At 70.5% G+C, this 55,700-nt stretch carries 57 protein-coding genes and 1 pseudogene (1 of these 58 running past the window's edge); 30 read left to right on the forward strand and 28 right to left on the reverse strand.

Annotated features, from left to right (window positions below):
• Positions 1-91: 91 nt before the first annotated feature.
• Complete coding sequence (locus AB0M73_RS33495) at positions 92-292, reverse strand: zinc ribbon domain-containing protein (RefSeq protein WP_363899268.1); 201 nt, start codon at positions 290-292, stop codon at positions 92-94.
• A gap of 48 nt (positions 293-340) precedes the next feature.
• On the opposite strand from AB0M73_RS33495, the gene AB0M73_RS33500 reads away from it, so the two are divergent.
• Positions 341-640, forward strand: a complete 300-nt coding sequence (locus AB0M73_RS33500) for a hypothetical protein (RefSeq protein WP_363899271.1) — start codon at positions 341-343, stop codon at positions 638-640.
• On the opposite strand, the gene AB0M73_RS33505 is transcribed toward AB0M73_RS33500, so the two are convergent.
• Positions 641-784: a hypothetical protein gene (locus AB0M73_RS33505; protein ID WP_363899274.1), complete on the reverse strand. Its 144-nt coding sequence runs from the start codon at positions 782-784 to the stop codon at positions 641-643. It abuts the gene before it with no gap.
• A 49-nt stretch (positions 785-833) separates the two neighbouring features.
• Here AB0M73_RS33505 and AB0M73_RS33510 point away from each other — a divergent pair, with 49 nt between their 5' ends.
• Entirely contained in the window at positions 834-1,556 is a 723-nt protein-coding gene (locus tag AB0M73_RS33510) for an alpha/beta fold hydrolase (protein ID WP_363899277.1), read from the forward strand.
• Here the strand turns inward: AB0M73_RS33510 and AB0M73_RS33515 are convergent.
• Together AB0M73_RS33515 and AB0M73_RS33520 are read right to left on the reverse strand one after the other, a co-directional pair.
• A complete protein-coding gene (locus tag AB0M73_RS33515; protein ID WP_363899280.1) occupies positions 1,543-2,034 on the reverse strand; it encodes a GNAT family N-acetyltransferase in 492 nt (163 codons plus the stop codon). The two genes, AB0M73_RS33510 and AB0M73_RS33515, sit on opposite strands and share 14 nt — an antisense overlap.
• 26 nt (positions 2,035-2,060) lie before the next feature.
• Positions 2,061-2,603 (reverse strand): AAA family ATPase, encoded by a 543-nt coding sequence (locus tag AB0M73_RS33520; RefSeq protein ID WP_363899283.1) that lies wholly within the window; start codon positions 2,601-2,603, stop codon positions 2,061-2,063.
• On the opposite strand from AB0M73_RS33520, the gene AB0M73_RS33525 reads away from it, so the two are divergent.
• Positions 2,584-3,321: an alpha/beta fold hydrolase gene (locus AB0M73_RS33525; protein ID WP_363899286.1), complete on the forward strand. Its 738-nt coding sequence runs from the start codon at positions 2,584-2,586 to the stop codon at positions 3,319-3,321. The two genes, AB0M73_RS33520 and AB0M73_RS33525, sit on opposite strands and share 20 nt — an antisense overlap.
• A 733-nt stretch (positions 3,322-4,054) precedes the next feature.
• Here the strand turns inward: AB0M73_RS33525 and AB0M73_RS33530 are convergent.
• Positions 4,055-4,960: pseudogene (locus AB0M73_RS33530) on the reverse strand (chromosome segregation protein); the annotation flags it as partial.
• 58 nt (positions 4,961-5,018) lie between these two features.
• Entirely contained in the window at positions 5,019-6,350 is a 1,332-nt protein-coding gene (ccrA, locus tag AB0M73_RS33535; RefSeq protein ID WP_363899288.1) for a crotonyl-CoA carboxylase/reductase, read from the reverse strand.
• 321 nt (positions 6,351-6,671) lie between these two features.
• On the opposite strand from ccrA, the gene AB0M73_RS33540 reads away from it, so the two are divergent.
• From AB0M73_RS33540 to AB0M73_RS33555, 4 genes are all read left to right on the forward strand, one after another.
• Positions 6,672-7,070: an SPW repeat protein gene (locus AB0M73_RS33540; RefSeq protein ID WP_363899291.1), complete on the forward strand. Its 399-nt coding sequence runs from the start codon at positions 6,672-6,674 to the stop codon at positions 7,068-7,070.
• Between the two features lie 16 nt (positions 7,071-7,086).
• The gene (locus tag AB0M73_RS33545) at positions 7,087-7,665 is read left to right on the forward strand and encodes a TetR family transcriptional regulator (protein WP_363899294.1); all 579 of its coding nucleotides are present in this window, start codon (positions 7,087-7,089) and stop codon (positions 7,663-7,665) included.
• A gap of 119 nt (positions 7,666-7,784) precedes the next feature.
• Positions 7,785-8,786 (forward strand): LacI family DNA-binding transcriptional regulator, encoded by a 1,002-nt coding sequence (locus AB0M73_RS33550; protein WP_363899297.1) that lies wholly within the window; start codon positions 7,785-7,787, stop codon positions 8,784-8,786.
• Between the two features lie 116 nt (positions 8,787-8,902).
• Positions 8,903-9,526, forward strand: coding sequence for a LuxR C-terminal-related transcriptional regulator (locus AB0M73_RS33555; RefSeq protein WP_363899300.1), 624 nt, complete (start codon positions 8,903-8,905; stop codon positions 9,524-9,526).
• On the opposite strand, the gene mce is transcribed toward AB0M73_RS33555, so the two are convergent.
• A complete protein-coding gene (gene mce, locus AB0M73_RS33560) occupies positions 9,527-9,976 on the reverse strand; it encodes a methylmalonyl-CoA epimerase (RefSeq protein ID WP_363899303.1) in 450 nt (149 codons plus the stop codon).
• 123 nt (positions 9,977-10,099) lie between these two features.
• On the opposite strand from mce, the gene AB0M73_RS33565 reads away from it, so the two are divergent.
• From AB0M73_RS33565 to AB0M73_RS33580, 4 genes are all read left to right on the forward strand, one after another.
• Complete coding sequence (locus tag AB0M73_RS33565; RefSeq protein ID WP_363899306.1) at positions 10,100-11,287, forward strand: acetyl-CoA C-acetyltransferase; 1,188 nt, start codon at positions 10,100-10,102, stop codon at positions 11,285-11,287.
• A 13-nt stretch (positions 11,288-11,300) separates the two neighbouring features.
• Entirely contained in the window at positions 11,301-12,263 is a 963-nt protein-coding gene (meaB, locus tag AB0M73_RS33570) for a methylmalonyl Co-A mutase-associated GTPase MeaB (protein ID WP_363899309.1), read from the forward strand.
• Positions 12,264-12,305: 42 nt separating this feature from the next.
• Entirely contained in the window at positions 12,306-12,650 is a 345-nt protein-coding gene (locus AB0M73_RS33575) for a hypothetical protein (protein ID WP_363899312.1), read from the forward strand.
• Between the two features lie 83 nt (positions 12,651-12,733).
• Positions 12,734-13,636 carry a Ku protein gene (locus AB0M73_RS33580; RefSeq protein ID WP_363899314.1) on the forward strand — a complete coding sequence of 301 codons (903 nt, stop codon included), beginning with the start codon at positions 12,734-12,736 and terminating at the stop codon, positions 13,634-13,636.
• Between the two features lie 82 nt (positions 13,637-13,718).
• Here AB0M73_RS33580 and AB0M73_RS33585 read toward each other — a convergent pair whose 3' ends face one another.
• The 5 genes from AB0M73_RS33585 to AB0M73_RS33605 all read right to left on the reverse strand — a co-directional run bounded on the left by AB0M73_RS33585 (position 13,719) and on the right by AB0M73_RS33605 (position 18,603).
• A complete protein-coding gene (locus tag AB0M73_RS33585; RefSeq protein WP_363899317.1) occupies positions 13,719-14,711 on the reverse strand; it encodes an ABC transporter substrate-binding protein in 993 nt (330 codons plus the stop codon).
• 29 nt (positions 14,712-14,740) lie between these two features.
• Positions 14,741-15,769 carry an ABC transporter permease gene (locus AB0M73_RS33590; protein ID WP_052395689.1) on the reverse strand — a complete coding sequence of 343 codons (1,029 nt, stop codon included), beginning with the start codon at positions 15,767-15,769 and terminating at the stop codon, positions 14,741-14,743.
• Positions 15,766-16,530, reverse strand: coding sequence for an ATP-binding cassette domain-containing protein (locus AB0M73_RS33595; protein ID WP_363899321.1), 765 nt, complete (start codon positions 16,528-16,530; stop codon positions 15,766-15,768). The genes AB0M73_RS33590 and AB0M73_RS33595 overlap by 4 nt, the downstream gene beginning before the upstream one ends.
• Before the next feature lie 73 nt (positions 16,531-16,603).
• Entirely contained in the window at positions 16,604-17,623 is a 1,020-nt protein-coding gene (locus AB0M73_RS33600) for a class I mannose-6-phosphate isomerase (protein ID WP_363899324.1), read from the reverse strand.
• Positions 17,620-18,603, reverse strand: a complete 984-nt coding sequence (locus tag AB0M73_RS33605) for a LacI family DNA-binding transcriptional regulator (protein WP_043722463.1) — start codon at positions 18,601-18,603, stop codon at positions 17,620-17,622. The genes AB0M73_RS33600 and AB0M73_RS33605 overlap by 4 nt, the downstream gene beginning before the upstream one ends.
• Before the next feature lie 355 nt (positions 18,604-18,958).
• Here AB0M73_RS33605 and AB0M73_RS33610 point away from each other — a divergent pair, with 355 nt between their 5' ends.
• From AB0M73_RS33610 to AB0M73_RS33630, 5 genes are all read left to right on the forward strand, one after another.
• Positions 18,959-22,252: a GH92 family glycosyl hydrolase gene (locus AB0M73_RS33610; RefSeq protein ID WP_363899327.1), complete on the forward strand. Its 3,294-nt coding sequence runs from the start codon at positions 18,959-18,961 to the stop codon at positions 22,250-22,252.
• A 152-nt stretch (positions 22,253-22,404) separates the two neighbouring features.
• Entirely contained in the window at positions 22,405-23,715 is a 1,311-nt protein-coding gene (locus tag AB0M73_RS33615) for a DUF2786 domain-containing protein (protein WP_363899330.1), read from the forward strand.
• Positions 23,716-24,172: 457 nt separating this feature from the next.
• Positions 24,173-25,081, forward strand: coding sequence for an ABC transporter ATP-binding protein (locus tag AB0M73_RS33620; RefSeq protein ID WP_363899333.1), 909 nt, complete (start codon positions 24,173-24,175; stop codon positions 25,079-25,081).
• Positions 25,078-26,124, forward strand: coding sequence for an ABC transporter permease (locus tag AB0M73_RS33625; RefSeq protein WP_043722469.1), 1,047 nt, complete (start codon positions 25,078-25,080; stop codon positions 26,122-26,124). The genes AB0M73_RS33620 and AB0M73_RS33625 overlap by 4 nt, the downstream gene beginning before the upstream one ends.
• A gap of 44 nt (positions 26,125-26,168) precedes the next feature.
• Positions 26,169-26,489, forward strand: coding sequence for a DUF3817 domain-containing protein (locus AB0M73_RS33630; protein ID WP_363899337.1), 321 nt, complete (start codon positions 26,169-26,171; stop codon positions 26,487-26,489).
• A gap of 2 nt (positions 26,490-26,491) precedes the next feature.
• On the opposite strand, the gene AB0M73_RS33635 is transcribed toward AB0M73_RS33630, so the two are convergent.
• The gene (locus AB0M73_RS33635; protein WP_363899340.1) at positions 26,492-27,004 is read right to left on the reverse strand and encodes a hypothetical protein; all 513 of its coding nucleotides are present in this window, start codon (positions 27,002-27,004) and stop codon (positions 26,492-26,494) included.
• Between the two features lie 82 nt (positions 27,005-27,086).
• Entirely contained in the window at positions 27,087-27,590 is a 504-nt protein-coding gene (locus tag AB0M73_RS33640) for a MarR family transcriptional regulator (protein WP_043722480.1), read from the reverse strand.
• A 98-nt stretch (positions 27,591-27,688) separates the two neighbouring features.
• Between AB0M73_RS33640 and AB0M73_RS33645 the strand changes: the two genes are divergently transcribed.
• From AB0M73_RS33645 to AB0M73_RS33655, 3 genes are read left to right on the forward strand one after another with little or no spacing between them, the layout of a single operon-like run.
• Positions 27,689-27,985, forward strand: coding sequence for an MTH1187 family thiamine-binding protein (locus AB0M73_RS33645; RefSeq protein WP_043722482.1), 297 nt, complete (start codon positions 27,689-27,691; stop codon positions 27,983-27,985).
• Positions 27,982-28,851, forward strand: a complete 870-nt coding sequence (locus AB0M73_RS33650) for a hypothetical protein (protein WP_043722483.1) — start codon at positions 27,982-27,984, stop codon at positions 28,849-28,851. The genes AB0M73_RS33645 and AB0M73_RS33650 overlap by 4 nt, the downstream gene beginning before the upstream one ends.
• A 1-nt stretch (position 28,852) precedes the next feature.
• Positions 28,853-29,203: a nuclear transport factor 2 family protein gene (locus AB0M73_RS33655; RefSeq protein ID WP_363899345.1), complete on the forward strand. Its 351-nt coding sequence runs from the start codon at positions 28,853-28,855 to the stop codon at positions 29,201-29,203.
• Position 29,204: 1 nt separating this feature from the next.
• Here the strand turns inward: AB0M73_RS33655 and AB0M73_RS33660 are convergent, their stop codons facing one another.
• Entirely contained in the window at positions 29,205-30,527 is a 1,323-nt protein-coding gene (locus AB0M73_RS33660) for an MFS transporter (protein ID WP_363899348.1), read from the reverse strand.
• A 98-nt stretch (positions 30,528-30,625) separates the two neighbouring features.
• Here AB0M73_RS33660 and AB0M73_RS33665 point away from each other — a divergent pair, with 98 nt between their 5' ends.
• Positions 30,626-31,594 carry a tetratricopeptide repeat protein gene (locus AB0M73_RS33665; RefSeq protein ID WP_363899351.1) on the forward strand — a complete coding sequence of 323 codons (969 nt, stop codon included), beginning with the start codon at positions 30,626-30,628 and terminating at the stop codon, positions 31,592-31,594.
• An 80-nt stretch (positions 31,595-31,674) separates the two neighbouring features.
• Here the strand turns inward: AB0M73_RS33665 and AB0M73_RS33670 are convergent, their stop codons facing one another.
• Positions 31,675-32,667 (reverse strand): fibronectin type III domain-containing protein, encoded by a 993-nt coding sequence (locus tag AB0M73_RS33670; protein ID WP_363899354.1) that lies wholly within the window; start codon positions 32,665-32,667, stop codon positions 31,675-31,677.
• 206 nt (positions 32,668-32,873) lie between these two features.
• On the opposite strand from AB0M73_RS33670, the gene AB0M73_RS33675 reads away from it, so the two are divergent.
• Together AB0M73_RS33675 and AB0M73_RS33680 are read left to right on the forward strand one after the other, a co-directional pair.
• Positions 32,874-34,049 (forward strand): ATP-binding protein, encoded by a 1,176-nt coding sequence (locus AB0M73_RS33675; RefSeq protein WP_363899357.1) that lies wholly within the window; start codon positions 32,874-32,876, stop codon positions 34,047-34,049.
• A complete protein-coding gene (locus AB0M73_RS33680) occupies positions 34,046-34,669 on the forward strand; it encodes a response regulator transcription factor (RefSeq protein WP_043722494.1) in 624 nt (207 codons plus the stop codon). Before AB0M73_RS33675 ends, AB0M73_RS33680 begins: the two co-directional genes overlap by 4 nt.
• Here the strand turns inward: AB0M73_RS33680 and AB0M73_RS33685 are convergent, their stop codons facing one another.
• Positions 34,670-36,109: a neutral zinc metallopeptidase gene (locus tag AB0M73_RS33685; RefSeq protein WP_363899360.1), complete on the reverse strand. Its 1,440-nt coding sequence runs from the start codon at positions 36,107-36,109 to the stop codon at positions 34,670-34,672.
• A gap of 235 nt (positions 36,110-36,344) precedes the next feature.
• On the opposite strand from AB0M73_RS33685, the gene AB0M73_RS33690 reads away from it, so the two are divergent.
• The 5 genes from AB0M73_RS33690 to AB0M73_RS33710 all read left to right on the forward strand — a co-directional run bounded on the left by AB0M73_RS33690 (position 36,345) and on the right by AB0M73_RS33710 (position 40,255).
• The gene (locus AB0M73_RS33690; protein ID WP_363899363.1) at positions 36,345-36,998 is read left to right on the forward strand and encodes a DUF6230 family protein; all 654 of its coding nucleotides are present in this window, start codon (positions 36,345-36,347) and stop codon (positions 36,996-36,998) included.
• A gap of 37 nt (positions 36,999-37,035) precedes the next feature.
• Positions 37,036-38,175, forward strand: a complete 1,140-nt coding sequence (locus tag AB0M73_RS33695; protein ID WP_363899366.1) for a DUF6114 domain-containing protein — start codon at positions 37,036-37,038, stop codon at positions 38,173-38,175.
• A gap of 32 nt (positions 38,176-38,207) precedes the next feature.
• Positions 38,208-38,759 (forward strand): GntR family transcriptional regulator, encoded by a 552-nt coding sequence (locus tag AB0M73_RS33700; protein ID WP_363899369.1) that lies wholly within the window; start codon positions 38,208-38,210, stop codon positions 38,757-38,759.
• Between the two features lie 56 nt (positions 38,760-38,815).
• Positions 38,816-39,340: a GNAT family N-acetyltransferase gene (locus AB0M73_RS33705; RefSeq protein WP_363899372.1), complete on the forward strand. Its 525-nt coding sequence runs from the start codon at positions 38,816-38,818 to the stop codon at positions 39,338-39,340.
• 249 nt (positions 39,341-39,589) lie between these two features.
• Positions 39,590-40,255 carry a DUF6597 domain-containing transcriptional factor gene (locus tag AB0M73_RS33710; RefSeq protein ID WP_363899375.1) on the forward strand — a complete coding sequence of 222 codons (666 nt, stop codon included), beginning with the start codon at positions 39,590-39,592 and terminating at the stop codon, positions 40,253-40,255.
• Positions 40,256-40,658: 403 nt separating this feature from the next.
• Here AB0M73_RS33710 and AB0M73_RS33715 read toward each other — a convergent pair whose 3' ends face one another.
• Complete coding sequence (locus tag AB0M73_RS33715; RefSeq protein ID WP_363899378.1) at positions 40,659-41,297, reverse strand: TMEM175 family protein; 639 nt, start codon at positions 41,295-41,297, stop codon at positions 40,659-40,661.
• Between the two features lie 22 nt (positions 41,298-41,319).
• Positions 41,320-41,838, reverse strand: coding sequence for a DUF6790 family protein (locus tag AB0M73_RS33720; RefSeq protein ID WP_363899381.1), 519 nt, complete (start codon positions 41,836-41,838; stop codon positions 41,320-41,322).
• 56 nt (positions 41,839-41,894) lie between these two features.
• On the opposite strand from AB0M73_RS33720, the gene AB0M73_RS33725 reads away from it, so the two are divergent.
• On the forward strand, positions 41,895-42,314 hold the full coding sequence (locus AB0M73_RS33725) for a MarR family transcriptional regulator (protein WP_363899384.1): 420 nt from the start codon (positions 41,895-41,897) through the stop codon (positions 42,312-42,314).
• A 263-nt stretch (positions 42,315-42,577) separates the two neighbouring features.
• Here AB0M73_RS33725 and AB0M73_RS33730 read toward each other — a convergent pair whose 3' ends face one another.
• A complete protein-coding gene (locus AB0M73_RS33730) occupies positions 42,578-42,973 on the reverse strand; it encodes a VOC family protein (protein ID WP_363899387.1) in 396 nt (131 codons plus the stop codon).
• Positions 42,974-43,052: 79 nt separating this feature from the next.
• Positions 43,053-44,423, reverse strand: coding sequence for a neutral zinc metallopeptidase (locus tag AB0M73_RS33735; RefSeq protein WP_363899390.1), 1,371 nt, complete (start codon positions 44,421-44,423; stop codon positions 43,053-43,055).
• A 53-nt stretch (positions 44,424-44,476) separates the two neighbouring features.
• Between AB0M73_RS33735 and AB0M73_RS33740 the strand changes: the two genes are divergently transcribed.
• Positions 44,477-45,205, forward strand: coding sequence for an alpha/beta hydrolase (locus tag AB0M73_RS33740; protein ID WP_363899393.1), 729 nt, complete (start codon positions 44,477-44,479; stop codon positions 45,203-45,205).
• Here AB0M73_RS33740 and AB0M73_RS33745 read toward each other — a convergent pair.
• The 3 genes from AB0M73_RS33745 to AB0M73_RS33755 are packed head-to-tail and all read right to left on the reverse strand — an operon-like array spanning position 45,190 to position 48,171.
• Positions 45,190-45,834 (reverse strand): response regulator transcription factor, encoded by a 645-nt coding sequence (locus AB0M73_RS33745; RefSeq protein ID WP_363899396.1) that lies wholly within the window; start codon positions 45,832-45,834, stop codon positions 45,190-45,192. The two genes, AB0M73_RS33740 and AB0M73_RS33745, sit on opposite strands and share 16 nt — an antisense overlap.
• Entirely contained in the window at positions 45,822-47,171 is a 1,350-nt protein-coding gene (locus tag AB0M73_RS33750) for a histidine kinase (protein WP_363899399.1), read from the reverse strand. The genes AB0M73_RS33745 and AB0M73_RS33750 overlap by 13 nt, the downstream gene beginning before the upstream one ends.
• A 58-nt stretch (positions 47,172-47,229) precedes the next feature.
• Positions 47,230-48,171: a ribose-phosphate pyrophosphokinase gene (locus tag AB0M73_RS33755; protein ID WP_363899402.1), complete on the reverse strand. Its 942-nt coding sequence runs from the start codon at positions 48,169-48,171 to the stop codon at positions 47,230-47,232.
• 97 nt (positions 48,172-48,268) lie between these two features.
• On the opposite strand from AB0M73_RS33755, the gene AB0M73_RS33760 reads away from it, so the two are divergent.
• Positions 48,269-49,447, forward strand: coding sequence for a hypothetical protein (locus AB0M73_RS33760; protein WP_363899405.1), 1,179 nt, complete (start codon positions 48,269-48,271; stop codon positions 49,445-49,447).
• 69 nt (positions 49,448-49,516) lie between these two features.
• Here AB0M73_RS33760 and glgB read toward each other — a convergent pair whose 3' ends face one another.
• The 4 genes from glgB to AB0M73_RS33780 form a co-directional block, all read right to left on the reverse strand.
• Entirely contained in the window at positions 49,517-51,685 is a 2,169-nt protein-coding gene (gene glgB / locus AB0M73_RS33765; protein ID WP_363899408.1) for a 1,4-alpha-glucan branching protein GlgB, read from the reverse strand.
• A 5-nt stretch (positions 51,686-51,690) separates the two neighbouring features.
• Positions 51,691-53,025, reverse strand: a complete 1,335-nt coding sequence (locus AB0M73_RS33770; protein WP_363899411.1) for an aminoglycoside phosphotransferase — start codon at positions 53,023-53,025, stop codon at positions 51,691-51,693.
• Positions 53,022-54,797: a maltose alpha-D-glucosyltransferase gene (gene treS, locus AB0M73_RS33775; RefSeq protein ID WP_363899414.1), complete on the reverse strand. Its 1,776-nt coding sequence runs from the start codon at positions 54,795-54,797 to the stop codon at positions 53,022-53,024. Before treS ends, AB0M73_RS33770 begins: the two co-directional genes overlap by 4 nt.
• An 88-nt stretch (positions 54,798-54,885) precedes the next feature.
• Positions 54,886-55,700: the end of a maltotransferase domain-containing protein gene (locus AB0M73_RS33780; protein WP_363899417.1), read on the reverse strand. The gene runs 1,156 nt beyond the window's last position; 815 of the gene's 1,971 nt are visible here — the last part of the coding sequence; its start codon lies off the right edge, out of view — the gene reads right to left on this strand; its stop codon occupies positions 54,886-54,888.

A 55,700-nucleotide genomic window follows, 5' to 3' on the forward strand; every position in this document is an offset into this window, starting at 1 on the left:
TCGCAATCCACACCGAACCTGGAGGCCCTCCCTCATTTCAACATCATCGGCTCACGTGTCCACCCGTTCACAACCTCCCGGGGCAGTACACCTAGCCGCAGCAGCCCCCGCCGCAGCAACCGCCGCCGGCGGCGGGGGCGCTCGCGCCGGTGTTCACGCCGACGGTCGTGAGCAGCTTGACGGTGTCGTCGTGGCCGGCGGGGCAGGCGGCCGGGTCGGCGGCGCTGCTCATGGGCCGGTTCACCTCGAAGGTGTCGCCGCACTGGCGGCACCGGAAGTCGTAGATCGGCATGGGGCCATTGTCCGGCACGGACGGGGCGGCCGGATAGCCTGGGCACCCGTGCCACGCCGTAACCGACCCCAACGCCCCGGTCCCCGTGGGGAGGACGAGCCCCGCCCGACCACTCACGGGTGGGCGAGGGTCGAGTCGGGGCCGGACGGGGACTGGAACGTCCGGCCGGTCGGGGCCGGGGACAAGACGTACCGATGCCCGGGCTGCGACCACGAGATCCGCCCGGGCACGCCGCACGTGGTGGCCTGGCCGGCGGACGACTACGGCGGCGTGGAAGACCGCCGGCACTGGCACACGGGCTGCTGGAACAGCCGGGGCCGTCGGAGGCCGACGACCCGGCGCTGGTGATCAGCGGAACTCGTGCACGATCTCGATCTCGCCGACGAGGTTGTCGTTGAAGTCGTCGAGCTCCTCGGCGGGGATCCAGTCGGCGGCGCGCACGAGCTCCAGCTCGGCGGGGCCGATCGGCCGCCACAGCGTGGTCGAGGTCATGCCGGCACTGTGCCGTGATCATGGTGTTGACCTGGCACGATTTTCGGTGATGAGCACTGACGTCCGCGCCAACACGATGCTGCCGGCCCTGCGCGAGCCGGTCACGTTGACCACGGCCGACGGGCTGCGCCTGGTGGGGGAGCTGGCGCTGCCGGAAGGGACGCCGAGGGCGACCCTGGTGTGCCTGCATCCGCTGCCGACGCACGGCGGGATGATGGACTCGCACCTGTACCGCAAGGCGGCGTTCCGGCTGCCGGCGTTGGCGGACATCGCGGTGCTGCGCTTCAACACCCGTGGCACGGCGAGCGAGGCGGGCCGCAGCGAAGGGATCTTCGACAACGGCGACGGCGAGCGGCTGGACGTCCAGGCGGCGCTGGAGTTCGTGGCGTCGAGGAACCTGCCGAACGTGTGGCTGGTGGGCTGGTCCTTCGGCACGGATCTGGCGCTGCGACACGGCTGCGCCGACGAGGTGCAAGGCGCGGTGCTGATCTCGCCGCCGCTGCGGTACAGCTCCCCGGAGGACCTCGCGGCGTGGACGAAGCCGCTGGTGTGCCTGGTGCCGGAGTTCGACGACTACCTCCGGCCGGCGCAGGCCCGTGAGCGCTTCACACAGGCCCGGATCGAGGAGTTCGCCGGCGCGAAGCACCTGTTCGTCGGCTACACCGAGCAGGTGCTGGATGCCATCGTGGCCACGGTCGCGCCGGAGGTCGAGGTCCCGCTGCCGCGCGTGTGGGACGGCCCGGCGCAGGAGCGCCGGGTCACGATCGTCTGAACTCCAGCCAGAACGGGTCGCTGCCGGCCCGCCGGAAGCCGAGGCGTTCGGCCAGGCGGATGGAGCGCAGGTTGTCCCGAGTCGTGACCACGACGACGGGGGCGCCGGGGCCCTCGCGCTCGGCCCAGTCGACGGCGGCCCGGGCCATCTCCAGGGCGAGGCCGCGACCCCAGGCGGAGGGCCGGAACCGGTAGAACATGTTCAGCGCCGGGGCGCCGTCGTGCTCGCACGGGCGCAGGCCGCCGAGGCCGACGGCCTGTTCGGTGACGGCGTCGACCACGAGCCAGTAGCCGATGCCGTGCTCGGCCCAGTCGGCGATCCAGCAGCGGAGCTGCTGGGCGATCCGGGCCGGGCTGGCGGTGCCGATGGGGTTGTGCCGGTTGGCCGCCGGATCGCCCTGGATCTGCACCACGGCGGGCAGGTCGTCGGGCCGTAACCGGCGCAGCAGCAGTCGCTCCGTGCGCAGCTCGGTGAGCATGAGCCGATTGTGCTTGGAGCAAACGATTACAGGTGCTCGATACGGCTCTCGGGGAGCCGTTTCAGTACCTGTTCGACCGTCTCGGCGGCGGTCTGGGTGGAACTGTCGAGCCACAGGCCGAGCCGAGGCGTGTCGCGGTGCACGACGGCGTTGAGCGCGGCCGGCGTCCACACGTCGTCGTAGGCGATCTTGTCCCGCTCGGCCTCGCGCCGCCGGACGGTGTCCTCGTCCGGAACGAGCACGACCACGTGCAGCGGTCGCGCGGTCAGCGAGCGGACGAAGTCGACCAGGTGACGGCCGACGACGACGTCCTCGACCACGGTGGCGAAGCCGGCCGCGTGGAACGAGTCGGCCAGCAGCGCGGTCTGCCGGTGGCGCAGGGCGAGCTGGCGCAGCGCCTCGGGCGTGGGCTCGGGGGTCATGTCGACGCGGCCGCCGCGGATCATGGTGCGCACGGCGTCGCCCTCGACGAACGCGCTCGCGGGCAGGGCGTCGGCCAGCAGTCGGCCGACGGTGGTCTTGCCGGCGGCGGAGGTTCCGGTCAGCAGGATGAGTGGATGGTCAGCCACGAGCGTGCACAGTAGCGTCGGCGTCGTGATACTGGTGCTGCTGCACGCCTTTCCGTTGGATTCCCGCATGTGGGACGGCGTTCGCGACCCGTTGGCCAAACGTTTGCGGCTGGTCACGCCCGACCTCGGCGACGGCCCGCCGGACCTCGACGACGCCGCCGAGCAGATCCTGGCCGTGCTCGGCGACGAGCCCTTCGTGCTCGGCGGCTGCTCCATGGGCGGCTACCTGGCCATGGCCATCCTCCGCCGGGCCCCGTCCCGCGTGGCCGGCCTGCTGTTCGTCGACACGAAGTCGGCCGCCGACACGGGCACTGCTCGGGAGAACCGCCTCGCCGTCGCCGCCCGGGCCGAGGCCGAGGGCGTCACGGGCTGGTTGGCCGACGCCATGCTGCTCAACCTGGTCAGCTCGGCTGCGAGGCCGGAGGTGCTGGCCAGGCTGCGGTCGTTGATCGACTCCCAGGCCGGCTCGGTCGTCGCTCGGGCCCAGCGGGCCATGGCCGCCCGGCCCGATTCGACGTCGCTGCTGGCCTCGGTGACCGTGCCGACGCTGGTCGTGCGGGGTGCGGAGGATGCGCTCATGGCCCCCGGCGCCGTCGAGGTTCCGGGGGCGCGGGTGGTGGAGCTGGCCGGGTGCGGACACCTGCCGCCCGTCGAGGACCCGGACGCGTTCGCGGCGGTGGTCCTCGACTGGTTGGCGGATCAGGGTTTCGCGGACTGACCGACGTTCAGCGCTTGGCCGACTGGCGGGGCGGGGTCGGGCGCTGGATCTTCTTGGTCTGCTCGGCGTCCTTGGCCGCCGCCGGCTGCTGAGCGGTGCTCGGCTGGGGCTGCTGCTTGGCCGGCTGGGCGGGCGTCGCGGGGCCGGCGGTGCGGGGCTGCTTCGCCGCCGGACGTCCGGTGCGCTGAGTCGCGGGCTTGGCCGCGGCGGCGGGCTTGGCGGGGACCTGCTGGACCGGCTGCGTGACCTGGTTCGGCGGGGTCCCCGGCTGGGCGGCGGGGTTGGTCGCCGTTAATGGCGCCTGCGCGCCGGCCGGCTCCTTCGGCTGTGCGGCCTGCGCCCGGGCGGACTTGTCCTGGGCCGTCCGGGCCTGCGCGAGCGGGGCCGGAGTCGGCTGGGCCTGGGCGGGCTGAGCCGGGGCGGACTGGCTTTGCGTGGGCTGGGCCGAAGCGGACTGGGCCTGGGCAGGCTGGGCCTGCGTGGGCTGAGCCGGGACGGACTGGGCCTGCGTCGGCTGCGCCTGGGCAGGCTGAGCGGCGGCCGGCTGGGCTGGAGCCTGGCCGGCGGCCGGCGGGCCTGCGGCTTCCGAAGCCGGGGCCGGGGCAGCCGAAGTCGGTGCGCCAGCGGGCTTGGGGGCGGGGATGCCGCCCTCGGGCACCTTGACCTGCACGGTCGGCGACTCGTCGGCGACCTTCTCCTCCGGCAGCCGCTCCAACAGGGGCGCGGCGGCGATGATCAGGCCGCGGGCCTCGGTGAGCTGGCCGGCGATGCGGTTGCGGAGCTGGCGGAGGTGCTCGACCCGGCGAGTGGCCTCGCCGACGCGGCGGGAGGACTCGTCGGTGGCCTCGCGGACGCGGCGGTGGGCCTCGTCGGTGGCCTCCTGCAGACGAGCGGTGGCCTCGGCGATGGAGTCGTGCCGACGGCGGTTGGCCTCCTCGGTGGCCTCCCGAACCCGCTTCTCGGCCTCGCTCTTGCTGGACGCCTCCTGCTCGGCCAGGGTGCGCATCGCGTCCGTCCGCCGGGCGGACATGGCGATCTCGAAGTCCTCCTCGACCTGGGTGCGCTTGGCCAGCGAGTCGGCGTCGGCCTTGGACCGCACGGCGGCGGCGGCCGAGTCGGCCTCGTCACGACGGGTGGTGGCCTCGTCGGTGATGCGCCTGGCCTCGGTGTGCGCGGCCTCCATGACGCTCTTGTGCTCGGTCTCCATGGCGGCCCGGCGCGCGTCGAGGTCGCGCATCATCTGCTCGTAGCGGGTCCGCAGCGCCGCGCCCTCCTCCTCGGCGCGGACACGGATGTGCCCGGCCTCGGCCTCGGCGCGGGCCTTGGTCTCGTTGGCCTCTTCCTGTGCGAGCTTCAGCATCCGTTGCAGTCGCTCGCTGAGGCCCTCCAACGTGGTGGGCGGCAGCGACAGCCGGTCCACCTGTCCGCGCAGGTCGTCGATCTCCGACCGGGCCTTCTCCAGCTGCCGGGCCAGGTCGTTGGCCTGAGACACGGCGGCGTCCCGGTCGGCGGCGAGCAGCTTCAGGTCGGCGTCCAGCCGTTCCAGGTGGTCTTCCACCTGTGCTTTGTCGTAACCGCGCTTGACGACGTCGAAGCCGGTTCCCAACGGGACGAGATCGCGGTCGCTGCCGAGGGCCATGGCCCCACGCTACCGGTACGAGTGACACCCGTGTGCACGACGCGGGTGCGAACTCCGGTCACACACCGCGGAACCGGTTGATCTCGGACAGGTGCCGGGCCCGCAGTTCCTGGTCGCGCACGCCGAGGCCCTCCTCGGGAGCGAGGCACAGCACACCGACTTTGCCCTGGTGCGCGTTGGACTGCACGTCCCGCGCGGCCTGCCCGGTCTCCGCCAGTGTGTACACCTTGGACAGTGTGGGGTGGATCTTCCCCTTGGCGATCAAGCGGTTCGCCTCCCACGCCTCGCGGTAGTTGGCGAAGTGCGAGCCGATGATCCGCTTGAGGTTCATCCACAGATAGCGGTTGTCGTAGCTGTGCATGAAGCCGCTCGTGGACGCGCACGTGACGATGGTGCCGCCCTTGCGGGCCACGTAGACGCTGGCGCCGAAGGTCTCCCGGCCGGGGTGCTCGAAGACGATGTCGGGGTCGTCGCCGCCGGTCAGCTCGCGGATCCTGGCCCCGAAGCGCTTCCACTCCTTGGGGTCCTGCTCGTGCTCGTCCTTCCAGAACCGGTACCCCTCGGAGTTCCGGTTGATGATCAGCTCCGCGCCCATGCGCCGGCAGATCTCGGCCTTCTCGTCGCTGGACACGACACAGACCGGGATCGCGCCGCCGTTCAACGCGAACTGCGTGGCGTACGAGCCGAGTCCGCCGGACGCGCCCCAGATCAGGACGGTGTCGCCCTGCTTCATGTTGGCGCCGTTGGTGGACACCAGCTGCCGGTAGGCGGTGGAGTTGACCAGCCCGGGGGAGGCGGCCTCTTCCCACGACAGGTGCTTGGGCTTGGGCATCAGCTGGTTGGTCTTGACCAGCGCCAACTCGGCCAGCCCGCCGAAGTTGGTCTCGAAGCCCCAGATCCGCTGCTCGGGGTCGAGCATGGTGTCGTTGTGCCCGTCCGGGCTCTCCAGCTCGACCGACAGGCAGTGCGCGACCACCTCGTCGCCCGGCTTCCACGCCTGCACGCCGGGGCCGGTGCGCAGCACGACGCCGGCCAGGTCGGAGCCGACCACGTGGTAGGGCTGGTCGTGCTTGGCGGCCAGCGGCGAGCTCTTGCCGTAGCGCTTGAGGAAGCCGAAGGTGGACATCGGCTCGAAGATCGACGTCCACACGGTGTTGTAGTTGATGGCGCTGGCCATCACGGCCACCAGCGCCTCGCCCGGGCCGAGCTCGGGGGTGGGCACCTCGTCCAGGTGCAGCGACCGGCGCGGGTCCTTGTCGGCGGTCTCCATGCCGTCGAACAGGTTCGCCTCGTCGGCGTGCACGGTCATGCCGCGGTAGGTCTCGGGAACGGCCAGATGCGCGAGCGCGTCGAGCTCGTCGGCGAGGATCGCGTCAAGGATCTTCTGCACGGCGGTGCCTCCGGGGCCTCGAAGTGGTCCTGTCGCAGGTTGGAGGCAGGTTACCCACGAGTAACGATACAGAACTACGGATGTGGCCCGGTTCACCCGTCAGCGCGGCGTGGTCGAGGGTCCGGGAGAAGACGTGCTTGGACTTCGGGCCCCGGATCGAGGCGAAGTCGGCTGTCAGCGGCGTCGGACCGGGCAGCGCCATGATCGCCGGTCAGTCCCTGGCCGCGGTACGACCGGGCACCGACAGTCCGGGATAACGCCAGCTCAGGGGCCAGATGTCTACCGGGTCACAAGTATTGACCGGCCGGCCAACCAAGGCGCATGATCAGGGCATCCCACGAGGATGTGGAGGGGTTGGAAATGGCCAAGTCATGGACTAGGTGGCAGGACTGGACCGAGGTCGTCATCGGGGCGCTCGTCGCGCTGTCCCCGATCGTCGTCACGACCTCGACGGCCGCTGCGTGGACGATGGTCGTCCTGGGTGTGCTCGTCGTGCTCGACGGGCTGTGGTCGCTCGCGGCGCCCGGCCAGGTCGCCGGCGAGTGGGTGCAGATCGTCCTCGGCGTGCTGCTTTTCGTGGCACCCTGGGTGATGGGCTACACGGAGTTCTCGGGCGCCTCCTGGGTGTCCTGGGCCGGTGGCGTGCTGACCGTCCTGGCCGGCGCGATCGCCGTGCCGGTGGCGCAGTCCGCGCACCGCGGGCTGGCCGGATCGCACTGACAACTGTGGGGTGAGGGTGGAGGAAGTCCCGGCCAGGGAGCGAATCCTGACGGCGGCGGAGGAGCTGTTCGCCGAGACCGGATTCGAGGCCACCCCCACCTCCCGCATCGCCGAGCGGGCCGGCGTGCCCAAGGGGCTCGTGCACTACTACTTCAAACGCAAGCCGGATCTCCTCGTTGCGCTCGTCGAGCGGTTGCCCGACGAGCGCATCGACATGTCCGGGGTCGTCGTGGACGGCGATGTCGCCGCGAGTCTGCGGGCGCTGCTGGCCGAGCTGGACCGCCGCCGCGAGGAATCGCTGATGCTGAGCAACCTGCTCTACCGCGAGGCCGACACCCACCACACCGTGCGGGACGCGCTGCAGGACCGGTTCCGCGAGCTGGTCGGGCTGATCCGCAAGGTGATCATGGCCGCGGGCAGCGCCGTGCAGTGCAAGGCCGACGTGGACAGCGCGGCGGAGCTGCTGGCGCTGGCCGTCAGCTATCAGCATTCCGTGGCCCGGCACGCCACCGAGCCCGAGCTCGGACGCGTGACGATGGAACGGGAGCTGGCGTTCATCTCCGACGCGCTGTCCCTGGGGGCGGGCGCGCCCTAATCCGGTGGGCAGTTCGGGGTGGATCTTCGGACAGATCGGCCGTTGGGCCTTGGTGTTGTTGCGCCGTCAATGGCACATTTCCGGGTATCGAGAGAAAACCGTTTCTACCCGAGGTGCCCGTGAAGCGGCCGACCATCCACGACATCGCCCGCGAAGCCGGGGTGGCCAAGAGCACGGTGTCGTTCGCGCTCAACGGCCAGCCCGGCGTGTCCGAGTCGACCCGGCAGCGGATCCTCGCCGTGGCCCGCGAGCTGGGCTGGCAGCCCAGCCGGGCCGCCCGCGCGCTGTCCGCCGCGCAGGCCGAGGTGGTCGGCCTGGTGCTGGCCCGGCCGACCGGCCTGCTGGAGGTGGAGCCGTTTTTCATGCGGCTGATCGCCGGGGTCGAGGCGGCGCTGGGCGCGGACGACATCGGGCTGCTGCTCCAGGTCGTCGGCGACGACCCCGAGCGCGAGATGGACGTCTATCGGCGCTGGTGGGGGCAGCGACGGGTGGACGGAGTGCTGGTCGTCGACGTCCGCGTGCGCGATCAGCGGCTGCCTCTGCTGTCCCAGCTCGGGCTGCCGTGCGTGCTGGTGTCGAGCGAGGTGCCCGGCAGCGGCCTGACCTCCGTCGGTCCTGACACGAAAGCCGCCATGGTTGCGGCCGTCTCGCATCTTCACTCCCTCGGGCACACGCGGATCGCCCGAGTCGCCGGCAACGCCGAGTTCCAGGAGACCGTGCGGCGGGACCAGGCGTTCGTCGAGGCCGCCGGCCCGGACGGGGTGGTCGTCGCCGCCGACTTCACCGGCGAAGGCGGCGCCGCGGCCACCCGTGGCCTGCTGCTTTCCGGCCGGCCGCCGACCGCGATCGTCTACGACAACGACCTCATGGCCGTCAGCGCGGTGGGGGTGGCCGCCGAACTCGGCCTGGACGTGCCCGGCGATTTGTCGATCATCGCCTGGGACGATTCGCCGCTGTGCCGGCTACCGCATCCGGCGCTGACCGCGATGAGTCGGGACATTTCGGGCTACGGCTCCGCGGCCGCCGCCGCACTGCTGCGGGTCATCGCCGGCGAGGGCGTGCCCGATTCCGTGTTCGGCGTGGCCGAACTGGTGGTCCGGGGCAGCACCGGTCCGGCTTGATTCCCTTTCCTCTTCGGTCGCTGTGAGTGCGGTTCCGGCCCGTGGGCGGAATGATCAGGTCACGCCCGGCCGGTGTGGCGTGATCCGTGAATACGCTCGCGGCCGAGGTGAGGGGCATGAATCGACTGATGGTCGCGGCCTATGCCAAGGACCCGATCACTCTGGGCGGTGTGATCGGCAGCCTCGAGGGCCGACCGGATCTGTGCGTGACGAAATACGGCCGGCACATTCGGCCGGATGTGCTCGTGGTGTGCGTGAACGCCGTCACCGGCGACACAGTGGCGATGCTGCGCGGCATAGCCGGCCGCGAGCCGACCAAGATCGTGGTGGTGACCAACCACCTCCGCGACGTGGATGTGCTGCCGCTGGTGGAATGCGGCGTGGTCGGCGTGGTGCCGGTCGCCGCGGCCACCCCCGAGCGGCTGGGTCGGTCCGTGCTCGCCGCCGCCGACGGCCGCGGCGAGATGCCGCCCACGCTGCTCGGGCAGCTGCTGGGCCAGGTCGCCAGCCTGCAACGGGATGTGCTGCGCCCCAAGGGATTGATCCCCTCGGGCATGGCCGACCGCGAGGTCGACGTGCTGCGGCTGCTGGCCGAGGGCCTCGACTCCGGGCAGATCGGCCGCAAGCTCGGCATCAGCGAACGGGGCGTGAAGAACGTGCTGGAGGTGCTGCTGCGCCGGCTCGGGCTGCGCAACCGCCCGCACGCCGTGGCGGCGGCGCTGCGGGCGGGTCTGTTCTAGTCAGTGGCCTTCGGCGGGCTGCACCAGCTCGACCAGCACACCGCCGGCGTCCTTGGGGTGCACGAAGTTCACCCGGCTGTTCGAGGTGCCGCGCTTGGGCTCGTCGAACAGCACCCGCAAACCCTTGGCCCGCAGGGTTTCGCACGCCGCGGCCACATCCGTGACGCGGAACGCCAGCTGCTGAAGGCCCGGGCCGCTGCGATCGAGGAACTTGGCGATGGTGGAGTCCGGCCGGGACGGGGCCAGCAGCTGGATCGCCGCGCCCGTGGTGTCGCCGGGGGCGCGCAGCATGGCCTCGCGGACGCCCTGCTCCTCGTTGACCTCCTCGTGGCTGACCTCCAGGCCGAAGGTCTCGCGGTGGAAGGCGATCGCGGCGTCCAGGTCGGGCACCGCGATGCCGACATGGTCGACGGCGGTGACCAGCGGGGCGAGCTCAGCGCGCAGGTTCATGACGCAGCAGGGTAGTAGCCTTGACACGATGAAGTGACCTGTGCGGCTACTCACAGCCACAGGAAAAGCTACCGGCCGGTATGGTCCACAAGACCACCGCCCGCACCGTCGCTGGAGGCCGTCGTGTCCGGTTCCGTCATCGTCGCAGGGGCCCGCACCCCGATGGGACGACTGCTCGGCTCGCTCAAGGACTTCTCCGGAGCCCAACTCGGTGGCGTGGCCATCAAGGGCGCCCTGGGGCGGGCCGGGGTGAGCCCCGAGCAGATCGAGTACGTGATCATGGGTCAGGTGCTGACCGCCGGCGCCGGCCAGATCCCGGCCCGGCAGGCCGCCGCCGCCGCCGGCATCCCGATGGACGTGCCCGCGCTGACCATCAACAAGGTGTGCCTGTCCGGCATCGACGCCATCGCCCTGGCCGACCAGCTGATCCGGGCCGGCGAGTTCGAGATCGTGGTGGCCGGCGGCCAGGAGTCCATGACCCAGGCCCCGCACCTGCTGTCCAAGTCCCGCTCCGGCTTCAAGTACGGCGACGTCACGCTGCAGGACCACATGGCCTACGACGGCCTGTTCTGCGCCTTCGACCAGGTCGCCATGGGCTCGTCCACGGAGAAGTACAACTCCCGCTACGGCCTGACCCGCGAGGAGCAGGACGCCTTCTCGGCCCGGTCGCACCAGCGCGCCGCCGAGGCCGCGAAAAACGGCATCTTCGACAAAGAGATCGTGCCGATGGCCATCCCGCAGCGCAAGGGCGACCCAGTGCTGTTCAGCACCGACGAGGGCGTGCGCGGCGACACCACCGTGGAGACGCTGGGCAAGCTGCGCCCGGCCTTCGCCTCCGACGGCACCATCACCGCCGGCTCGGCCTCGCAGATCTCCGACGGCGCCGCCGCGGTGGTCGTGATGAGCAAGGCCAAGGCCGAGGAGCTGGGCCTGACCTGGCTGGCCGAGATCGGCGCGCACGGCGTGGTCGCCGGCCCCGACGCGAGCCTGCACGAGCAGCCGTCCAACGCCATCCGCAAGGCCTGCGCCAAGGAGGGCATCGACCCGGCCGACCTGGACCTGGTCGAGATCAACGAGGCCTTCGCCGCGGTCGGCGTGGTGTCCGCGCGCAAGCTGGGCCTGTCCGAGGACAAGGTCAACGTCAACGGCGGCGCCATCGCGCTGGGCCACCCGATCGGCATGTCCGGGGCCCGCATCGCGCTGCACCTGGCCCTGGAGCTCAAGCGCCGTGGCGGCGGCGTCGGCGCGGCCGCGCTGTGCGGCGGCGGTGGCCAGGGCGACGCCCTGATCGTGCGGGTCCCGCAGTGCTAGTTCGGCTGGGCTAGTGTCCCGCGTTGTCGACGTGCCCGACCTGGTCGCTCGGGCCAGGTCGGGCGAGCCACGGGCGGTCGCCCGGCTGATCTCGCTCGTCGAGGATGCCAGCCCGCACCTGCGGGACGTGGCCGCCGCGCTCGCCCCGCACACCGGGCGGGCGCGGGTCGTCGGCCTCACCGGCTCGCCCGGCGTCGGCAAGTCCACGATGACCTCGCAGCTGGTGACCGCGTTGCGGCGCAAGGAACTTCGCGTCGGCGTGCTGGCCGTGGACCCCACGTCGCCGTTCTCCGGCGGGGCGCTGCTGGGCGACCGGGTGCGGATGCAGGAGCACGCCACCGATCCCGGCGTGTTCATCCGGTCCATGGCCAGCCGTGGGCACCTCGGCGGCCTGGCCTGGGCGACGCCGCAGGCCCTGCGGGTGCTGGACGCCGCCGGCTGCGATGTCGTGCTCATCGAGACCGTCGGCGTCGGCCAGTCCGAGGTCGAGGTGGCCGGGCTGGCCGACACCACGGTGGTGCTGGTCGCGCCGGGCATGGGCGACGGCATCCAGGCGGCCAAGGCCGGCATCCTGGAAATCGCCGACGTGTTCGTGGTCAACAAGGCCGACCGCGACGGGGCCGACCAGACCGTGCGGGAGCTCAAGCACGGGCTCTCCCTCGCCCGCCGCGAACGCCAGGGCCCCATCTGGCGGCCGCCCGTCGTGCGGGCCGTCGCCGCCCGCGGTGAGGGCATCGAGGACCTGGTGGACGCCATCCACTCCCACCGCACCTGGCTGGTCGACCGCGGCGAGCTGGAACTGCGCCGCCAGGCCCGCGCCGCCGCCGAGGTCGAGGCCATCGCCTTGCAGCAGCTGCGTTCCCGCATCGGCGACCTGCGTGGCGGCACCGCGCTGGACCAGCTGGCCAAGCGCGTCGCCACCGGCGAGGTCGACCCCTACGCCGCCGCCGACGACCTGATCGAGGGCCTGCGGTGAGTCGCCGACGGTGATCCACCCGGTGGTGGCAGGATGTCGGGCGTGACTGGTGCTTCGATCATGCCGGCGACGGTGGCCGCGGCACACCTGGAGGCGTGCGCGGCCGCGCTGGCCGGGGCCGACGTCTCCGACCCGGACGACATCGCGATGATCGTGCCGACGTTGCTGCGGGCCCAGCGGCACCTGGCCCGGGCGCTCAACACCATCTCCCGTCACGCGGTCGGCGGTCAGTCGAGCAGCGTAGAGTTCATGGGCGAGACGCTCGTGTCCACTGAGCTGTCCGCCGTACTGTCTGAGGCAGCCGACGCAGCGGCGTCTACGGCGGAAGCACTAGAGGAAGCCCTGCCGTTCCTGGACGACGTCGAGGACGACGACACCCGTTCGTAGCAGCAGACGCCTCGTTTTCCGCCCTTACCCTGGAAGGCAAGCGTTTTCGCGCGCCACCGAGGTGCTTCCCCCGCCGTTGTGACGTGGCCATCGTCGAGGAGGGGTCGACTTTGCGCAGCTTCTGGAAGGGCAGCATCGGGTTCGGGCTGGTCACCATTCCCGTCAAGGCGTACCGGGCGACCGAGGAGCGGGGTCTCGGGCTGCACCAGGTGCACGCGGCGGACGGCGGCCGGATACGGCTGCGCCGGTACTGCGAGCTCGACGGCGCCGAGGTGCCGGCGGACGAGGTGGCGCGGGCGGCGGAGACCGGCGGCGGGGACGTCGTGATGATCACCGACGAGGATCTGGCCACGCTGCCGGTGCCAACCCTGCGGACCATCGCCGTGCACGCCTTCGCGCCGCCGTCGCAGATCGATTCCCTTTACCTGTCCCGAAGTTACTACCTGGAACCCGACACCAACGGCGTCCGCCCGTACGTGCTGTTCGCCGAGGCCCTGCGCCGATCGGGGAAGGTGGGGGTGGTGAAAGTGGCCTTCCGGCAGCGGGAGAGCATGGGCGTGCTGCGGGCTCGGGACGGCGTGCTGGTGCTGGAGACCATGGTCTGGCCGGCCGAGCTCCGCACCCCCGACTTTCCTTTCCTGGACGAGGAGGTCGACGTCCGTCTGCCGGAGGTGAAGGCCGCCACCGCGCTGATCGACTGCCTGGCCGGGGATTTCGACCCCTCGGCGCACTCCGACGCCTACCGCGAGGCGTTAGACGAGCTCATCACGGCCAAGGCTGCCGGCAGCGAGGTCATCCGACCCGAGGTGCCGATGCAGCCCAACGGTTCCGGTGATCTGCTCACGGCCTTGGAAGCCAGCCTGAAAGCCTTGGAGCCCAAGGGATCCGGGGCGGTGCGGCGGGCGAGGGCGGCGGCCGAGCGGGCCGGCAAGGCCGCCGAGCGGGCCCACCAGGCGGCCCGCCGGGCGGCGAAGTCCCGCCGGTAGAACGAAATCCGGCACACACCCGGGATCGGGTGTGTGCCGGAAACCGTGTTTCGGTGTGACGGAGAGCGGGACTCGCGGGGGTTCAGCAGCTCGACTTGTAGAAGTACTTGGACTGCGCGTCCATGTTGTCCTTGGTGATGGACACCAGGTCGGTGGAGATGTTGCGGGTCACCGAGCCGCCGGTCAGCGCGGCCACGGCCTGGTCGACGCCGTCCTTGCCGATGGTGGCCGGGTCCTGGGCGATCAACGCCTGGAAGCTGCCGTCCTTGAGGTCGCTGACCTCCTTGGGGCTGGCGTCGAAACCGACCAGGTTGACCTGCCCGGTCTTGCCGGCCGTGCGCAGACCGGTGGCGGCGCCCTCGCCGGTGTTGAGGTTGGTGGCGAAGATGCCGATCAGGTCCGGCGTGCTGGACAGCGTCGCCGTCACCTTCTGCGCCGACTGGGCGGCGTCGTTGTCGGTGTACTGCTGCCCCACATACTTGATGTTGGGGTACTTGGCGATCTCCTCCTTGAAGCCCTTCTCCCGCGCGTCGGTGGTGGAGGTGCCGGCGGTGGTGTTGAGCACCAGCACCGAACCCTTCTTGTCACCGACGAGCTTCGCGAGCGTCTGGGCGGCGAGCTGACCGCCCTGCTCGTTGTTGGAGGAGATCGAGGACTGCGCGACGGAGGTGTCCTGCAGCGAGGTGTCGACCTCGATGACCTTGATGCCGGCATCCTTGAGCTGCTTCATCGGCCCGGCCAGCGCCTTGTCGTCGGTCGGCGCGATCAGCACCGCCGCCGGCTTGTTGGCCAGGATGCCGGTGACGATCGGCGTCTGGTCGCTCGGGTTGAACTTCTGCGGCGCCTGCGTCTTCACGGTGTAGCCCTTGGCCTTCGCCTCGGCCTCCACCCCGCACTGCATGGAGATGTAGAACGGCTCGGCCGAGACACCGGGGATCAGCACCAGGTTCTTGTTGTCCGGGCTGGACGAACCGGAGGAGCCGCCGGCCTGCCCGACCTGGCCGCCGCACGCGGTGGCCAGCAGCGACACCGCGGCCAGCGCCGCGAGACCGGCGATCTTTCGTGTGTCCGTCATCGTTGAGAGACCTTTCACGTGGACAAAGATCAGCGCTGGTTGCGTGCCCGGCGGCGCACCTGGTCGAACCAGACCGCCGCCACCAGCACGATGGCAACCGCGATGGGCTGCCAGAACACGTTCACCCCGATGATCGTGAAGCCCTTGTTGAGCACCGCCGGGATGAACACGCCGATCACCGTGCCGATGACCGACCCGACACCGCCGAACAGGCTGGTGCCACCGAGCACCACGCCGGCGATCGCGTTCAGGTTGTCCGTGCCGTGGCTGGTCAGCGTGGTGGTGGTGAAGTACGCCAACGACATGAAGCCGGCCAGCCCGGCCAGCACGCCGGACAGCGCGTACACCAGCACCAGGTGCCGGGTCACGCCGATGCCGGTGCGCTGCGCGGCCACCTCGTTCGAGCCGATCGCGTACGTGTAGCGGCCGAAGCGGGTGGTGCTCAGCAACCACACGCCGATCGCCGCCACCACCGCGGCCACGACCACCATGGTCGGGATGCCGCCGAGCAGCGTGCCCGAGCCCAACGACCGGGCCAGCGCGGTCGGCATGGTGCGCACGTCGGAGCCGCCGGTGAGCAGCTCGCCCGCGCCCAGCGCCGCGCCGAACGAGCCCAGCGTGACGATCAGCGCCGGGATCTTGGCCCGGGCGATGAGCAGGCCGTTGAGCACGCCCCAGGCCGCGCCGCTGACCAGCGCCACCAGGCCGCCGATGATGATCACGCCCCAGCCGGCGTTGGTGGAGTCGCCGCCGGACAGCGCGTTCATGACCAGGGCCGAGGTGATGCCGGAGAACACCAGCACCGAGCCGACCGACAGGTCGATGCCGGAGGTGATGATCACGAACGTCATGCCGACCGACAGCACCAGCAGCACCGCGGTCTCGATCAGCAGGAACTGCAGATTGGTGATGTTGAGGATGCCGCTGGGGTCGATCACGCCGAACACGATGATCAGCGCGATCAGCACCAGCGCGATCCACAGCGTGTTGGCGCCGGCCAGCCGTCGGCCGAGCGACTGCTTCTCCAGCGGGGCAACGGAATCGGTAACGGTGGTCACGACAGGTCCTCCTGCACCAGCGCGCCGGTCATCGCGCCGACGAGGTCGGTCAACGAGGCCTCCGAGGCCTTGAACCGGGCGACGCGCTTGCCCAGCCGCAGCACCTCGACCCGGTCGGAGACCGACAGCACCTCGGGCATGTTGTGGCTGATCAGCACCACGCCGATGCCCTGGTCGCGAACCTTGCGGATCACGTCGAGCACCCGCTCCCGCTGTACCACGCCGAGCGCCGCGGTCGGCTCGTCCATGAACACGACCTTGCTGGCCCACACCACCGACCGCGCCACGGCCACGCTCTGCCGCTGGCCGCCGGACAGGGCTCCGATCGGCACGTCCACGCTCTGCAGCGTGACGCCGAGCCGGCCGAACTCCTCGCTGGCCCGGCGGCGCATCTCCGCCTTGTCCAGCATGCCCAGCGCGCCGAGCAGGCCCTTGCGCTTGATCTCGCGGCCCAGGTACAGGTTCGCCGCCGGATCGAGATCGGGCGCGACGGCGAGGTCCTGGTACACGGTCTCGATGCCCAGCGCCCGCGCGGTCGTCGGCGAGTCCAGCTGGATCTGCTTGCCCTCCAACAGGATCTCGCCCGAGTCGGGCTGCTCCGCGCCGGAAAGGCACTTGATGAAGGTGGACTTGCCGGCGCCGTTGTCGCCGATCAGCGAGACGACCTCGCCCGCGGCCACCTGGAACGACGCGCCCCGCAGCGCCTCGACGCTGCCGTAGTGCTTGACGAGCGACCTCGCCTCCAGCAAAAGCTCGCTCACTGCGGCACCTCGCTGGCGCTCGGTGTCCGCGTTCGCGGACGCACTGCGTTGAATGATTCGCCCGCAAGCTCGCTCATGCCCGCACCTCCGGGGGTAGACACCTCACCGCGACCAGACCACCGTCCAACTTGGACGATCCGGCGGCGTGCGGCAACACGAGGGTGTCGCCGCGGCGCAGCGCGACCGGGTCGCCGCCCTCGGTGTGCAGCCGGCCCTCGCCGTCCAGCACCACCAGGACCGCGAAGGACGGGTCCAGCTCGATGGGCGAGTCGGCGTGCAGCCGCTGGGCGCGGAAGAACTCGCTGCTGGGCAACAGGTCCACGATCGGGTCGTGGTCGTCCGCGGTGTGCTTGACGATCGTGTCCAGCCGCCTGCCGTCCCAGCCGGACAGGTCCAGCGCCTCCAGCGCGATCGTCTGGCCGAGGCCCAGGTGCCACGAGTCGGGGCCGTCCAGGAAGCCTTCCCACTCGATCGTGATGGAGAAGTCGGTCGGCTGCTGGAGCTCGACGATGAACACGCCCTCGCCGATCGCGTGCGGCAGGCCGGCCGGGATGAACACCGTGTCGCCGGCCTTGACCGGGATCGCGTTCAACGCGTCCAGCATGGCCGCGCGGTCCTGCACGGTCACCCAGTTGTCGACCACCGCCGCGTCGGCGTCGGCCTTGAATCCGATGTGGACGGTCGGGCTCGGCCCGCTGGTGCCGACCACGATCCACGCCTCGGTCTTGCCGTGACGGCAGGACAGGTGGTCGGACGCGAAGGCGTCGGACGGGTGGTAGTGCACCGGCAGCCGCTGGCCCGCGTCCAACAGCTTGACCAACAGCGCCGTGTCCGCCCCGTACTCGGCGGCGTGCGCCGCGCCCAGCCACGCCGTCGGGTCCGCGGCCACGGCGTCACGCAGCAGCGTGCCGTCGGGCAGCGGCGACAGGCCGGCCTCCTTGCCGAACTGGGTGGTGATCGAGCCCACCCAGTCCTCGGGGCCGAACTCGGCCGTCGCCGGCATGCCGCGCAGGTCGGCGATCGCCGCGCCGCCCCGGTAGAACTGCCGGGGCTGGTTGGCGGCCAGCCGGACGGGCCGCATGTTCTCGCTCAAGGTCGCTTTTCTCCTGATCCACGGGGTACCAAACGCACCGGAAGCACCACCCGCCGCGGCGGGGAGGTGTCCCCGTCCAGGCGGGAGAACAGCAGTTCGGCGGCGGCCTTGCCGATCGCGCTGGCGTCGTGCGCGATCACGGTGACGGGCGGGTCGAGCAGGTCGGCCAGCTCGAAGTCGTCGAAGCCGACCAGGGCCGGACGTTGCGGCCGGCCGGCCAGCACGCGCAGCAGGTGCACGGTGATCCGGTTGTTGCCGGCCACCACGGCGGTCGCCGGCTGGCGGTGCTCGCCGATGCGGCGCAGCACCTCGGCGATGCCCCGCTCGTCGTGCGGACCCATGGCGACCAGGTCCTCGTCGTAGCGGATGCCGGCGCGCACGCAGCCCTCGCGGAAGCCGCGCAGGCGCTCGTTGGCGGTGAAGATGTCCGGGGCGTCGCCGAGGAAGGCGATGCGGTTGTGGCCGTGGGCGGCGAGGTGGCGCACGGCCAGCACGGTGCCGCCGATGTTGTCCACCAGCACGGTGTCGGCCACGACGTCGCCGGCGGGCCGGTCGAGGAACACCACGGGCATGCCGGCGCGCATCTCGGGCACCAGGTAGCCGTGCTGCATGCCGGCCGGCACCACGAGCATGCCGTCCACGCGGCGGGCGCAGAACTCCAGCGCCAGCTCACGCTCCCGGCCGGGGTCCTCGTCGGAGGAGCCGGTGAGGACCTGGCGCCCGTACTGGCGGGCGACCTCCTCGACAGCCCGGGTGATGCCGGAGTAGAAGGGATTGCCGACGTCCTCCAGCACCATGCCGATGGTGCCGGTGGACGAGCCGCGGCGCAGGTTGCGGGCGCCCAGGTTGCGCCGGAACCCGAGCTGGTCGATGGCCGCCAGCACGCGCTCGGCGGTGGCGGGGTGCACTCCCGGCTCGTCGTTGACGACCCGGGAGACCGTTTTGATGCTGACCCCGGCCAGGCGCGCCACGTCGCTCATGGTTGCGCGGCGGACCCGGCGGGGGCCGAGGCTCGACAACGTTGTCATGATGGCGCGATCTCACCGGATCCACACAGCTCTTGTCAATGGGTGTGAACCGGTCAAGTGGGCAGGGTGGGACATAACCGTGACGACCCCGTTTTCGCTGTTCACACTGTGAACGGGGGCTGTTGCTGCATACGGCGGACGCCCGTTGTCCGGAAGCGGACAGGCTGGCGGATGACGTCTTGACGCGGATCCAACACGCTCCGCAGTGTTGCCACCGGGTCGAGCGGACCTGCCGGGCGTCACGACAAGGTTGTCACGCCCGCCGCTCGACGAACGTGCGTTCGAGCCACGGGAGGCGACCGCCAAGATGTTCGGAGTCCCGAGACGGCGCCTGCGCGCCGCGGCCGTGATCGGCACAGCGCTGGCGATGGTGGTGTCACCCCTGGTGGCCACCACCGCGACGGCCGCGCCGACGCCGAAGGCGCAGGACCTGGCCCAATGGGTCGACCCCTACATCGGCACCCAGCCGGGTGACGCAGACATGGGCACGGGCGGCGGGGCCGCCAACACCTTCCCCGGCGCGGACGTGCCGTTCGGCATGGTGCAGTGGAGCCCGGACACCGTGACGCTGCAACACGGCGGGTACTACTACCAGGACAACCGGATCAAGGGTTTCAGCCTCACGCACCTGTCCGGCGCGGGCTGCGACACCTACCAGGACATCCCGTTCATGCCGGTCGTCGGCGACATCACCGACTCGCCCGCGGCCAACCCGATGAAGTACATCTCCACCTTCTCGCACAGCAACGAGAAGGTGACCGCCGGCTCGTACGGCGTGAGCCTGGACAACGGGGCCAAGGTCGAGCTGTCGGCCACCCAGCGCACCGGCGCCGGCCGCTTCACCTGGCCGGTCGGCCCGACCTCGACGCTGCTGGTCAACGTGTCCGGCTCGATCATGGGCACCGACGACGCCTCGGTCACCATCGGCAAGAACTACATCAGCGGTTACGCCGCCAGCGGCCACTTCTGCGGCGCCGACGACCACTACCGCGTGTACTTCTACGCCCAGTTCGACCAGAACTTCGCCAGCACCGGCACCTGGCACAACGGGGCCGTGACGCCGGGCAAGGACGCCGAGCGCGGCATGTCCCTGCCCAAGGCGCCAGTCACCAGCGCGCCCAACACGGCCACGCCGAAGTCGGCCAAGGCCAAGGCGGACGTCACCTCGCAGTCGGTGAAGCCCCAGGACACCACGGTGTCCGGGCCCGGCAGCGGCGCCTACGTCACCTTCGACAACACGAAGTCCCCGACCGTCAACGTGAAGGTCGGCGTCTCGTTCGTGTCGGTGGACGGCGCGAAGGCGAACATCAAGGCGGAGAACGCCACCAAGTCCTTCGACCAGGTCGCCGCCGCCGCGCGGGCGTCGTGGAACAGCCGGCTCAACCAGATCGCGGTGACCGGCGGCAGCAACGACCAGAAGACCATCTTCTACACCGCGCTGTACCACTCCCTGTTGCAGCCCAACGTGTTCTCCGACTCCGACGGGCAGTATCCGGGCTTCGACGGCCAGATACACAAGGCCGCCAAGGGACACGCGATATACACCAACTTCTCCGGTTGGGACATATACCGATCCGAGGCGCAGCTACTCGCCTTATTGGCCCCTAGTGAGACCTCGGACATCGCCAACTCGATGGTGCAGTTCGCCGCACAGGGCGGGTCCTGGGACCGCTGGACGGTGGCCAACGACTACACCGGCGTCATGAACGGCGACCCGTACCACATCATCGTGTCCACGGCCTATGCCTTCGGCGCCAAGAACTTCGACGCCAACCAGGCGTTGCTGCTGATGGAACGCGGTGCCTCGCAGCCCACCGTCGGCTACGAGGAGCGGCCGGGCCTGGCCAACTACCTCAAGCTCGGCTACGTGCCCGGCGTCGCCTCCGACACGCTGGAGTACACCAGCGCCGACTTCTCCATCGCGCAGCTGGCCCGCCGCCTGGGCGACTCGGCCACGTACAACACGTTCATCAAGCGGGCCCAGAACTGGCAGAACCTGTACAACCCGGCCACCGGCTACCTCCAGCCGCGCAGCGCCAACGGCTCGTTCGGCAGCCCGTTCAACCCGGCCGACCCCGGCGGCTACACCGAGGGCAACGGCGCGCAGTACACGTGGATGGTGCCGTACAACTACAGCGGCCTGATCACGGCGCTGGGCGGCAACGACGCCGTGAACAAGCGGCTGGACGAGTTCTTCACCAAGCTGAACGCCGGCACCAGCGACCCACACGCCTTCCTGGGCAACGAGCCCACGCTGGAGACGCCGTGGATCTACGACTACACCGGCCAGCCGTACAAGGCGCAGGCGCTGGTCAACAACATCCGCCAGCAGATCTGGAAGGCCGGGCCCAACGGCCTGGTCGGCAACGACGACCTCGGCGAGATGTCGTCCTGGTACGTGTGGGCCTCCCTCGGCCTGTACCCGGAGACCCCGGGCCGCGCCGAGCTGACCCTGAACACGCCGGAGTTCACCGGCGCCGTGATCACCCGTCCCGGCGGCCAGAAGATCACCATCAACGCCCCCGGCGCCTCGACGTCGACGCCGTACATCGACTCGCTGAAGCTCAACGGCCAGACGTGGAACAAGCCGTGGCTGCCCGAGTCGTTCGTGAACACCGGTGGCACGCTGGACTTCGCGCTGTCGTCCACGCCCAACACCAGCTGGGGTTCGGCGCACGCCGACGCTCCGCCGTCGTTCACCGACGGCGCCGTCAACCAGAGCACCTTCGTCGACCCGTCCCGGCTCGTCGCCCCCGCGGGCGGCACCGCCACGGCAAACGTTGGTGTGCAGGACCTTTCCGGTCAGGGCACCACCGCGCACTGGACCGCCACCGCGCCGGCCGGTCTGACCATCACGCCGTCCTCCGGTGACCTCACCACCGACCCCGGCGGCAAGGCCAGCGCCCCGGTCACCGTGACAGTCGCCGCCGGCACGGCCGAGGGCACATACAACATTCCCATCTCGTACACCGTCGGCGGCAAGGCCATCAACGGCTCCACCCTGGCCGTCCTGGTCGCCCAGCCCGGCAGCCTTCGGGCCGCCTTCAACAACATCGGCACCTCGCCCGACGACAACCAGCAGATCGGCAACTACGACGGCGGCGGCTGGAGCTACTCCCGCAACGCCCTGGCGGCCAAGGGCGTCAACCCCGGCTCCACCGTCACCGACTCCGACGGCCTGAAGTTCCTGTGGCCCAACGTTCCGGTCGGTGAGATGGACAACGTCAACGCCGGTGGGGAGACCATCAACGTCGACGCGCCCGCCGGGGCGACCCAGCTGGCCCTGCTCGGCAGCGCCGGCAACGGCAACGCCTCGGGCACCATGGTGATCACCTACACCGACGGCACCACCCAGAACGCCTCCGTCGGCTTGTCCGACTGGGCCCTCGGTGGTGGCGGGGCGCCGGTGGCGTACAACAACCGCACCGTCGTCTCCATGCCCTACCGCAACGCCGGCGGCGGCACCTCCCAGCAGCTCAACGTCTACCTGTTCGCCACCGCCCCGGTCGCCCTGACCGCCGGCAAGCAGGTCAAGTCCATCACGCTGCCCAGCACCGTCCAGGGCGGCACCTTCCACGTGTTCAGCATCGCCACCGGCTGAGCACGCCCAGAACGCTCACGAAGGACGTGGCGGCGGCTTCGTGAGTGACCCGAGGCGGGTCGTTCCCCGGCAATCCGGCGGAACGGCCCGCCTCACCATGTCGGGGCTCCCCGGTACTGTCCTGTCCTGCGGCGAGAACAGGAGAGGAACCGGTGGGCACTCGCAACAGGGAACGGCGCGCGGCGAAGAAGAAGGCGCGCGATCGCCGTTCCCCGCATGAACACCGCGCGGATTTCGACGCCGACCCGTACGCCCCGCCACCGGCCGAAGTCGTGGGGAATTCGGTGCTCGACGCCGCTTACCGCCACGCCGGCGGCGACCCCGAGGCGCTCGCCGACTGCGTCACCTGGTTGCGAGGCCGGCCCGTCCGGGTCGCGGACACCGGCGTGGAGATGGCGTTGCTGCACACCGTGAGCCACATGTGGCGGGTCGGCTGGCTGCCGTACGACATCGTTCGACACCTCGGCAAGCAGCTGGGAGAGCCGGCCGTCGAGCTCGTCACCGACGTGATCGCCACCGATGCCGCGCAGTACGCCGAGGCCACCGTGCACGAGCGTTGGCGGGAGCAGCTGCGGCAGATCGACGCCGCGATCTGGTGGGATTCGAGCAACCCGCACCTGAGCCAGTGGATCGAGCGGCGCGCAGTCAGCCGAGGCGACGCCCTGACGTTGGTCCTCACCGTGATCGCGACGATCATGATGTGGCCGGAGTTGCCGATGATCCTGCCGCCTCCCGGCGCCGCTCGGGCCGCCACGGCGCCGGCGCGGCACGGTGTCGACCCGAAGATCCTGGCCCGGGTCCGCGGCCTGCTGGCCAAGGCCGAGTCGACCGAGTTCGCCGAGGAGGCCGAGGCGCTCTCGGCCAAGGCACAGGAGCTGATGAACCGGCACGCCGTCGAGCGGGCCATGCTCGACGCCGAGGAGCACGTGCCGCAGGTCGCGACCGCGCGCCGGATCTGGCTGGACAGCCCGTACGTCGCCGCCAAAGCGCAGCTGGTGGGCGTGGTCGCCGGCGCCAACCGGTGCCGCACGGTCATTCACGAGAAGATCGGGTTCGTCGCGCTGATGGGCGACGAGATGGACCTGGAGATCACCGAGCTGCTCGCCACCTCCCTGCTGTTGCAGGCCACCCGCGCCCTCGTGGCCGCCGGGCGGGCCGAACAGGCCCGGATCCGCTCGTACCGGCAGTCCTTCCTGATGGCCTATGCCCATCGCGTCGGCGAGCGGCTGGCCGAGGTCACCGAGTCGGCCGTGTCGGAGCACGACGACCGGCTGCTGCCGGTGCTCGTGGACCGCCGCAAGGCCGTCGACGAGCTGGTCGACACGCTGTATCCGGCGACCAGGGTCAAGTCGTACTCGGCGAGCAACGCCGCCGGCTGGGGCGCCGGCCGCGCCGCCGCCGACCACGCCGACCTCGGCCTGGACCGGAAGGGGTTGCCGGGTTCGCAGCCAGTGGTGCCATGACCTGACCGGCCCGTCGTTTCCGCCGCTGGCCAGGACGCCGCCGTCCGGGCTGAAGGCGACCGCGGGCCGCGCCACCGCCTGATCATCGAAGCCTGAGCGAAACCGCCATTTTTGTCGCTACGTGAGTGGCTCATTTTCGCTCGGAGGTCACGTGAGCCACTCACGTAGGAAAAGAGGGGGCTACTGGCCAGGCAGTTCGTCGATGGATTTCGGCAGCAGGTACGCCGCCGGGCCGGCTGAACCACGGCACGGCCAGAGGAGCAGTGCCGTGCGCCGGCCGGTCATGCCACCTGCCATGCGAAAACGACGTGCTGTTCCCAATCGGTAGCGCACGGTGGGCCGACCCTACTGCGAGAACCCGGCAGTGCACCCGATCGGTCTAATGGGGACCCTGACAAATCTCCGGTCTTGCCGGGAACTCCCGCCGTCCGCACCGGGGCGACCTACCGTTCGCCCCATGAGCAAGGGGAACACGATCGTCGCCGAGGGGCTGCGCAAGCGGTACGGCGACCTGTGGGCGGTCGACGGGGTGTCGTTCACCGTTGGCGAGGGGGAGTTCTTCGGGATCCTCGGACCGAACGGGGCGGGCAAGACGACCACCCTGGAGATCATCGAGGGCCTGCGCAAGCCCGACGAGGGCAGTGTGCGGCTGTTCGGCGAGGAGCCGTGGCCGCGCAACCCGAAGCTGCTGCCGCGTATCGGGGTGCAGCTGCAGGCGTCGTCGTTCTTCGAGAAGCTGACGGCCCGGGAGCAGCTGGAGACGTTCGCCTCGCTGTACGGGGTGAGCACGGGCACGGCCGCCGACATGCTGGAGCTGGTCGGCCTGACCGACAAGGCGGACACCAGGGAGAACAAGCTGTCGGGCGGGCAGCGGCAGCGGCTGTCGATCGCCTGCGCGCTGGCCCACGACCCGGACATCGTGTTCCTCGACGAGCCGACGGCGGCGCTGGACCCGCAGGCCCGGCGCAACCTGTGGGACGTGCTGCGGGCGATCAAGGACCGCGGCAAGACCATCGTCTACACCACGCACTACCTGGACGAGGCCGAGATCCTGTGCGACCGCACGGCGATCATGGACAAGGGCAGGATCCTGGCCATGGAGGCGCCGGCGACGCTGGTGCGGGGCCTGGACGCGCCGACGCACGTGATGATCGAACGCGGCATCATCGCGCTGGAGGACGCGAAGAGCCTTGCCGGCGTTGAGGAAGCCGGCGACGATGGCGTCTCGCTGCGACTGTCCACTCGACACCCGGGCAAGCTGCTGTCCACTTTGGCCGAACGCGGCGCCCTGGAGGGCCTCCAGGTCCGCGGCGCGACGCTGGAGGACGTGTTTCTGGAGCTGACCGGAAGGGAGTACCGGGCATGACCGCGTTCAAGAGCCTGTCGGTGGCCATGTTCAAGGGCTTCTTCCGCGAACGGGTGGCGCTGTTCTTCACCTTCCTGATGCCGCTGATGTTCCTGGTCATCTTCGGCCTGATCTTCGGCGGCGCCTCCTCCAGCAAGACGAAGATCGACGTCGTCGGCGACGGCCCGGTGCTGACCGCCCTGAACAGCACCGGCATCGTGGAGTTCCAGCGCGTCGACTCGTTCGACACGGCCGTGCAGGCGGTCAGGAGCGGCGACGTGCCGGCGGCGATCTCCGTGCAGGGCAACAAGGTCGAGCTCCGCTACGCCGCGAGCGACAGCGTGCAGGCCGGCACCGTGCAGGCGGTCATCCGCTCGGTGGTCGACGCCGTCAACATCAAGGCCAGCGGCAAGCCGCCGACCGTGACGCTGAACTCTCAGCAGGTGGAGGACTCGTCGCTGAGCGCGATCCAGTACCTCACACCCGGCATCCTGTCCTGGGGCCTGGCCACCTCGGCGATCTTCGGCTCCGCGCTGACGCTGGTGAACTGGCGCAAGAAGCAGGTGCTGCGGCGAATCCGGCTGGCCCCGGTCAGCACCGGCACGGTGATCTCCTCCCGGCTGCTGGTGACCATCGGAACCTCGGTGCTGCAAGCGATCCTGTTCGTCGCGGTGGCGATGACGCCGGTGTTCGGGCTGAAACTGGCCGGCCAGTGGTGGCTGGCCCTGCCGCTGCTGGTCCTGGGCTCGCTGTCGTTCTTCTCCATCGGCGTGCTGGTCGGCTCGATCGCCAAGTCCGAGGAGGCGGCGACCGGCATCACCAACGTCATCGTGCTGCCGATGGCCTTCCTGTCCGGCACGTTCTTCCCGTTGCAGAACGCCCCGCAGTGGCTGCAGACCGTCTCGGAAGTGTTGCCGCTGCGGCATCTCAACGATGGCATGGTCGACGTTCTGGTGCGCGGCAAGGGAATCGAGGCGCTGGGTGTGCCGGCGCTGGTGCTGCTGGCCTTCACCATCGTGGTCGGGTTCGCGGCCTCGCGGGTGTTCAGCTGGGAGGACAGCTAGGCCCGGCCGGGGCGTGAGCCCGCTCACGCCCCACACTGGGAGCCATGTTCGACACTCCGTCAGGCCGGTTCCGTGCCGTCGCGGTGGCCGAGGCGATCTCCTGGGCCGGCCTGCTGATCGGCATGTTCTTCAAGTACGTCATGGGCAATGAGATCGGCGTGCACATCTTCGGCCCGGTGCACGGCGTCGTGTTCATCGCGTACGTGGTGCTCTCGCTGTTGGCTCGGCGCGCCCTGAACTGGGACAACCGGACCACCGCGTTGGCGCTGATCGCGAGCATCCCGCCGTTCGGCTCGGTGGTGTTCGAGCGGTGGGCGGCCCGCACCGGGCGGCTGGCCCAGCGGGCGGTCGCGATCAGCGCCTGACCTCAGCCGACAAGATCGGTCGCGGTGAAGCCGCCGCCGGTCTGCGGCGCGCCGACCGGCTTGGTCGGGACCTGGGCCTTGGGCAGCACGGTGAAGGTGGCGGTGACCTTGCCGGGGCCGCTGGGCGTCTTGTACCGCTCGTCCTGGCACGTCAGGGTGACCGGGTAGCTGCCCGGCTTGACGTCCCGCACCTTCGCCGAGAACTGCGTCGTGTTCCAGCTCGGGTCCTGCGGGTCGCCGGCCACCAGGCCGCCGTTGTCGAAGTCGATGTCGAGGGCGGCGGTGCTGAAGCTCGGGTTGGAGCACCGAGCGTTGATGGTCACCGTGGCGCCCGCACGGCCGGACTTCGGCGTGAGGAAGAGCGCGAGCGGGTGGCTCGGCTTGGTCGGTGAAGTCGTGGTCGTGGTGGTCGTCGGCGTGGTGGTCGACGTGGTCGCCATCGCCACCGGCGCCAGCAGCATGCCGGCGACTCCCAGCGCGGCCATGGCCCCGATGAAGGCAGTCCTCTGTCCCATGATGAATCCCCCTACAGTGAGCGGCTTTCTCTGTGCTCAGGGGACGTTCGCCGCGGAGTTGAGGTTGCCACGCGTGCGGAAATCAGCCGTCGAAGTCGCCGGCGGCCTTGCGCACCTTGGCCAGCAGGTCGGTGAGCTGCTCGGTCTGGCGCTCGGTCAGGCCCTTGAGCCCGAGGTTCACCTCGGACACCGCGGCGGTGGCCGCCTCGCACAGCTCGCGGCCGGCGGCGCAGATCTCGACCAGGGTGGTCCGCCGATCCGACGGGTGCGGCGTCCGCTTGACCAGGCCGTCGGCCTCCAGCCGGTCCACGATGTTGGTGACGCTGGTCGGGTGCAGCTGCAGCCGCTCGCCCATCACCCGCATCGGCAGGCTGCCCCGCCGCGAGAAGGTCAGCAGCACCAAGGCCTCGAACCGGGCGAAGGTCAGCCCGTGCGGCCGCAGCGCCGCGTCCACCGTGGACTGGAGGATCTGCTGCACCCGCATGACGCTGGTGACCGCGGCCATCGCGCCCGACGGGCCCACCCGCTCCTCCCACGTGCCCGCGGCGCGGGCGATCGGGTCGAACGGCAACGGTTGGGTGGCCACGGCTGTCGACGCTAGCAGTTCACGCGTCGGTGATCACGGGTTGTTGCCGGCGCGACCCGCAGCGGGTTGACTGGCCGGCATCCAGACAGGGAGGGCCGATGCTGGTCGCGTTCAGTGTGTCGCCGCTCGGCGGCGAGTCCGACAGCGTTGCCGAGGCGGTCGCCGACGCCGTGCGGGTGGTGCGGGAATCGGGTCTGCCCAACGAGACCACCAGCATGTTCACCACCATCGAGGGCGACGACTGGGACGAGCTGATGGACGTCGTGAAGCGCGCGGTGAAGGCCGTGCAGGCCCATGCGCCGCGGGTGTCGCTGGTGCTCAAGGCCGACATCCGGCCCGGGCACACCGATCAGCTGCACGCCAAGGTGGAACGGGTGGAGAACTACCTGTCATGAGCGCGCGGCGGATGTGGACGCTGTACGAGCCCTACCACGGTGTCACCTACTTCGCGCCGGAGGCGCGCGCCGAGACCGATGCCCTCGGCTGCCGTGGCGGCTGGATGGGCTACTTCGGCCTGCGCGCCGCGGCGCTCGGGGCCGTGCCGGCCGAGGTTGTCGCCGCCACCTTCTACAACTTCAAGCTGAGCCGGGTCGCCCGCGCGGTTCCCGCCACGTGGGCCGTCGCCACCCCGGCCCGGTTCCTGGAGGCCCGACTGGCCGGCGTCGACGCCGGGCTGCGCGCGATTCTCGGTGACGACGTCGTCGGCGACGACATGATCGAGGCCTCCCAGCTGGCCCAGCGGGCCGCCCTGGCCGCTCCCATCGCCGGCCGGCCGCTGGCCGCCGCCAATGCCGCGCTGCCGTGGCCCGACGCGCCGCATCTCGTGTTGTGGCACGCCACCACCGTCCTGCGCGAGTCCCGAGGCGACGGCCATGTCGCCGCCCTGGTCGCCGGCGGGCTCGATCCCGTCGAGACGCTCGTGGCGTTCTCCGCCGACCGTGACGTCTCCGACCAGGCCGGCTGGGAGGCCTGGCGCGGCTGGACCGCCGAGGACTGGGCCGCCGCCCAACGCCGTCTGCGGGAGCGTGGGTTGCTGGACAAGGAGAACCGCATCACCGCCGACGGCTCGCGGGCCCGGCACGACGTCGAGACCCGCACCGACGCCGCCGCCGAGCTGCCGTGGGAGGTGCTGGGCAAGGCCGGCACCGAGCGCCTGGCCGTGCTGCTGACCGGTTTCCTGCGCCGGATCGTCGCCGCCGGCGTGGGCGTGGTCAAGCCGCATCCGATGGGCCTCGACCTGGCCCGCATCGTCGAGGAGTGACGTGGATCGCGCTTTCGCCGAGAAGTTCGCCGCCGAGTGGGCCGACGCGTGGAACGTCCACGACCTCGACCGCCTGCTGAGCCATTTCGCCGACGACGTCGTGTGGAGCTCGCCCGTGGTCGTCACGTTCAACGGCGAGGAATCCGGGACCCTGCACGGCAAGGCCGCCGTCCGGGATTACTACGCCACCGGCCTGCGCCGGATCCCCGACCTGCGCTTCGAGGTCCTCAGCGTGCGGGTGGGCATGGCCGTGATGGTGATCAACTACCGGAACCAGGACGGCCGCGAGGTCAGCGAGGTGTTGGTGCTGCGGGACGGCCTGGTGGTGGAGGGCCACGGCACCTACGCCTAGGTCAGGGGGAGATCTCCTCCAGGGTCCGCCCCCGGGTCTCCTCCGCGAAGAACGCCGTCGTCGCGGCGGCCAGCATCGCCGCGCCCAACACGGCGAACGCGGCCGGCAGCCCGAGGTTCGCGGCGAAGGCGCCGACGACCAGGGGCCCGGCGATCACGCCGATGCGGTTCCACACGCCGCCGAGGCTGGCCCCGGCGGCCCGCATGGGCGTGGGATAGAGCTCCGGCGCGTACAGGTACAGCCCGAGGTTGACGGCGAACACGAACAGCGCCCCGACGGCGGACAAAGCCAGCAGCTCCAACGCCGATCCAGCCCCCGACGCCGCCAACACCCCGAAGGTCACCGCGGCCAGGGCGCTGCCGCCGGCCAGGCAGGCCCGCCGTCCGATGCGGTCCACCAACAGGGCCACGGCGATGGCCCCGAGCAGGCCGGCGACCGACGTGGCGACGCTGTAGGCCAACGCGGTGGACACCGGCAGCGCGAACACGTCGGTGTAGATGGTCGGCAGCCAGCTCGCGATGCCGTAGTTGGCGAAGTAGCTGAGCAGCCACAGCAGCCCGACGATCACGGTCCGCCGCAGGTAGCGCCGCCGCACGGACGGGGCCCGCGTGATGGCCACGACCGGCGGCAGCGGACGCCCCGTGGAGCGCTGCACGGCCCGTTCGATCCGCTCCATCACGCCCACGGCCCGCTCGCCACGCCCGGACGCCGCCAGCCACCGCGGCGACTCCGGCACCATGCGCAGGATCGGCCCCACGAGCAGCGCCGGCAGCACGCCGATGCCGTACACCCAGCGCCAGCCCAGCACGGGCACCACCCACGCGGCCACGATGGCCACGGCGGTCAGCCCGGCCGGGAACACCAGCTCGTACAGCAGCACGAACCGCCCGCGCCGGTCGGACTGCGCCAGCTCGCCGATGTACGTCGCCGCGGCCGGCACCTCGCCGCCGATGCCGACGCCCTGGACGAACCGCAGCACCAGGAACCACACGAACCCGGGCGAGATGGCCAGCCCCACGCACGACAGGGCGGTCACCGACAGCGCCAGCACGACCACGTTGACCCGGCCGATCCGGTCGGCGACCACCCCTGACACCAGGGCGCCGAGCAGCATGCCGACCGAGCCGCTGGTGATGGCCAGCGCCTGCTGGCCGGTGCTCAGGCCCCACTCCGCGCTCAGCGACGGCAGCGTGTAGGCGATGGCCAGCTGGTCGAAGCCCTCGAAGAAGGTGACGACGCCGATCAGCCAGCGAACCCGCAGGTGCCAACCCGAATCGGGCAGTCGCTCGAGTCGGGCGGGGACATCCTCCCCACCGGCCACCATGGCCACCCCCAGTGTCCCGACCGGTAACTATGGGTTCACAGTGTCCAGTCAGCCGGACTCGCGGGCAACCGTCGGCCGGTTCGTGCCAGGATGGAACCGTGACAAGGCCAAACCCCCGCCAGAGCGCAGCTCTGTCCGCGGCGCTGTCCGGCGCCGTCGATCTGTCCGGCCTGAAGGCGAAGGCCGACGCGACGACCAGGGCGCCGGCCGCACCGGCCGCGGGCGGACCGCCGGCCGCGGCGGCGCCCGCGGGTGAGTTCGTCATCGCCGTCAGCGAGGCCAGCTTCCAGGACGACGTGGTCGAGCGGTCCATGCAGGTCCCGGTCATCGTGGACCTGTGGGCCGAGTGGTGCGGGCCGTGCAAGCAGCTGTCCCCGCTGCTGGAGCGCCTGGCCCAGGCCGCGGGCGGCGCCTGGATCCTGGCCACCGTCGACGTGGACGCCAACCCGCGCATCGCTCAGCTGTTCGGCGTGCAGTCCATCCCGACCGTGGTGGCCATCGCCGGCGGCCAGCCCATCGACGCCTTCGCCGGGGCGCTGCCCGAGCCGGAGATCCGCAAGTGGCTGGACTCCCTGCTGGACGCGCTGCGTGACAAGCTGCCCGGCATCGCGATCGCCGAGCAGGGCAACGCCGGCGCCGAGCCGTACGAGGAGCCCGAGGACCCGCGGTTCACCGCCGCCGAGGACGCCTTCGAGCAGGGCGACTACGCCGCCGCCGAGGCCGCCTACCAGGAGATTCTCGCCGCCGAGCCGGCCAACGCCGACGCCAAGGCCGCGCTGGCCCAGGTCCGCTTCATGGCGCGGGCCGAGGCCGCCGACCCGTCGTCGGTGGCCGCCGCCGACGCCGACCCGGACAACGTCGACGCCCAGCTCACCGCGGCCGACGCGCTGATCGCCGGCAACGACGTGGAGGCCGCCTTCGCCCGGCTGGTCGACACCGTGCGCCGCACCTTCGGCGACGACCGCGACCGGGTCCGCCAGCACCTCGTGGGCCTGTTCGAGCTGTTCCCGACGGACGACGCCCGCGTGGCCGCCGCCCGCCGCAGCCTGGCCAGCGCCCTGTACTGACACTCCGGCCTCATGCAGGGAAGGACGCCTTACCCTCGTTCAACGCGGGTAAGGCGTCCTTCCCTGCATCAGCGACACTGCTAGCCGCGGGCCTTCACGGCCACCGCGTTGGAGTTGGGCGTGCACTTGGAGCGGCCGAGGAAGTGCTTCTGGCACGCCTGGATCTGGAAGCCGTAGGTCATGCCCGGCTCTGGCCGGTCGAAGACGAAGTGGGTGCGGGCGGCCTCGACGCTGCGCACGCCGGGCCGCCCCACCACCCAGTAGGTGACGTTGTAGGCGTCGGCCCGCTGGAACTTCCAGTCCACCTGGAGGTTCCCGTCGCCGTCCTGCACGACGCTGGTCAGGTACGGCCGGTCCGGCACGTTGCAGTCGGCGGTGTTGAGCGTGGGCCGGTAGTTGTCGGCCGCCACCACCACCGGCTGGTCGGGCCGCTCCAGGATGTAGCCGTGGGTGAAGTTGACGTACCGGTTGCAGCCGTCGAACCGGTCGGTGTCGACGGGATCGCCGAGCAGTTGCCGGTAGTCGACCCACGCGTCGCGCATGGGCTGCGTCATGGTCGTCTGCCCGCCGACGGACGGGAACCAGAACTCGTAGTTGCCGTCCGCGCTCCGGATCCAGGTGATGTCGTCGGTGTGGCGGATGGGGCCGAGGACGCACATGTTGTTGGCGGCGTGGCCCTCGAACACCCCGGGGAAGTGCGGGTCGTACGGCCCGTAGCGCTGGCAGACGTACTCGCTGGACGCGGTGTCGGCGGCGGACTGGAGGAACGTCGACAGCGCGGCCACGGCCACCAGCAGCGCGCCGGTCAGGCGCAGCTTGCGGGCGACGACCGATGCCGGACGGGCGTGGGCGCCCTCGGCGCCGGCGATCTCCCGGGCCCACCGCGTCTGCCGCCACGCCATGAAGGCCGTCACGCCGAACGACAGCAGCACCGTGAGCAGCACGGCCACGGTGGCGTCGCCGAGCTCCGACAGCAGGCCGACCTCGGCCACCACGACCACGAGCAGCGCCGCCCCGGCGGCCAGCGCCGTGCGCGCGGCACGCCACCACCAAGGCGCCACCAGCACCTGCATGGCCCAGGCGCGACCGACTTCGTCGCCGAAACCGGTCCCACCGGTTCTCGCCCGTCGTAGCACGTCTCGACGGCCACGGAATCCGAGTTGCCACCAAGCAACCTGGACGCCGACTATGTCGACAAGGTCCCCCGCCCTCACGTGTATCCACGGTAGGGCCGGATGCTCCAAAGTAGTAGGGCAATCAGCGCGATGGGGGTCATCGCATGGCCGACGGTGGCGTGACGCGGGCCCACCCCGCGCCGATGCTGCTGATTCTCAGCTTCCGGTGGCTCACCGTCGGGTGGACCGCCGTCATAGCCCTGCTCAGCAACCAGGTGCTGGAGCAGCGCGCGGGCCTGGCCGTGGTGACCCTGGCCGCGATGCTCGGCTGGACCGCCTGGCTGACCGTGGCCGCCGTGCGCCGCACCGGCCGGGTGCTGACCGTCGACCTCCTGCTGGCCATTCTCGTGCTGCTCGTGTCCGGCTGGGTCGGGCCGCAGGGGCAGCTGCTCACCGACCACCCCACCTTCGCCGGTGCGTACCCGATGGCTGCCGTGGCCGCCTGGGCCACCGTCTACGGCGTGCGTGGCGGCGTGCTGGCCGGCCTCGCCGTCGCCCTGTGCCTACCCGTGGGCTACCACCTCAACGGCTCCTCCCTCTTCCTGGCCGGCTACCTGGACGGCGTGAGCCTGCTTGGTAGCGCGCTGTCGTACGTGGTGCTCGGTGGCGCGGTCGGCATCGCCACCGGCCAGTTCGAGCGCGTGTCGGTGCGCCTCGCCGAGGGCCGGGCCGTGGTCGCGAGTCTGCGCGAACGGGAACGGCTGGCCGCCCACATCCACGACGACGTGCTCCAGCGCCTCGGCCAGATCCGCAAGGACGGCGGCGACCTGGCCGACCGCGGCGGCGTCACCCGGACCGAGCTGCGGGCCCTCATGGCCGATGTGGGACGGCAGGAGGCCAGCCTGCGCCGGCTGGTGCTGGCCGAGGAGCCCGGCACGCCGTCCGGCACCCGATCCCTCGTCGAGGCCATCGCCGAGGTCGCCGACGGCTTCAGGCAGTGGCCCGTCCGCCTCGTCGACAGTGGCCACATTCCCGTGCCCGCCGACGTCGCCGCCGAGCTGGCGGCGGCCGTCAACGAGCTGCTCGGCAACGTCGTCAAGCACGCCGAGGCCGAACACGTGTGGATCTCGGTGCTGGACGACGGCGCCGTCATCACGGTCGACGTGCGCGACGACGGCGTCGGCTTCGCCTACGACGAGCCCGAACTGGCCGCGTCCGGCCGGCTCGGGCTCGCGGTCAGCGTCCGCGCCCGGCTGGAACGGCTGGGCGGCAACGTCATCATTCGGAGCCGACCCGGCCGGGGGACCGAGGTGCGGCTGGAACTGAGGAGCCCGCCATGACGTCCGTTTCCACTGTCCGTGTGCTCGTCGTCGAGGACCACCCGGTGACCAGGGCGGGCATCCGGTCCAGCCTGGACAGGCACCCCGGCGTCACCGTGGTCGGCGAGGCCGACAACGCCGCCATGGCCCTGCGGCTGCTGGACGTCGAACTCGTCCACGTCGTGCTGGTGGACCTGCGACTAGGCGACGAACAGGGCATGGACCTCATCGAGCATCTGGCCCGAACCCGGCCGCGGACCAGAGTGCTCGTGCTCTCACAGGCCTCGGCGGGCGAGGTGCTGGCGGCGATGAAGGCCGGCGCGCACGGCTACGTCAGCAAAGCGGCCACCACCGCCGAGCTCACGCACGCCGTGCTGGCCGTGATGGAGGGCCCGGTGCTGCCGCCGGAGCTCGCCGCGCGGCTGGTCGGCGAGTTCCAGCACCAGTCGTCGCTGACCGGCCGTGAGCGAGAGGTCCTCGGCTGCCTCGCCCGCGGCTACGACAACCGGGAGATCGCCGAGGAGCTCGGCGTGGCCGTGCGGACGGTCAACCGGCACCTGGAGAACATCCGGGAGAAGCTGGGCAGCCGCCGCCGTTCCGAGCTCATCCGGCTGGCCCGTGAGCTGGACGCCGCCGGCTGACTAGTCGAACTTCTGCATGCAGGTGGAGGCGCCCTGGAGGAAGCCGATCCGGAACGCCTCCACCCGCGAGAAGCCCGAGGCGGCCGCCTTTCCGTTGACGTCCGCGGCGATCAGGCTGTTGGTCGTGAGCAGCTCCGCCACCGCCTCGTCCAGGTCGCCGGCCGCCAGCGACAGGTCGTCGACGCCCTTTTTCATCGCCGCGCCCCAGTAGCCGACCAGGCAGGCCGTGCGCAGGCCCGTGTTGGCGTCGTCCAGCGGCAGGTTGTTGGACTTCTGCACCGACAGCACGTAGCGCGAGGCCACCTCGCCGAACGCCGCGAAGTCGCCGATGCCCTTGCCCTTCTTGGTGTGCGTGCCGATGATCTTCAGGCTGGCCAGGTCCATCGAGACCGTGTCGGTCGCCGGGCAGTAGGCCGTCGGCGTGGTCGCCTTGGCGTCGCTGCACGGCGCCGGCTTGTCCGTGCTGAGGGTCGGCTTCCCGCCGGTTCGCCCGAACACCTGGTCCAGGGTCCGGCCCATGCGCTGGAGGTTGCCCGTGGTGATCGGCACGTTGCCGTTCTGGGCCGCGTCGGTGTCGTCGCGGAAGGCCGTCTCCGTGATGCGGGCGTTGATCTCCGCCACGTCGATCTGGGCGCAGCGCTTGGGGCCGTCGGTGAAGCCGGTCTGGAACGCGAAGACCCGGTCGAAGGCGTTGCCGTGGGCCGACTGGCCCTTGAAGGAGTGGCCCGGCTGGTCGCGGACGAAAAAGGTCGTCGCCAGCACCGTGTTCAGCCCGTCGCCGGTGGACATCTGGAAATGCTTGGCTTTGTCCTCGGCCACGGCGCGCATGAAGGCACCGGCATAACAATCCGCTTGTTGCTCAAGGACAATACTGGGCGTCGCATTGTCGACTCCGGACAACGGGCCCAGCTGCGACTGCACCGCGTGGCCCATCTCGTGGGCCAGAACCATCGTCACCGCCAGCGGGCCGAAACTCTGCACCAGTCCCGGCAGCAGTTCCCCGCGGTCCCAGGAAACGCTGTTGTCGAGGTCGCAGTAGAAGGCGTTGACCACTCCCGCGGTGTCCTCGCGGCCGCCGCAGACGCGCAGGTTCGGGCCGGCCGAGTCGTACGAGGTGAGCTTGGACGCCGGCTTGAACTGCCGCCCGAACACCTTGGGCAGCTGCTCCTTCCAGTAATCGTCCACGTCGGACAGGGTGTTGAGGGCCAGCCGGTCCATCTCGCCGTGATCGCTGTCGGCCACCGCGAGCGTCGCGTCCGGCACATTCGGCCGGGGGCCGCTTGCGCCCGAGTTCACCGGTATGCCGCCGGCCGAGCCCGGATCCAGCTGCCCCAGCGGGCCCGCAGTTCCCGCCACCTTGGCCGAGCAGTTGCTCAGCAGCGTGATCGCGGCCGCCAGCGCCAGAACCGTCGACCCGATGCGCCGACCTGCCGTGCTCATTAGTGTGTTTCCCCTTGCCGCCCTTTGCTACGCCGCGAGCACCCTACTGGCGTAGCGGGCCGCCTGTCCGGCGGTTGGCGATGCGTTTCAGTCGTGATCGGAACGTGAAAATATCTCACCCTGGGGAGTGAATTCTGGGTTTCGACGACCCGTTCGCTTGTGCCGGCCTGTCAGGGGAGTGAGTCTCGTCACGAAGTTACCGACGGGTACTTCGCCTGTTGGAAGGGAGAAAGCCATGCGCGAAGCCGACGACGTCGAGTTCGGCGAGGAGGTCGAACCCGAGGTCGCCCCCGTCCGGGGTCGCACCCGGTGGCTGCGCTTCGCCGGCACGCTCGGCGTGGGTGGCGTGCTGGCCGGTGGCCTGCTCGTCGGCGTGGGCCAGGGCGCGTTCGCCGCCTCGTTCGCGGTGTCCGGCACCAGCTTCGAGGTCACCTCCACCCACCTGCACGGTGAGGGATTCGTCCAGTTCGGTGGCGTCGCGGCCAACGCCGACTCCGCGCACCCCGTGGCGGTCAACGCGTTCAAGAGCGCCGACCTGGACAACTTCTGCCAGTCCGTGTTCCTGCCCGACAACCCGCTCATCGGCGACCTCACGCTGCGGATCACCGCGGACGGGCCCAAGGGCATGCACGCCGACAACATGGTCGTCGACGTCGCGCAGGTGGACGGCGACTTCACCCTGCACACCCCGGACATCGGCGTGGACGCCAGCCAGGTCTCCACCGGTCCGGTCGGCGCGCAGGGCCGTGCCGGCGACTTCGGCATGCAGGCGCAGTCGATCGACATCAACAACTTGAAGCAGGTTGCCTGGGGCACGTCCGCGCAGACCATCTCCTTCAAGGGGATGAGTCTGCGCATCGTGGCCGGCAACAACCAGTGCATCAAGTAGGTCGATCACGCACGGTCGCGGCAGCACATTCCCCCGGGTGCTGCCGCTTCCGTGCATGGAAGGGAGTTTTGTCGTGGTCGGTTCCGTGATCGGCAGGGCCTGGCGTGCCTTCAACCGCTGGCGACGCAGTCGCCCGTTCTGGGCCGGGCTGTTCCTGCTCCTGTCGGGGCTGATCATCCTCTTCCCGCCCTTCGCGTCGCTGAAGCTGGGCTCCATGGCGATCGCCATCCAGACCATCGGCGGGCTGTCCGGGGCCCTCATCGGCGCCCTGCTCGTGGTGTGCGCCCTGACCATGTGGCTGCGGCCCCAGTTCCGGCTGGCCGCCGGCATCGCGTCGTTGATCCTGGCCCTGACCGCATTGATCACCACCAACCTCGGTGGCTTCCTGCTGGGCACCCTGTTCGGGCTGCTCGGCTCCGCGCTGGCCCTGTCGTGGACGCCCAAGACCCGCAAGCGCAAGGCCGCCAAGGCCGTTCCCCCGGCCGCCGTTGCCTTCGTGGTGCTGCTCGGCCTGACCGTGCACGGCGCCGGTCAGCCCAGCTACGCCTTCGCCGACCCCAGCACCTCTTCGGTCGCCACCTCCACCACGGCGGCGTCCACCACCGCTGGGTCCACCACCACGACCACCGTCGCGCCCACCTCCACGACGTCGCCGTCGTCGTCGAGCAGCGCGACGGCCACCTCCACCTCCACCACGGCGGCGACCAGCACCACCACCGCCACCCCGTCCCCGCCCGCCCTGCCGGCGGGGACGCGGGTGTGGACCTTGGAGTCCCCCTCCATCGCCATGTCCGGCTTGGCCTACAAGGGCATCGTCTCCACCGTCGTCGGCGGCAAGACCATCAAGGTCCTCAAGTTCACCGCCGACTCCATCAAGATCAAGAATCTGGTCCAGACCGCCGACCGCGGCGGCGGCCACAAGATCGTCACCACCGCCGCCCCCGGCTCCACCTCCACCATCACCGGCGGCGGAATCACCATGCTCACCGCCGAGATCAAGGGCACCGCCGTCGTCAGCATCCTCGGCATCCCCATCCGGCTGCCCATCGACTACACCGCCACCAGCCCGCCCCTGATCACCCCGGGCGAGGTCACCTTCGAGAACGTCGTCGTGACCAACACCGACCAGTCCGGCGGCACCCTCACCATCCCCGGTGCCAAGATCGTCGCCACCTGACCCTTCGGGCGGTCATCACTAAAATCGGGCTCGTGCCCGACTCGGATGCCTGGATCAGCGTCTCCACGCCGTACGTGAAGCCCCGCGACGCCGACGCACCCGACGCGTGGGCACAGGAAGCGGCCGACCATGGCCACGTCGGCACGCAGCGGCTTCTGCACGTAGGGGAGGTCATGCCTGCGCCACATGTTGCCGCCGCGCTTCACAGCTCGCCGACCGCGCCCGTGGTCGTACGTCGCCGGCTGGTCCTCCTCGACGACCAGCCGCTCGAGCTCGTCGATTCGTACTACCCGGCCGACATTGCTCGCGGCACCAGCCTGGCCGAGGCGCGGAAGATCCGCGGCGGCGCACCCACGCTCCTCGCCGAGCTGGGCCACGAGTTCCGCCATCTCGACGAGGACGTATCCGTGCGTTTGGCGAATGCTGAGGAAACCGAACTCCTTGCCCAGCAAGGGCCGACGCCCGTGCTTGTGTTGCGACGCACCAGCAGTGCCCGGAGTGGACGCCCGGTCGAGGTCAGCGTCATGACGATGCTTCCCGGGCGGCACCTGCGCTACCAGCTCACGATTGAGGCCGTGGAGTGACAAGCATTCCGATGGAGGGGGCGCCAGTACTGCGGCCGGCGACGCGAGCGGATGTGGTGGGGATTGCGGAGCTCATGCGGCGGTCGGTGCTGGAGGTGTTTCCCCGCTTCCACGACGAGCGGGAGACGGTCGCTGCCGCGCGGTATCTCACCGAGCCGGACCTGGCGCTGATCGACGACGGGACGTACTTCGTCGTCGACGTGGACGGGCAGTTGGTGGCCTGCGGGGGCTGGAGCAGGCGGAACAAGCTGTACACCGGGTCCGGTGACGCGCCGGGGGACGACCGCCGGCTGGATCCGGCGGTCGAGCCGGCGCGGGTGCGGGCGATGTTCGTACAGGGCGACCGGACCCGCCGCGGCCTTGGGCGGGCGATCCTCACCCGGTGCGTGGAGGCAGCCAAGGCCGAGGGATTTCGGTCGCTGGTTCTGATGGCCACCATGCCGGGCGTGCCGCTGTACCGATCTTTCGGCTTCCGTGACGTCCGGTGTTCCCAGGTGCCCCTGCCCAACGGCGTCGTCCTCGACGGCCTGTCGATGGAGTACTCGTTGTCCGGCAACGAACTGGCTGAGCACGCCACGTGAGCAGGTGATCGACCTGGCGACCTGGTGCGGCTGTCTGCAACGTACCGCGACGGCGTCGGCTGGATCGAGTACGGCAATCTGCGGCGCATGGCCCGCGGCGCGCTGGCGGACTGGGCGGCTCAGCTCGTGGGGGAATAACCCGCTCTCAAGTGCAACCCCGAGCTGCGCAAGCAGATGGAGGGTGTCTTCGGCGTGGGGGCGTGGCGCTGACAACGGAAACTGTCAGACCCCGGTGGCATGCTGGCGGGCGTGTACCGGGAGTGGGCGACCGGCGTGGCCGGGGCGGTGGGGTGGAGTCGTGTGGTGAAGGAGCCGCAGACGCATCGGATCCTGCCCGACGGGTGCCTGGACCTGATCTGGTCGGACGGACGGCTGCTGGTGGCCGGGCCGGACACGGTGGCGATGGAGATGCGGAGCCCGGCGGGGCGGGTGTATGCGGGGCTGAGGTTCCGGCCGGGGACGGGGCCGTCGGTGTTCGGGGTGCCGGCGAGTGAACTGAGGGACAGCAGGGTGGGGCTGGACGAGATCTGGCCGCGGCGGGTGGTGCGGGAGCTGACGGAGCGGGTGGGGGAGGCTCCGGACAAGGTCGGGGGGCTGCTGGCGATCGCACGGCCGCGGATCAGGGTGGACCCGGTGATGGATGCGGTGGTCGCGGGGATGCGGGAGGGGCGGCCGGTGGCGGCGGTGGCCGGGGGCGTGGGCCTGAGTGAGCGGCAGCTGCTGAGGAAGAGCCTGCATGCCTTCGGCTACGGACCGAAGACGCTGGCCCGGGTGCTGCGGATGGAAAAGGCGCTGGCGCTGGCGGCGCGAGGGGTGCCGCCAGCGACAGTGGCCGCCAGCGTGGGGTACGCGGATCAAGCGCATCTGTCGAGGGAAGTGAAGGCCCTGGCGGGAGTGCCGCTGACCAGGATGTGAAGGGGGAACGGAATGATCGACCGGGCGACGGTCACGGGGTGGTTGAAGGACGTCGAGGGGGACGAGCTCGACCAGGTGCTGGCCGAGGAGGGCTTCGGTCGTACGGCCAGAAGTGCGGGCTACAGCAGGAAAGTAGCGGCCGGCCGGCAGCTCCCGATGCCCCCTGATGCAGGGAAGGACGCCTTACCCGCGTTGAACGCAGGGAAGGACGCCTTACCTGCGTGCGGCCATGCAGGTAAGGCGTCCTTCCCTGCACAACGTGGGGAGGAGCGGCGGGCGTTCGAGGTGGCGTATGGCTGACCGGCCGGATCGGGGGCCGGAGGCCTATGGCCATCATCGGGATCCTGGGCTCGGCGGGCCTGCGGGCCTTCGACCCGGGCAACGAGTACGACCCGTACGGGATTCAGGTCGAGCTGCCCTGAGCCGCGCGCCGATCCGCGCGGTCGGACTGGATCATGCGGGCGACGGTGAGCACGACCGGGATGGCGAGCCAGCACACGAAAGCGTTGGTGGTGAAGAAGGAAACGGGGACGGACACGGCGAACACCGACGCCAGGCAGATGCTGCGCACGAGGATCGAGGAGAACACCTCCGGCGGGGCATCGCCGCGGTAGAGGCGTTCTCGCCGGATCTCCCGGATGATCAGCGCCAGGGTCGCCGAGGCCAGGACCTGCACGATGGCGTACAGGCTGAACCGCGGCGCGAACGCGCCCTCGGCGGTGATCACCCGGGTCGCGAACGGCATCACGACCTGCATGAACAGCCACACCAGGGTGACGCTGGTCAGGCGGGGGCTCACCGAGCCGACGTGGCGGAAGGTGTCGTGGTGGGCGCGCCAGTGGGCGGCGATCACCACGAAGCTGAGCACGAAGGCCAGGTACTCGCCGCGGTGGTCCAGCACCGAGGTCGCCATGGCGGTGACGGTGTCGCCGGTGGGGACGCGGAGATCCAACGCCAGCAGCGTGAGCGCGATGGCGATGACCGCGTCGACGAACATGGTGAGCCGGTCGGCGGAGGCCGAGCCGGATTCCTGGGTGGCCATGAGGAAAGCAGCTCCCGCGGTGTCAGACGGCGACGGCCGGCTGCGGCTGGGCGGCCAGGCGCTGGGCCCGCACGGCCAGGATGATCATGACGGCCGGAATGAGAATGTCGGTGACGAGGACGCCGCCGGTGTTGCCGGGGGCGTGGTCGCCGTTGGCGAACCACTGGTAGACGTGGCCGACCACGGCGCCCCAGAGGAACATGCCGCCGCCGAGCCCGATGGTGATGCGCTCACGGGGCGAGGCCGAGGCGGCGCGGAAGCCCATGACGGCCAGCCCGAGGTTGGCGAAGGCGATCTCGAACAGGAAGGGCGTCCGGTCGAAGCCGATGGCCGTGGCCATGACGTCCGGGAACGCGAGGAACGCCACCGTCATCCACAGGCTGCCGATGCCGAAGGCGCCGATCGCCCACCAGCGCTGCCAGATCTCCAGACGTTCCCCCGGCGAGGTGGCGCGGCGGGCCCGAACGTACGCGCCGACGGCCGGTGTCACGATCCAGACCAGGGGGAAGGCCGACTGGGCGAGGAAGCTCGTGTTGTCCATGGCCTGAGTCTTGCATGGTTAATATTAATCAGTCAACACTCGGGTATGCTCGCACCGTGGATGACGGACTGGGAGACCTGTTGCACCGCGTGGTGATGCTGCTGGGCGAGGCGGCCCGGCGGCGGACCGACGACCGTGACGGCCTGACCTACGGCCAGATACGCCTGCTGGGCACGCTGGAGGACATCGAGCCGGCGACCCAGCACCAGCTCGCCCAGGCCCTGTCGGTCTCCGACCCGGCGATCAGCCGCTCGCTGCGGCCGCTGGAGGCGGGTGGGCTGGTGCAGATCACCGTCGACCCCGACCATGCGCGGCGACGGCTCGTGCGTCTGACCGAGGCCGGCCGGAAAGCCTTCCACAGCGCCGGAAAACCGCTCTACGACGAGTTGCGCACCGGCCTCGTCGCCGCCGGCTTCCCGTACGAGCGCTACCTCGAGGACACCCTTCGGCTGGCCGAGATCCTCGAAGGCGCCTGACCCCGGGCAGTAGACGAGCCCGTCACCAGGGGGGAGGGGTGACGGGCTCGACTTCAGTCTACGCGTTCGACGCCCGGCTGCCGGAGCACATCCGCCGGTGTCGGCGCGATTTTGTCGCCGTTTTGTCGACCCTGCCGGCCGCCGCCGGGCAAAAAGGCAGGTGGGAACGGGTGTGGCGGACCGGGGCGCGGTCACGCGGAAGTGGCGCTGAGGGCAGGGGAAAGTGGCAGTGAGGGCAAGGGGAAGTGGTTGTCGGCGGAAGTTCACTCGCCCAGTGGGCAGAAGAGATCCACGCCGTTGCCGTCCGGGTCGTGGACGACGGCGTAGCGCTGGCCCCAGAAGGCGTCCCACGGCGGCAGGTGGCCGTGGTGGCCGGCGGAGGTGAGGGCGGCGTAGACGCGGTCGACGTCGGAGGGGGAGGAGCAGAGAAACGCCAGGCCGGAGCGTGAGGAGCCGGTCGGAGGCGACCACGAGGGGTCGAAGGAGCGGACGGTGGCGACGGTGTCCCACATGAGCTGGAGACCGCCGGGCAGAGGGGCGGCGACGTGGGGCTCGGCGTCGGCGGAGGAGGGGATGTCGAGGCCGAGGCGGCGGTAGAAGGCGAGGGACTTGGCCATGTCGTCGACGACGAGGCCGATGACGGCGAGCTGAGGGGTCATGCCGCCGACGCTAGGCCGGGGACACCGGGCCGGTCTTGACGAAATCAGACACCGCGGGCCTTGAAGCCGCAGCCGAGGATCAGACCCCGCAGGCCTTGGCGCCGCCGGTGAAGCCGGAGCGAAAGGCCAGGACGCGGGAGAAGCCGGTGCCGAGGGGCTTGCCGGAGGTGTCGCGGGAGCCGTAGTCGTAGGCCAGCAGCACGCCGACGGCCTTGTCGAGGTCGCCGGGGGAAAGACGTAGGGGCTTGCCGCGGGAGGGCACGGAGGCGGTGTAGGCGCCGGCGAGGCAGACGGCGGTTTGGCCGGCGGGGGCGGTGTCGACGGGCTTGCCCAACAGGGACAGGGCGGCCAGGGCGTAGCGGGTGGCCAACAGGGTGCCCGCGGCGTAGTCGCCGATGCTGGAGACGAGGGCGGGAATGGTGCCCTTGACCGACAGCAGGACGGACTTGGTGGCGCCGCAGAAGGCCACGGGCCCCTGGTCTCCGGAGCCGGAAGGGCACGACACGGGACCGTCGGACTGGGTCAGGTGGGGCGCGGACCAGCGGGAACCGACGAGCTGGCCGAAGTAGGCGTTGAGGTCGGGCTCCATGGCCGCGAGCAGGTCGGGCAACGGGGCATTCCCGCCCCGGGCCTGGTCGGACAGGCTGGTGAAGGTGCGCTGGGTGAACTGCCGGTTGGCCACGGTCATCCCCGCGCACAGCTTGGGACCCTGCTGGTAGCCGTCCTGAAAGGCGGAAACCCGGTCGAAGGAGTCGCCGTGGGCGCCCTCCTCGGACGAACTGGTGCCGACGGGGTCGCGGAAGGTGGCCAGGGCGCCGAGGGCCTTGTCGAGCTGCGCGGCGGTGATCCGCAGGTGCGGGGCCTTGCCGTCGACGACGGACCGGACAAATGCGCCGGAATAGCAGTCGGCCATGGTCTCGATCAGGATCGTCGGGTAGCGGTCGGGGTCGGCGCGGGCCATGTCGGCGGTGGGGGACGTGCGGTCCTGCACGGCATGGCCCATCTCGTGCGCCAGCACGACCACAACGGCGGCGTCGCCGAACTGGTCGCGCAGCACGGGCAGCAGGGCCGCGCGGTCCCAGGCGACGGAATCCTTGTTGGGACAATAAAAGGCGTTGCCCTCGATGTCGGAGGCGGACTCGGTGCACGGCGGCGCCTGGCTCTTGTCGGAGGTGGCGTCGACCGAGTACACGCCGCCGGTCAGGTCGTGCCACTGCTTGCCGAACACGGACGGGAAGTTCTGCTTCCAGAACGCCTGCACGTCGCCGATGGTGGAGGCGGCGATGCGGTCGGTGGTGCCGTTGTCGGTGCCCCGCACGAAGGACGGCACGACACCGCCGCCCGCGAGCACGGGATCGGCGGTCACCGGCTCGGCGACGCCGCCGACGGTCGCGCACCCGGCGAGCGCCAGCACAGCCGCCAGGAGAACGAGCCGAGCAGTTGCACGCACCTGCCCAGTCTGCCCGATGCCGCCGGGTATCGTTTCCCGACAAGGGGGTTCACATGGACACCAAGACTCGCGGCGACGGTCCGTTACTGCTCCTGCTGCACGGCGGCGGCGGCAGCGTGCGCAGTTTCGACGCGGTGCTGGACATACTGGCCGAGCAGTACACGGTCGTCACGTACACGCAGCGCAAGGGCGACCCGGCCGAGATCGTCGAGGAGGCGGCCCAGCTGCTCGACGATCTCGGTGCGAAGAAGGCGGCGGTCTTCGGCAGCAGCGCCGGCGGGCTGGTCGCCCTCGACCTGGTGGCCCGGTATCCGGCCCGGCTCGGCGTGGTCATCGCGCACGAGCCGCCGGTGATGTCGGTGCTGCCCGACGCCGACGAGGTGGCCAAGGCCTTCCACGACCTCGCGGGCGCGCCCGACGCGGGGCTGCGCTTCCTCCGGCTGACCGACATGCTCGGCCCGGTCGACGAGTCGGTCACCGCGGCCGCGGCCGCGACCCTGCGCTTCGACAGCGACGAGGTGAACGCGTTCGTCGACTACCGCCCCGATCTCGCCGCGATCCGGGCCAGCGGCGTGGACGTCGTGCTCGCCGGGGGCAAGGCCGTGGCCGGCTCGCTGCCGTTCCGCACGGCCGAGGCGGTGGCCGACGCGCTCAAGGCGTCGATGGTGATCTTCCCCGGCAATCACTTCGGCTACGCCCCGATGCCCGGCATCAACGACCCGGCGGCGTTCGGCCGCACGCTGCTCGACCTGCTGCGGTCCCGGACTCAGCCGCCCAGGTAGCGCAGCACGGCCAGCACGCGGCGGTGCTCGGTGCTGGTCTTGGGCAGCCCGAGCTTGGTGAAGATGCTGGCCACGTACTTCTCCACCGCCCCCTCGGTGATCACCAGCCCCTCGGCGATGCCGGAGTTGGACCGTCCCTCGGCCATCAGGCTGAAGGCCTGGCGCTCACGGGGCGTCAACGCCGCCAGCGGGTCCTGACGCCGGCTCCGGGCCACGATCTGCGACACGACCTCCGGGTCGAACACCGTGCCGCCGGTCCCGACCCGGTCCAGCGCCGACAGGAACTCCTCCACGTCCGCGACCCGGTCCTTCAGCAGGTAGCCGACGCCGTTCAGGGCCCCGGTGATCAGGTCGGCGGCGTAGCGCTCCTCCACGTACTGCGACAGCACGAGCACCCCGGTCGCCGGCCACTGCTGCCGGATCACCAGGGCCGCCCGCAGCCCCTCGTCGCTGTGCGTGGGCGGCATCCGGACGTCGGCCACGCACACATCGGGCCGGTGGTCGGCCACCGACCGCAGCAGCTTCTCGCCGTCGTCGACGGCGTCCACGACCTCGTGGCCGTTCTCGGTCAGCAGCAGCGTGAGGCCGTGCCGCAGCAGCACGGCGTCCTCGGCGATCACGATTCGCACGGCAGCTCCAGGCTCACGGTCGTCGGCCCACCGGCCGGGCTGGTCACGGTCAACACGCCGTCCACACCGGCGGCCCGGTCGGCCAGGCCGGACAGCCCCGATCCGCCGGCGAACGCCCCGCCGACGCCGTCGTCGCCGACCTCGACCCGCAGCCGCCCGCCGACCCGCCGCACGATCACCCAGGCCCGCGAGGCGCCGGCGTGCTTGACGATGTTGGTCAGCGACTCGGCGATCATGAAGTAGGCGATGGACTCCGCGGTCCGGCCGGGGCGCTCGGCCACGTCGAAGTCGATCGCCACGGGCACCTCGGAGCGGGCGGCCAGCGCCGACAGCGCGGCGTCGAGGCCCCGGTCGGCCAGCACCGGCGGCGACAGGCCCCGGGTCAGCTCGCGCAGCTCGACGATGGCGTCCTTGGCGCTGCGGTGGGCCTCCTCCAGCAGCGCCCGGGTGGCCTCGGGGTCGCTGTCGTACTTGCGCTTGGCCCGTCCCAGCAGCATCGCCAACGCCACCAGCTGCTGCTGGGCGCCGTCGTGCAGGTCCCGCTCGATGCGCCGCCGCTCGGTCTCGGCCGCGGCCATGGCGTCCTCGCGGCTTCGCTCGACCTCGAACACCCGGGCGGCGAGCTGCTCGGCCGACAGCTGCCCCAGGTAACGGCGGGCCAGCGCGAGCTGCCACGCCTGCATCCACCGCACGAGGTAGGGCACGACCGGGATGAGCAGCGCCAGCAACAGCAGCGGCGCGCCGGCCCACACGTCGCCGTGACGCAGGTACGGGCGGTTGATCGACGCCACCGTGAGGTCGACGAAGAACATCGCGGCGATCACGGCCACGAACAGCGGCAATGCCCAGACGATCACCGTCAGCGCGCCGGTGAGCAGCGCCACCGGCAGCCGGACCAGCTGGTACGCCATCAGCCGCCACAGCCGCAGATCGCGCACCATCCGCCCGAACAGGGGCAGCAGGCGTCCGCGGACCGGCAGTTGGAGCGTGAGCGGGATGTCCACGCCGAGGATCGAGCGGTGCCAGCCGACCTCCAGCCGGGCGCACGCCTCCAGCGCGTACCCCGTGCCGACGAAACCGAGCACACCGACCGGAAGGATCAGCAGCAACAGCAGCAGCACGACAAAGCCGCTGGTGGTGACGTTGAACTGGGTCGCGCTGACCATCGCGCCGAAGGTCATCATCGCCGGGATCGGGCACAGCGTGACGATCAGGCCGACCAGCAGCACCAGCGTGTTGCCGACGCTCCAGAACGCGCCGCCGAGCAGGTGCAGGGTGGCCCGCCACGTCCGCGCTTCCCCCAGTGGCCGCAGCAGCAGCGCGTGCAGGCTCCCCATCACGTTTTCCCAGGTTACGGACGCCGAGCCGGCTCGGATATCCGGTTAACCCCCGAGATCAGGCGTCGAACAGGGCGCTCACCGACTCGCCGTTGTGGATGCGCCGGATAGCCTCGGCCATGGCCGGCGCGATGGACAGCACGGTCAGCTTGGGGGTGCGCTTCGGGGCCGCGATCGGCACGGTGTCGGTGCAGACGATCTCGGTCACGCCCGGCAGGTCGCCGATGCGCTTGATCGCCCCGTCGGCGAACAGGCCGTGCGTGCAGGCCACCCGGATCGACGCCACGCCCAGCTCGTGCAGCCGCTCGACCAGCTCGACCACGGTGGAGCCGCGGGCGATCTCGTCGTCCAGCACGATCACGTCCTTGCCGGCCACGTCGCCGATGATCGAGCTGATGCTGACCTTGTCGTCGGCGAAACGCTGCTTGGCCCCGGCGGCCACGCCCACGCCGAGCAGCCGGGCGAACGCGGCCGCCGGCTTGGCGTTGCCCAGGTCGGGGGAGACGACCACGGCGTTGGACAGGTCGTTGCCGCGGAAGTGGGCGGCCAGCTCGCGCAGGGCGTGCAGGTGGTCGACCGGCACGCTGAAGAAGCCGTGGACCTGCGGCGAGTGCAGGGTCATGGTCAGCACCCGGTTCGCGCCCGCGGTCAGCAGCAGGTCGGCCACCAGTCGGCCGCCGATGGAGACGCGGGGCATGTCCTTCTTGTCGCTGCGCGCGTACGCGTAGTGCGGCAGGACCACGGTCGTGCGGGCCGCCGAGGCGCCGCGGGCGGCGTCCAGCATCAGCAGCAGCTCGACCAGGTTCTCCTGGGTCGGCGGCACCAGCGGCTGGATCAGGAACACGTCCCGCTCACGGCAGTTGGCCTGGAGTTGGACCTCGATGCAGTCGTTGGCGAACCGATCGACCCGCACCGGGCGTAGTGGAACACCGAGGTGTGCGCAGATGTCCGCCGCCAGCTCGGGGTGGGCGCTGCCGCTGAAGACCGCGATCTCGTGCACGTGGACGAATGCTACGGGATCTGAACCGATCGACGGTTTCGACGGTAGTACCCCGCGAACGTGGTTCAGACCAAGAACGACGACAGGAGACGCCGCAATGTCCTGGATTGCCGATATGAGCCCCAGTCGCAAACGCGCCACCATCCTGGGTGTCGCCGCTGCGCTGGGCGTCGCCGTCGTGCTGGGGGGTGGATTCGCGGTCATCTCGGGGACAAGCCACGCGGCGACCGAGAACTGCCAGGGACTCGACCAGGCGCTGCAGAACAACCTGAACTTCATCGCGCAGCAGAAGGCCAACCCGACCGCGGTGTCCGCGGCCAACATCGCCAACCGCAACGCCGTCGTGGCGCAGATCCAGCAGCGCCGCCAGGCCGCCGGCTGCACCAACAACGTGACGGCCTCGTCCGACGCCAACAAGAAGAAGGGCAGCGGCGAGGACTGCGCCGGCCTGCAGAAGGCCTTGCAGAACAACCTGAACTTCATCGCCGACCAGAAGGCGCACCCCGACGCCCAGTCGGCGGCCCGCATCGCCAACCGCCAGGCCGTGGTGGCCCAGATCGAGTCGCGCCTCAAGGCCGCTGCGTGTGGTGACAACGGCGGCAACAACGGCTGCCCGACTGCGACCGACACCAACACCCCGCCGGCCACCACCACCGACAACAACGGTGGCATGGGCATGGGTGGGGACAACGGCATGGGCAACGCCGGTGGCATGGGTGACGCCGGCATGGGCGGCGACAACGGCATGGGCAACGGCATGGGTGACGGTGGCATGGGCACCGACACCACGGCCCCGACCACCACCACCGACAACAACGGTGGCATGGGCATGGGTGGCGACAACGGCATGGGCAACGCCGGTGGCATGGGTGACGGCGGCATGGGCACCGACACCACGGCCCCGACCACCACGGACAACAACGGCGGCTGCGACAACGGCGGCGTCACCGACACCACCGACCCGAGCGCGACCGACACCGCCGACCCGACCGACACCAACGCCGGCAACGGCTCCGCCGCCGGCACCGCGGCCAACCAGGTCTGCAAGGGCTCCACGGTGACCACGTCCGGCTCGAAGGGCGTCTCCGCGTCCAGCAACCAGTTCCCGCTCGGCACCATGCTCAAGGTGACCAACCTGGACAACAACAAGTCCATCACCGTCCCGGTGACGTCCACCTCCGGCAGTTGCGTGCTGCTCGACAACGACGCCTTCCTCAAGATCCACCAGGACGGCAAGCAGCTCATCCGCAAGGCGCTGATCCAGAAGGTCGGCTGACCGAACCCGTTCACGCGAACGGCCCGAAACCTGGTCCCAGGAGCCAGGTTTCGGGCCGTTTCTCCGTCTTTAGGCCTCCGGCGCGAGCCAGATCACGCCGGCCGGCGGCAGCTGCACCAGCGCGGAGGCCGGGCGGCCGTGCCAGGGCTTGGCCTCGGCGACGATCTCGCCCTGGTTGCCCCAGCCCGAGCCGCCGTAGACGGAGGCGTCGGTGTTGACGACCTCGCGCCAGGCGCCGGTGGTGGGCAGGCCGATGCGGTAGTTCTCGTGCGGCGAGCCGGAGAAGTTGGCCACACAGGCCAACATCGAGCCGTCCTCGCCCTCACGCAGGAACGACAGCACGTTGCCGGCCGAGTCGTTGGCGTCGATCCAGGAGAAGCCGTCCGGCGAAGTGTCCAAAGTGAACAGTGCCGGCGCCTCGCGGTAGGCGGCGTTGAGGTCGCCGACCAGGCGCTTGATGCCGTTGTGCAGCGGCTCGTCCAGCAGCGGCCAGTCCAGCGAGCGCTTCTCCGACCACTCGTCGATCTGCCCGAACTCGCCGCCCATGAACAGCAACTGCTTGCCGGGATGGGCCCACATGAAGGCCAGCAGCGAGCGCAGCCCGGCCGCCTTGTTCCAGTTGTCGCCGGGCATCCGGCCCCACAGGGATCCCTTGCCGTGCACCACTTCATCGTGCGACAGCGGCAGCACGAAGTTCTCGCTCCACGCGTACATCAGCGAGAAGGTCATCTCGTTGTGGTGGTACGAGCGGTGCACCGGATTGTGCGACAGGTACCGGAGCGTGTCGTGCATCCAGCCCATGTTCCACTTGAAACCGAAGCCCAGCCCGCCCAGGTGGGTCGGCCGCGTCACGCCCGGCCACGCGGTGGACTCCTCGGCGATCATCATGATCCCGGGGTGCCGCCGGTACACGGTGGCGTTGAGCTCCTGCAGGAACTGCACGGCGTCGAGGTTCTCGCGGCCGCCGTGGATGTTGGGCAGCCACTGTCCCTCGGGCCGGGAGTAGTCCAGGTACAGCATCGAGGCCACGGCGTCGACCCGCAGGCCGTCCACGTGGAACTCCTCGATCCAGTACAGGGCGTTGGCCACCAGGAAGTTGCGGACCTCGTTGCGCCCGAAGTCGAAGACGAGCGTGCCCCAGTCGGGCTGCTCGCCCCGGCGCGGGTCGGCGTGCTCGTAGAGCGGGCTGCCGTCGAACCGGGCCAGCGCCCACTCGTCCTTGGGGAAGTGCGCCGGCACCCAGTCCACGATCACGCCGATGCCCCGCTGGTGCAGGTGGTCGACGAAGTACCGGAACTCGTCGGGGGAACCGAACCGCGGCGTCGGCGCGTAGTACGACGTCACCTGATAGCCCCACGACCCGGCGAACGGGTGTCCGGCCACCGGCAGCAGCTCCACGTGGGTGAAGCCGGTCTCCAGCACGTAGTCGCCGAGCTGCTCGGCCAGCTCCCGGTAGTTCAGGCCCTGCCGCCACGAGCCGAGGTGCACCTCGTAGGCGCTGATCGGCCGCTTCGACCAGTCGCTGGCCTCCCGCTCGGTCAGCCACGCCTCGTCGCCCCAGGTGTAGGCCGACTCGTACACGATCGACGCCGTCGCCGGCGGCAGCTCGGTGGCGAAGGCCAGCGGATCGGCCTTCTCGTGCCACGAGCCGTCCTTGCCCAGCAGCCGGAACTTGTAGCGCGAGCCGACCGGCACCTCGGGCAGGAACACCTCCCACACACCCGACCCGCCCAGCGAGCGCATCGGCGTGCCGCGGCCGTCCCAGCCGTCGAAGTCGCCGCACACCCGCACGCCCTGCGCGGTCGGCGCCCACACAGCGAACGACGTGCCGTCGACCGGTCCGCCGGGGGTGTCGTAGGTGTGCGGATGCGCGCCCAGCACCTCCCACAGCCGCTCGTGCCGGCCCTCGCCGATCAGGTGCAGGTCCAGCTCGCCGATGGTGGGCAACCAGCGGTACGGGTCGTCGGCGATGACGACGTTGCCGTCGCCGTAGTCGACCTCGTAGCGGTAGTCGCTCGGCGGCTCCGGCACCAGCCCGGCGAACAGGCCGCCCTCGACCGGGTCCAGCTCGAACCGCTTGTCGCCGACGAGCACCGACACCGAGCGGGCGCCGACCCGCAGCGCCCTCATGACGGTGCCGCCCGGGTGCGCGTGCGCCCCCAGCACGGAGTGCGGATCATGGTGCGCACCCCCGAGCAGCCGGTCCACCTCGTCCTTGGCCGGTGCGATGCTCGTCACGACGTTCAGTCCTCTCCGGCGGTGATCCTCGCGATGGACGCCAGCGGCACGGTCAGCCAGTCCGGCCGGTTCCCATGCTCGTACGCCACCTCGTACACGGCTTTGTCCAGTTCCAGCGCGCGCAGCAGCGAACCCTGCTCACGGGGGTCGGCGCCGACCTCCGCGTAGCCGTCGCAGAACGCGTCCCGATTGCGCGCGGTCCACTCCTGCGCCCGCACCTCCAGCTGGTGGTCGGCCGGGTGGCCGACGAGAAGCTGTTGTGCGGCGTAGTCGAACGACCGGAGCATGCCGGCCACATCACGCAGCGGGGAGCGCAGGGCGTTGCGCTCGGCCAGCGGCGCCGCCGGCTCGCCCTCGAAGTCGATCAGCTTCCAGCCGGCCGCCGTCCGCAGCACCTGGCCCAGGTGCAGGTCGCCGTGGATGAACTGCACGTCGACCACCGACGACCCGTTGCGGGCCTGCTCGAACACGGCGCGTAACGCCGACTCGAACTCGGCCAGCTCCGGCACGTCCGCGAGCACGGTGTCCAGCCGGCGGTGCATGCCCTGCACAGCCTCGTACAGCCGCTCCGGCCCCTCCTGCCCGCTGCCCAGCGCCTTGCGCAGGTCGGCGTGCACCTCGGCCACGGACTGGCCCAGCCGGAACGCCTCGCCGGCGAAGTCGCCGCCGACCTCGGCGGCGTGCAGGTCGGCCTCGGCCATCAGGTCACGCACCGAGGCCGTGGCCATGGCCCAGCCCTCGGCCGCGCCCGACAGGAACTCCTGCAGGATGCCCAGCACCACGAACTGGTCGGTGATCGCGCCCAGCGGCCGGGCGATGTGCTTGGAGCCGACCGACTGCAGCGCCCGGTGCAGCTGGAGGTCCGGGTTCGGGCCCTCCACCACGCGCCGGAACAGCTTGAGGATGTAGTCGGTGCCGTAGACGACCGAGGTGTTGGACTGCTCGGCGCTGACCGGCTTGGCCCGCTGCGTGGGCACGATCACGGCACCTGGCTCGGGCGCGAAGTGGATGCCCTCCACCCAGGTGTCCTCGGCGATCAGCGTCAGCAGCCGGCCCATCAGCTCGGTGTCGTGCACCGCCTCGTAGTAGACGTGTCCGTCGACCTCGCCGATCATCGCGTGCGTGAGGTGCTCCGGCAACTCCCGGCGCCGCCCGACCAGCAGCTGGTAGTCCCCGTCCGAGGTGCTCAGCACGGCGTGCACCAGCCCCGGGTCGCCGGGCAGCAGCGTGACGGCGTCCCGCGTGGACACCTCGGCCAGGTCGCGGTTCTTGCCGCCGAACCACCGCTGCTCGGGCAGCCAGCGCAGCAGGGCGTCGGCCAGTGGAGTCAGTTCTGTCATGGCGCCTCCCCGCCTTCAGTCTCCTGGACCAGCTGGAACCAGTAGAAGCCGTGCCCCGGCAGCGTCAGCAGGTACGGCAGGTCGCCGATCGGCGGGAAGCGCACGCCGCCGGTCATCTCCACCGGCACCAGGCCCCGGTACTCGGACAGGTCCAGCTCGACCGGCTGCGGGAACCGGGACAGGTTGTTGACGCACAGCAGCACGTCGTCGTTCCATCGCCGCAGGTAGGACAGCATGCTCGGGTTGGACGAGCCCAGCTCGGTGAACGCGCCGAAGCCGAACGCCTTGTGCGCGGTGCGCACCTCCAGCATGCGGCGGGTCCAGTTCAGCAGCGAGGAGGTGTTGTTGATCTGCGCCTCGACGTTGATGCCCTGGTAGCCGTAGGTGGCGTCGGCGATCACCGGCAGGTAGATCCGGTTCGGGTCGCAGCGGGAGAAGCCGGCGTTGCGGTCCGGCGTCCACTGCATGGGCGTGCGGACGGCGTCGCGGTCGCCCAGCCAGATGTTGTCGCCCATGCCGATCTCGTCACCGTAGTACAGAACGGGCGAGCCGGGCAGCGACAGCAGCATCGCGGTGAACAGCTCCTGCTGGTTGCGGTCGTTGTCCAGCAGCGGGGCCAGCCGGCGGCGGATGCCGATGTTGGCCTTCATCCGCGGGTCCTTGGCGTACTCCGCGTACATGTAGTCGCGTTCCTCGTCGGTGACCATCTCCAGCGTCAACTCGTCGTGGTTGCGCAGGAAGATGCCCCACTGGGCGCCCGACGGGATCTCCGGGGTCTGCTCCAGGATCTCCGAGATCGGGAACCGCGACTCCCGCCGCACCGCCATGAACAGGCGCGGCATCAGCGGGAAGTGGAAGGCCATGTGGCACTCGTCGCCGCCCGCGTCGGCGTCGCCGAAGTACTCCACCACGTCGGCCGGCCACTGGTTGGCCTCGGCCAGCAGCACCCGGCCCGGGTACTCCACGTCGACCACCTTGCGGCAGCGGCGCAGGAACTCGTGCGTTCGCGGCAGGTTCTCGCAGTTGGTGCCCTCCTCCTCGAAGAGGTAGGGCACGGCGTCCAGGCGGAAGCCGTCGATGCCGAGGTCCAGCCAGAACCTCAGGACATCGATCATCGCCTCCTGGACCTCGAGGTTCTCGTAGTTCAGGTCCGGCTGGTGGCTGAAGAAGCGGTGCCAGTAGAACTGCCCGCGCACCGGGTCGAAGGTCCAGTTCGACGTCTCGGTGTCGACGAAGATGATGCGCGCGTCGGCGTAGCGCTGGTCGTCGTCGCTCCACACGTAGAAGTCGCCGTACGGGCCCTGCGGGTCGGTGCGGGAGGCCTGGAACCAGGCGTGCGCGTCCGAGGTGTGGTTGAGCACCAGGTCGGTGATCACCCGGATGCCCCGGCGGTGGGCCTGGTCCAGCAGGTAGACGAAGTCGTCGACGGTGCCGAACTCGGGCAGGACCTGCCGGAAGTCGCTGATGTCGTAGCCGCCGTCACGCAGCGGGGACGCGTAGAACGGCGGCAGCCACAGGCAGTCGACGCCCAGCCACTCCAGGTAGTCCAGCTTCTCGGCCAGCCCGCGCAGGTCGCCGGTGCCGTCGCCGTTGGAGTCGGCGAAGGCCCGCACCAGCACCTCGTAGAAGACGGCGCTCTTGTACCACTCGGGCTCGCGCGGAGCCTGTCTTGCCGTGCCGAAGTCGTCGCTGCTCGGCTCAACGAGGTGGCCGTCCTCGGTGAATTCGTTCCCCAGGACGTCAGTCGTCCCAAGCTGGGGAGCGTCGGGCATCAGTCGCCACCACCCCTCGTCCATGGTCGGCTAGCCCCGCCACCGGGGACTACCCGAGGCGGAGCCGCGATATTCGTGCTGATCAGGTTTACTTGCGAGAAATACTGATGACGTGCGCGACGGCACGCCAGGGTTCGAGCCGGACGAAGTTGGCCTGACCCCAGTCCCAGGTGTCACCCGTGACCTCGTCGTGAGCGGTGACCCGCTCGTGCCAGTCGAATCCCAGCTCGGGAAGATCCAACCAGAGTGTGCCCTGTTGGGCGTAGTTCGGGTCGAGGGTGACCACCACGAGCACCGTGTCGCCGGTGGTCGGGTCCGTCTTGCTGAAGGCGATCAGCGCGTCGTTGTCGACGTGGTGGAAGTGCAGCGAGCGCAGCTGGTGCAGCGCGGGGTGGTTGCGGCGCACCCGGTTCAGCGTGGTCAGCCACGGCTGCAGCGACCGGCCCTCCAGCAGCGCGGTGTGGAAGTCGCGCGGCCGCAGCTGGTACTTCTCGGAGTCCAGGTACTCCTCGGAGCCCTGCCGCACCGGCTCGTGCTCGAACAGCTCGTAGCCGGAGTAGACGCCCCAGGTCGGGGACATGGTCGCGGCCAGCGCGGCCCGGATCGCGAACATCGCCGGGCCGCCGTGCTGCAGCGACTCGTGCAGGATGTCCGGCGTGTTGACGAACAGGTTGGGCCGGCCCTCGTCGGCGTGCGCCAGCCAGTCGACCATGAAGTCGATCAGCTCCTGCTTGCCGGTGCGCCAGGTGAAGTAGGTGTAGGACTGGGTGAAGCCGAGCTTGGCCAGGCCGTACTGGCGGGCCGGGCGGGTGAACGCCTCGGCCAGGAACAGCACGTCCGGGTAGCGCCGCTTGACCTCCCAGATCAGCCAGTGCCAGAAGTCCGGCGGCTTGGTGTGCGGGT

It is taken from the genome of Kutzneria sp. NPDC051319 (genome assembly GCF_040682195.1).
Classification (GTDB): Bacteria; Actinomycetota; Actinomycetes; order Mycobacteriales; family Pseudonocardiaceae; genus Kutzneria.

What these genes read in the sequence shown, in the direction of transcription:
- AB0M73_RS33495 (WP_363899268.1), bottom strand. Translation starts at nt 292, where the DNA reads ATGCCGATCTACGACTTCCGGTGCCGCCAGTGCGGCGACACCTTCGAG.
- AB0M73_RS33505 (WP_363899274.1), bottom strand. Translation starts at nt 784, where the DNA reads ATGACCTCGACCACGCTGTGGCGGCCGATCGGCCCCGCCGAGCTGGAG.
- AB0M73_RS33510 (WP_363899277.1), top strand. Translation starts at nt 834, where the DNA reads ATGAGCACTGACGTCCGCGCCAACACGATGCTGCCGGCCCTGCGCGAG.
- AB0M73_RS33515 (WP_363899280.1), bottom strand. Translation starts at nt 2,034, where the DNA reads ATGCTCACCGAGCTGCGCACGGAGCGACTGCTGCTGCGCCGGTTACGG.
- AB0M73_RS33525 (WP_363899286.1), top strand. Translation starts at nt 2,584, where the DNA reads ATGAGTGGATGGTCAGCCACGAGCGTGCACAGTAGCGTCGGCGTCGTG.
- AB0M73_RS33540 (WP_363899291.1), top strand. Translation starts at nt 6,672, where the DNA reads ATGATCAGGGCATCCCACGAGGATGTGGAGGGGTTGGAAATGGCCAAG.
- AB0M73_RS33555 (WP_363899300.1), top strand. Translation starts at nt 8,903, where the DNA reads ATGAATCGACTGATGGTCGCGGCCTATGCCAAGGACCCGATCACTCTG.
- mce (WP_363899303.1), bottom strand. Translation starts at nt 9,976, where the DNA reads ATGAACCTGCGCGCTGAGCTCGCCCCGCTGGTCACCGCCGTCGACCAT.
- AB0M73_RS33585 (WP_363899317.1), bottom strand. Translation starts at nt 14,711, where the DNA reads ATGACGGACACACGAAAGATCGCCGGTCTCGCGGCGCTGGCCGCGGTG.
- AB0M73_RS33605 (WP_043722463.1), bottom strand. Translation starts at nt 18,603, where the DNA reads ATGAGCGACGTGGCGCGCCTGGCCGGGGTCAGCATCAAAACGGTCTCC.
- AB0M73_RS33610 (WP_363899327.1), top strand. Translation starts at nt 18,959, where the DNA reads ATGTTCGGAGTCCCGAGACGGCGCCTGCGCGCCGCGGCCGTGATCGGC.
- AB0M73_RS33620 (WP_363899333.1), top strand. Translation starts at nt 24,173, where the DNA reads ATGAGCAAGGGGAACACGATCGTCGCCGAGGGGCTGCGCAAGCGGTAC.
- AB0M73_RS33625 (WP_043722469.1), top strand. Translation starts at nt 25,078, where the DNA reads ATGACCGCGTTCAAGAGCCTGTCGGTGGCCATGTTCAAGGGCTTCTTC.
- AB0M73_RS33630 (WP_363899337.1), top strand. Translation starts at nt 26,169, where the DNA reads ATGTTCGACACTCCGTCAGGCCGGTTCCGTGCCGTCGCGGTGGCCGAG.
- AB0M73_RS33635 (WP_363899340.1), bottom strand. Translation starts at nt 27,004, where the DNA reads ATGGGACAGAGGACTGCCTTCATCGGGGCCATGGCCGCGCTGGGAGTC.
- AB0M73_RS33645 (WP_043722482.1), top strand. Translation starts at nt 27,689, where the DNA reads ATGCTGGTCGCGTTCAGTGTGTCGCCGCTCGGCGGCGAGTCCGACAGC.
- AB0M73_RS33650 (WP_043722483.1), top strand. Translation starts at nt 27,982, where the DNA reads ATGAGCGCGCGGCGGATGTGGACGCTGTACGAGCCCTACCACGGTGTC.
- AB0M73_RS33660 (WP_363899348.1), bottom strand. Translation starts at nt 30,527, where the DNA reads ATGGTGGCCGGTGGGGAGGATGTCCCCGCCCGACTCGAGCGACTGCCC.
- AB0M73_RS33670 (WP_363899354.1), bottom strand. Translation starts at nt 32,667, where the DNA reads ATGCAGGTGCTGGTGGCGCCTTGGTGGTGGCGTGCCGCGCGCACGGCG.
- AB0M73_RS33675 (WP_363899357.1), top strand. Translation starts at nt 32,874, where the DNA reads ATGGCCGACGGTGGCGTGACGCGGGCCCACCCCGCGCCGATGCTGCTG.
- AB0M73_RS33680 (WP_043722494.1), top strand. Translation starts at nt 34,046, where the DNA reads ATGACGTCCGTTTCCACTGTCCGTGTGCTCGTCGTCGAGGACCACCCG.
- AB0M73_RS33685 (WP_363899360.1), bottom strand. Translation starts at nt 36,109, where the DNA reads ATGAGCACGGCAGGTCGGCGCATCGGGTCGACGGTTCTGGCGCTGGCG.
- AB0M73_RS33690 (WP_363899363.1), top strand. Translation starts at nt 36,345, where the DNA reads ATGCGCGAAGCCGACGACGTCGAGTTCGGCGAGGAGGTCGAACCCGAG.
- AB0M73_RS33715 (WP_363899378.1), bottom strand. Translation starts at nt 41,297, where the DNA reads ATGGCCACCCAGGAATCCGGCTCGGCCTCCGCCGACCGGCTCACCATG.
- AB0M73_RS33720 (WP_363899381.1), bottom strand. Translation starts at nt 41,838, where the DNA reads ATGGACAACACGAGCTTCCTCGCCCAGTCGGCCTTCCCCCTGGTCTGG.
- AB0M73_RS33730 (WP_363899387.1), bottom strand. Translation starts at nt 42,973, where the DNA reads ATGACCCCTCAGCTCGCCGTCATCGGCCTCGTCGTCGACGACATGGCC.
- AB0M73_RS33740 (WP_363899393.1), top strand. Translation starts at nt 44,477, where the DNA reads ATGGACACCAAGACTCGCGGCGACGGTCCGTTACTGCTCCTGCTGCAC.
- AB0M73_RS33750 (WP_363899399.1), bottom strand. Translation starts at nt 47,171, where the DNA reads ATGGGGAGCCTGCACGCGCTGCTGCTGCGGCCACTGGGGGAAGCGCGG.
- AB0M73_RS33760 (WP_363899405.1), top strand. Translation starts at nt 48,269, where the DNA reads ATGTCCTGGATTGCCGATATGAGCCCCAGTCGCAAACGCGCCACCATC.
- AB0M73_RS33770 (WP_363899411.1), bottom strand. Translation starts at nt 53,025, where the DNA reads ATGACAGAACTGACTCCACTGGCCGACGCCCTGCTGCGCTGGCTGCCC.
- treS (WP_363899414.1), bottom strand. Translation starts at nt 54,797, where the DNA reads ATGCCCGACGCTCCCCAGCTTGGGACGACTGACGTCCTGGGGAACGAA.